This is a genomic window from Streptomyces sp. NPDC045998 (assembly GCF_056430285.1).
In genome coordinates this window covers 172,015-229,685 of the sequence record NZ_JBWKLJ010000011.1, presented here as the reverse complement: position 1 = coordinate 229,685, position 57,671 = coordinate 172,015, and the positions used below count along the sequence as shown (strand labels likewise).

General features: G+C 71.3%; 35 protein-coding genes and 1 pseudogene (2 of these 36 only partly in view). 17 read left to right on the top strand and 19 right to left on the bottom strand.

Annotation, left to right across the window (positions count from 1 at the left end; all coding sequences use genetic code 11):
* The 4 genes from AC07FJ_RS29400 to AC07FJ_RS29385 all read left to right on the top strand — a co-directional run.
* Window positions 1-919, top strand: the 3' portion of a protein-coding gene (locus AC07FJ_RS29400; protein WP_479052269.1) for a phthiocerol/phthiodiolone dimycocerosyl transferase family protein. Its footprint begins 500 nt before the window's first position; only the last 919 of its 1,419 coding nucleotides appear in the window; its start codon lies beyond the left edge, outside the window; the stop codon is at window positions 917-919.
* A gap of 50 nt (window positions 920-969) precedes the next feature.
* Complete coding sequence (locus AC07FJ_RS29395) at window positions 970-1,854, top strand: SDR family oxidoreductase (RefSeq protein ID WP_479052268.1); 885 nt, start codon at window positions 970-972, stop codon at window positions 1,852-1,854.
* A gap of 65 nt (window positions 1,855-1,919) precedes the next feature.
* Entirely contained in the window at window positions 1,920-2,387 is a 468-nt protein-coding gene (locus AC07FJ_RS29390; protein ID WP_479052267.1) for a nuclear transport factor 2 family protein, read from the top strand.
* An 80-nt stretch (window positions 2,388-2,467) separates the two neighbouring features.
* Window positions 2,468-20,611, top strand: a complete 18,144-nt coding sequence (locus AC07FJ_RS29385; RefSeq protein ID WP_479052266.1) for an SDR family NAD(P)-dependent oxidoreductase — start codon at window positions 2,468-2,470, stop codon at window positions 20,609-20,611.
* Window positions 20,612-20,707: 96 nt separating this feature from the next.
* On the opposite strand, the gene AC07FJ_RS29380 is transcribed toward AC07FJ_RS29385, so the two are convergent.
* Window positions 20,708-21,538 carry a helix-turn-helix domain-containing protein gene (locus AC07FJ_RS29380; protein WP_479052265.1) on the bottom strand — a complete coding sequence of 277 codons (831 nt, stop codon included), beginning with the start codon at window positions 21,536-21,538 and terminating at the stop codon, window positions 20,708-20,710.
* Between the two features lie 341 nt (window positions 21,539-21,879).
* Between AC07FJ_RS29380 and AC07FJ_RS29375 the strand changes: the two genes are divergently transcribed.
* From AC07FJ_RS29375 to AC07FJ_RS29355, 5 genes and pseudogenes are all read left to right on the top strand, one after another.
* Window positions 21,880-22,479 (top strand): ATP-dependent Clp protease proteolytic subunit, encoded by a 600-nt coding sequence (locus tag AC07FJ_RS29375; protein ID WP_361427148.1) that lies wholly within the window; start codon window positions 21,880-21,882, stop codon window positions 22,477-22,479.
* 153 nt (window positions 22,480-22,632) lie between these two features.
* Window positions 22,633-23,256, top strand: a complete 624-nt coding sequence (locus AC07FJ_RS29370) for an ATP-dependent Clp protease proteolytic subunit (protein ID WP_479052288.1) — start codon at window positions 22,633-22,635, stop codon at window positions 23,254-23,256.
* 6 nt (window positions 23,257-23,262) lie between these two features.
* The gene (locus AC07FJ_RS29365; protein WP_479052264.1) at window positions 23,263-24,066 is read left to right on the top strand and encodes a thioesterase II family protein; all 804 of its coding nucleotides are present in this window, start codon (window positions 23,263-23,265) and stop codon (window positions 24,064-24,066) included.
* Between the two features lie 24 nt (window positions 24,067-24,090).
* Window positions 24,091-25,089, top strand: a complete 999-nt coding sequence (locus AC07FJ_RS29360; RefSeq protein WP_479052263.1) for a hypothetical protein — start codon at window positions 24,091-24,093, stop codon at window positions 25,087-25,089.
* 53 nt (window positions 25,090-25,142) lie between these two features.
* Window positions 25,143-25,951 (top strand): annotated as a pseudogene (locus AC07FJ_RS29355) (inositol monophosphatase family protein).
* Between the two features lie 1,981 nt (window positions 25,952-27,932).
* On the opposite strand, the gene AC07FJ_RS29350 reads toward AC07FJ_RS29355, so the two are convergent.
* The 4 genes from AC07FJ_RS29350 to AC07FJ_RS29335 are packed head-to-tail and all read right to left on the bottom strand — an operon-like array spanning window position 27,933 to window position 36,619.
* Window positions 27,933-30,674 carry a pPIWI_RE module domain-containing protein gene (locus tag AC07FJ_RS29350; RefSeq protein ID WP_479052262.1) on the bottom strand — a complete coding sequence of 914 codons (2,742 nt, stop codon included), beginning with the start codon at window positions 30,672-30,674 and terminating at the stop codon, window positions 27,933-27,935.
* 29 nt (window positions 30,675-30,703) lie between these two features.
* On the bottom strand, window positions 30,704-34,213 hold the full coding sequence (locus tag AC07FJ_RS29345; RefSeq protein ID WP_479052261.1) for a pPIWI_RE_Z domain-containing protein: 3,510 nt from the start codon (window positions 34,211-34,213) through the stop codon (window positions 30,704-30,706).
* Complete coding sequence (locus tag AC07FJ_RS29340; protein WP_479052260.1) at window positions 34,206-35,351, bottom strand: pPIWI_RE_Y domain-containing protein; 1,146 nt, start codon at window positions 35,349-35,351, stop codon at window positions 34,206-34,208. The genes AC07FJ_RS29345 and AC07FJ_RS29340 overlap by 8 nt, the downstream gene beginning before the upstream one ends.
* Window positions 35,348-36,619 carry a PD-(D/E)XK nuclease family protein gene (locus AC07FJ_RS29335; RefSeq protein ID WP_479052259.1) on the bottom strand — a complete coding sequence of 424 codons (1,272 nt, stop codon included), beginning with the start codon at window positions 36,617-36,619 and terminating at the stop codon, window positions 35,348-35,350. Before AC07FJ_RS29335 ends, AC07FJ_RS29340 begins: the two co-directional genes overlap by 4 nt.
* A 330-nt stretch (window positions 36,620-36,949) precedes the next feature.
* On the opposite strand from AC07FJ_RS29335, the gene AC07FJ_RS29330 reads away from it, so the two are divergent.
* Window positions 36,950-37,855: a serine/threonine-protein kinase gene (locus AC07FJ_RS29330; RefSeq protein WP_479052258.1), complete on the top strand. Its 906-nt coding sequence runs from the start codon at window positions 36,950-36,952 to the stop codon at window positions 37,853-37,855.
* Window positions 37,856-37,885: 30 nt separating this feature from the next.
* Here AC07FJ_RS29330 and AC07FJ_RS29325 read toward each other — a convergent pair whose 3' ends face one another.
* Window positions 37,886-40,633 carry an AfsR/SARP family transcriptional regulator gene (locus AC07FJ_RS29325; protein WP_479052257.1) on the bottom strand — a complete coding sequence of 916 codons (2,748 nt, stop codon included), beginning with the start codon at window positions 40,631-40,633 and terminating at the stop codon, window positions 37,886-37,888.
* A gap of 258 nt (window positions 40,634-40,891) precedes the next feature.
* Between AC07FJ_RS29325 and AC07FJ_RS29320 the strand changes: the two genes are divergently transcribed.
* From AC07FJ_RS29320 to AC07FJ_RS29310, 3 genes are all read left to right on the top strand, one after another.
* Window positions 40,892-41,050, top strand: coding sequence for a hypothetical protein (locus AC07FJ_RS29320; RefSeq protein WP_479052256.1), 159 nt, complete (start codon window positions 40,892-40,894; stop codon window positions 41,048-41,050).
* A gap of 304 nt (window positions 41,051-41,354) precedes the next feature.
* A complete protein-coding gene (locus AC07FJ_RS29315) occupies window positions 41,355-42,122 on the top strand; it encodes a hypothetical protein (protein WP_479052255.1) in 768 nt (255 codons plus the stop codon).
* Between the two features lie 35 nt (window positions 42,123-42,157).
* Window positions 42,158-42,394: a helix-turn-helix domain-containing protein gene (locus AC07FJ_RS29310; protein WP_181792875.1), complete on the top strand. Its 237-nt coding sequence runs from the start codon at window positions 42,158-42,160 to the stop codon at window positions 42,392-42,394.
* A gap of 1,345 nt (window positions 42,395-43,739) precedes the next feature.
* Here the strand turns inward: AC07FJ_RS29310 and AC07FJ_RS29305 are convergent.
* The 4 genes from AC07FJ_RS29305 to AC07FJ_RS29290 all read right to left on the bottom strand — a co-directional run bounded on the left by AC07FJ_RS29305 (window position 43,740) and on the right by AC07FJ_RS29290 (window position 48,196).
* Complete coding sequence (locus AC07FJ_RS29305) at window positions 43,740-44,132, bottom strand: type II toxin-antitoxin system death-on-curing family toxin (protein ID WP_030566794.1); 393 nt, start codon at window positions 44,130-44,132, stop codon at window positions 43,740-43,742.
* Complete coding sequence (locus AC07FJ_RS29300) at window positions 44,129-44,323, bottom strand: ribbon-helix-helix protein, CopG family (protein ID WP_479052254.1); 195 nt, start codon at window positions 44,321-44,323, stop codon at window positions 44,129-44,131. The genes AC07FJ_RS29305 and AC07FJ_RS29300 overlap by 4 nt, the downstream gene beginning before the upstream one ends.
* A 413-nt stretch (window positions 44,324-44,736) precedes the next feature.
* Window positions 44,737-46,062, bottom strand: coding sequence for a class I SAM-dependent RNA methyltransferase (locus tag AC07FJ_RS29295; protein WP_479052253.1), 1,326 nt, complete (start codon window positions 46,060-46,062; stop codon window positions 44,737-44,739).
* 67 nt (window positions 46,063-46,129) lie between these two features.
* Window positions 46,130-48,196 carry an APC family permease gene (locus AC07FJ_RS29290; RefSeq protein ID WP_479052252.1) on the bottom strand — a complete coding sequence of 689 codons (2,067 nt, stop codon included), beginning with the start codon at window positions 48,194-48,196 and terminating at the stop codon, window positions 46,130-46,132.
* 248 nt (window positions 48,197-48,444) lie between these two features.
* On the opposite strand from AC07FJ_RS29290, the gene AC07FJ_RS29285 reads away from it, so the two are divergent.
* Window positions 48,445-49,113, top strand: a complete 669-nt coding sequence (locus tag AC07FJ_RS29285) for a potassium channel family protein (RefSeq protein WP_479052251.1) — start codon at window positions 48,445-48,447, stop codon at window positions 49,111-49,113.
* On the top strand, window positions 49,113-49,793 hold the full coding sequence (locus AC07FJ_RS29280; RefSeq protein ID WP_361427117.1) for a potassium channel family protein: 681 nt from the start codon (window positions 49,113-49,115) through the stop codon (window positions 49,791-49,793). Before AC07FJ_RS29285 ends, AC07FJ_RS29280 begins: the two co-directional genes overlap by 1 nt.
* 239 nt (window positions 49,794-50,032) lie before the next feature.
* Here the strand turns inward: AC07FJ_RS29280 and AC07FJ_RS29275 are convergent, their stop codons facing one another.
* The 5 genes from AC07FJ_RS29275 to AC07FJ_RS29255 form a co-directional block, all read right to left on the bottom strand.
* A complete protein-coding gene (locus AC07FJ_RS29275) occupies window positions 50,033-50,749 on the bottom strand; it encodes a DUF3159 domain-containing protein (protein WP_361427114.1) in 717 nt (238 codons plus the stop codon).
* 3 nt (window positions 50,750-50,752) lie between these two features.
* Window positions 50,753-51,151, bottom strand: coding sequence for an OB-fold nucleic acid binding domain-containing protein (locus AC07FJ_RS29270; RefSeq protein ID WP_355356880.1), 399 nt, complete (start codon window positions 51,149-51,151; stop codon window positions 50,753-50,755).
* Between the two features lie 144 nt (window positions 51,152-51,295).
* The gene (locus AC07FJ_RS29265) at window positions 51,296-52,069 is read right to left on the bottom strand and encodes a DUF3710 domain-containing protein (protein WP_361427111.1); all 774 of its coding nucleotides are present in this window, start codon (window positions 52,067-52,069) and stop codon (window positions 51,296-51,298) included.
* A 1-nt stretch (window position 52,070) separates the two neighbouring features.
* The gene (gene dut / locus AC07FJ_RS29260; protein ID WP_361427108.1) at window positions 52,071-52,592 is read right to left on the bottom strand and encodes a dUTP diphosphatase; all 522 of its coding nucleotides are present in this window, start codon (window positions 52,590-52,592) and stop codon (window positions 52,071-52,073) included.
* A complete protein-coding gene (locus tag AC07FJ_RS29255; RefSeq protein ID WP_479052250.1) occupies window positions 52,592-53,167 on the bottom strand; it encodes a PaaI family thioesterase in 576 nt (191 codons plus the stop codon). The genes dut and AC07FJ_RS29255 overlap by 1 nt, the downstream gene beginning before the upstream one ends.
* Window positions 53,168-53,225: 58 nt before the next feature.
* Between AC07FJ_RS29255 and AC07FJ_RS29250 the strand changes: the two genes are divergently transcribed.
* Window positions 53,226-53,708 carry a DUF3093 domain-containing protein gene (locus AC07FJ_RS29250; protein ID WP_479052249.1) on the top strand — a complete coding sequence of 161 codons (483 nt, stop codon included), beginning with the start codon at window positions 53,226-53,228 and terminating at the stop codon, window positions 53,706-53,708.
* A gap of 35 nt (window positions 53,709-53,743) precedes the next feature.
* Here the strand turns inward: AC07FJ_RS29250 and AC07FJ_RS29245 are convergent, their stop codons facing one another.
* From AC07FJ_RS29245 to AC07FJ_RS29230, 4 genes are all read right to left on the bottom strand, one after another.
* Complete coding sequence (locus AC07FJ_RS29245) at window positions 53,744-54,685, bottom strand: hypothetical protein (RefSeq protein ID WP_479052248.1); 942 nt, start codon at window positions 54,683-54,685, stop codon at window positions 53,744-53,746.
* Between the two features lie 13 nt (window positions 54,686-54,698).
* The gene (locus tag AC07FJ_RS29240) at window positions 54,699-54,995 is read right to left on the bottom strand and encodes a DUF4193 domain-containing protein (RefSeq protein ID WP_003955561.1); all 297 of its coding nucleotides are present in this window, start codon (window positions 54,993-54,995) and stop codon (window positions 54,699-54,701) included.
* Window positions 54,996-55,402: 407 nt separating this feature from the next.
* Window positions 55,403-56,629, bottom strand: a complete 1,227-nt coding sequence (locus AC07FJ_RS29235; protein WP_468296211.1) for a sensor histidine kinase — start codon at window positions 56,627-56,629, stop codon at window positions 55,403-55,405.
* A 3-nt stretch (window positions 56,630-56,632) separates the two neighbouring features.
* Window positions 56,633-57,286, bottom strand: a complete 654-nt coding sequence (locus AC07FJ_RS29230; RefSeq protein ID WP_403554904.1) for a response regulator transcription factor — start codon at window positions 57,284-57,286, stop codon at window positions 56,633-56,635.
* A gap of 345 nt (window positions 57,287-57,631) precedes the next feature.
* Here AC07FJ_RS29230 and AC07FJ_RS29225 point away from each other — a divergent pair, with 345 nt between their 5' ends.
* Window positions 57,632-57,671, top strand: the beginning of a protein-coding gene (locus tag AC07FJ_RS29225) for a hypothetical protein (protein ID WP_361427092.1). It continues 137 nt past the right edge of the window; the window shows 40 of its 177 coding nt (coding positions 1-40); its start codon is at window positions 57,632-57,634; its stop codon lies off the right edge, out of view.

Genomic DNA, 57,671 nt, shown 5'->3' with positions numbered 1-57,671 from the left:
GCTGATGCGGCAGTGGGTCGAGCTCGCCGCCGGGATCGCCGCGTCCGAGTCCCAGGACGCGGAGCGGACGCTGCGGACCGGCTCCCTGCGGACCCTGCCCGCGCCCGAGCAGCTCCTGCCGGCCGCCCACCGGGGCCTGGCGGGCCTGCGCAAGGTCGTCGGCCAGCAGATCGCCGACCAGGGCACGGCCAAGCGGATCAAGCCGCGCCGCTTCGAGCCCACGTCCCGCGTGCCGTTCGAGGGCCGCGTCACCCAGCTCCTGGGCCGCTCGCTCGCCGCCGACGAGCTCGGCGAACTCGTCGCGGCGTGCAAGCGCGAACAGACCACCGTGCACGGGGCGCTGGCCGCGGCGATGGCGACCGCGGCGGCGCAGGACGCCGGCGACCGGCCGGGCCCGCTGGTGATCGGCTCGCCCATCACCTTCCGCGACGCGCTGGTCCCGCAGGTCACCGAGGACGAGATCGGCACGTACGTCGCCACCGTGCCCTCGATCGTCGACTACCGGCCGGGCGCCCCCCTGTGGCCGATGGCCCGGGCCATCAGCCGGGACCTCGCGCGCCGCCGACGGCGCGGCGAGCACCTGACGGCCGTCGCCACGCTCGGGCCGGTGGCCCCCAAGTCCGTGGCGAAGAGCGAGCGTTTCCTCCGCTTCATGGAGGAGAAGGGCCCGATCACCCTCTGCGTCTCCAACGTCGGCCGGTACGACTTCCCGGACGCCGTCGGGCCCTGGCGGGTGACCTCGGCCGAGTTCATCGCCGGTCTGTCCGTCAACGCGTACTACTGCGCCGCGATCACCACCGCCCACGGCCGACTCGCCTGGAACTTCACGCACGTCGAGGGCGCCGTCCCCGCGGACAGGGCCGAGCGCCTCGCCGCCTCCTCGCTGGAGGCGGTCCGCACCGCCGTCAAGCACCCGTAGGGGGTGCCTCCTCCCTCCCGCCCACGCAGCACCTACCCCGGAGAACCACCGTGCCGAACAGGACGCCACTGCTGTCCCCCCACGGGAAGGCCGTCGTCATCACCGGAGCCTCCTCCGGTCTCGGCGAGGCATGCGCCCGCAACCTCGCCCGGATCGGCTTCCAGGTGTACGCCGGTGTCCGGCGCACCGAGGACGCCGAACGGCTCACCGCGTCCGGGGCCGCCCGGCTCGTCCCCGTGATCCTGGACGTCACCGACGAGAAGACCATCGCCGCCGCCGTCGACCGGATCGCCGAGGAGAACCCCGAGACCGGCCTCTTCGGTCTGGTCAACAACGCGGGAATCGCCGTGACCGCACCGCTGGAGTGCGTCTCCCCCGAACTGCTGCGCCGGCAGCTGGACATCAACGTGGTCGGGCAGCTGGCGGTGATCCAGGGCTTCCTCCCGCTCCTGCGCACCGGCGCCGGACGGATCGTCAACATCACCTCCGGACTGGGCAACGTCGCCATCCCGTACCTGGGGGCCTACGCGGCGGCGCAGTTCGCGAAGGAAGGGCTCAGCGACGCGCTCCGCCGTGAACTGGCGCCGTTCGGCATCCCGGTCTCCGTCGTCCAGCCCGGAGCGGTCATGACGCCGATCTGGGACAAGATGGCGCTGGAGGCCGGCCGCACCCTCGAGGACGCCCCCGAAGCGGTCGCCGAGCTGTACCGGGACACCTTCCTGCGCTTCCTGGAGACCAACGAGCACTCGGCGCGCACGAGCGCGGTCACGGCGGACGACGTGGCCCGCACCGTCATGCGGGCGCTGGTCGTCAAGCGCCCCCGGACCCGCTACGGCGTCGGCAAGGACGCCACCGGCGGCCGGCTGCTGGCCCGTCTGCTGCCGGACCGGGCCATCGACAAGGTCTTCGGCGGCATCGTCACCGCCGCGTCCTGAGCCGCCGGCACCCTCACCATCCGTCCCGTATGCCCCGCGCAACCCCGCACAGAGAAGGAACACGCATGACCAACACCCCCCAGGAACTCAAGGACCTCTTCCGCCACAGCCTGGAGCTGCTGTCCACGGGTCGCGTCGAGGAGTGGGTGGGCCTGTTCGCCGAGGACGGCGTCCTTGAATTCCCCTACCCCGCCTGGGGCTTCCCGAGCCGGATGCAGGGCCGTGAGGAACTGCTCGCCCAGATGACCATGTTCGGCCAGCAGCTCAAGGTCGCGTTCTCCGAGCCCGAGTTCTACGCCGCCGGCGAGGACGGCCTGGTCATCGCCGCGTTCACCGGTGAGGCGACCCTGCTGGCGACGGGCGGCCAGTACACCCAGACGTACCTGTCGGTGGTCCGCTTCGAGGACGGCCGGATCACGCTCTACCGCGACTTCTGGAACCCGTGGCTGGTCATGGAGGCCGCAGGCGGCGAGATCGCCTGGAAGCAGGCGCTCCAGGCCCTCGCCGCCGGAACGGGCACCGCGGCCTCCTGACCGGCCGCCCACCCCTCGCGGCCCCGGCCACCACCCGGGGCCGCGCCCCTCGTCCGCACCTCACAGGAGACACACCCCAGATGATCGACCAGCACGGCAGCGACAGCAGCGCAGCGACGGACGCGGACCGAGCACGGGACGAGCCGATCGCCGTGATCGGCCTGTCCTGCCGGCTGCCCGGGGCCGAGGGCCCCGGCGCCTTCTGGGAACTCCTCAGGTCGGGCCGCGACGCGATCGGCGAGGTGCCGGAGGGCCGTTGGGAGTCCCCGGCCGGCGGGCACCACGGCCCCGACGGCCCGCCGGAGCGGCGCGGCGGGTTCATCGCCGACGCCGACGCCTTCGACGCCGCCTTCTTCGGCATCTCGCCGCAGGAAACCCTGGCGATGGACCCGCAGCAGCGGCTGATCCTCGAACTCGCCTGGGAGGCCCTCGAGGACGCCCGTATCCTCCCCGGCAGCCTCGAAGGCAGCAGCACCGGCATCTTCATCGGCGCCATCTGGGACGACTACGCCAAGCTGCTCCACTCGTACGGCGCGCCCGCCATCGGCCCGTACACCGTGACCGGCGCCCACCGCGGCATCATCGCCAACCGGGTCTCCCACGCCCTGGGCCTCCAGGGCCCGAGCCTCACCCTCGACAGCGCCCAGTCCTCCTCGCTCGTCGCGGTGCACGCGGCGTGCGCCAGCCTGCGCAGCGGAGAGTCGACCACGGCCCTGGCCGGCGGCGTCAACCTCAACCTCATACCGGAGAGCACCCTCGCCCTCGCCCGCCTGGGCGCCCTCTCCCCGGACGCCCGCTGCCACGTCTTCGACGCCCGGGCCAACGGCATCGTGCGCGGCGAGGGCGGCGGCCTCGTCGTCCTCAAGCCCCTGTCGGCCGCCCTGGCCGACGGCGACCCGGTCTACTGCGTGATCCGGGGCAGCGCCGTCAACAACGACGGTGCCACTCCGGGCCTGACCACTCCGGGCGAGGCCACGCAGAGCGCCGCACTGCGCGCCGCCTGCCGCCGGGCCGGCATCGACCCGGCCCACCTCCAGTACCTGGAGCTGCACGGCACCGGCACCCCCGTCGGCGACCCGATCGAGGCCCGGGCCGTCGGCGCCGTCACCGCCCCCGGCCGCCCGGACGAGCACCCCCTGCGCGTCGGCTCCGCGAAGACGAACGTCGGCCACCTGGAAGCCGCCGCGGGCATCGTCGGCCTGCTGAAGGTGGCCCTGAGCATCCGCCACCGGGCACTGCCGCCCAGCCTCCACTACGACGTCCCGAACCCGGCGATCCCCCTGGACCGGCTGCGGCTGCGCGTACAGGACGAGCTCGGCCCCTGGCCGCGGGAGGACGCCCCGCTGCTCGCCGCCGTCGCCTCGCTCGGCATCGGCGGCACCAACTGCCACATGGTGCTGGCCGAGCCGCCCGCCACCGCCCCTGGGGACGCGGCGGACGCGGCGGACACGGCGGTTACGGCGGTTACGGCGGTTACGGCGGAGGGCCCGCAGCCGGAAGCGCCGCTGCCGTGGGTGCTGTCGGGCCGCACCGAAGCGGCGGTACGCGCCCAGGCCCAGCGGCTCGCCGACCACATCGACGCCCGTCCGGCCGCCGGTGTCGCCTCCACCGGCCTCTCCCTGGCCACCACCCGGACCGCCTTCGAACACCGTGCCGCCGTCGTGGCGGGCACCCGCACGGAGCTGCTGGCGGGGCTGCGCGCCCTGGCCGGCGGACTGCCGTCCGCGCACGTGGTCACCGGTACCGTCCGGCCGGGCCGCACCGCCGTCCTGTTCGGCGGCGGCGGCAGCCAGCGCGTCGGCATGGGCCGTGAGCTGTACGCCGCCCACCCCGTCTACGCCGCCGCCTTCGACGCGGTCTGCGACGAACTCGACCGGCACCTCGACCGGCCCGTCCGCGCGCTGATCTTCGCCGAGCCCGGCAGCGCGGACGCCGCCCTGCTCGACCGCACCGACTACGCCCTGCCCGCACTGCTGGCGGTCGAGGTCGCCCTCTACCGGCTCTACGAGAGCTGGGGCGTCACTCCCGACTACGTCACCGGCCACTCCATGGGCGAGCTGGCGGCCGCGCACGTCGCCGGGGTCCTCTCCCTGCCGGACGTCTGCACCCTGGCCGCCGTCCGCGCCCGCCTCATCCAGTCCCGTGCGGGCGGCGCCATGGCCGCCGTACAGGCGGGGGAAGAGGAGGTCCTCGCGTCGTTCGAGACCCTCGGCGAGCACGTCGGCGCCGTGGCCATCGCCGGGCTCAACTCCCCGGACGGGACCGTCGTCTCGGGTGACGAGGACGCCGTGCTCGCGGTGTGCGCGTACTGGCGTGAGCAGGGCCGCAAGTGCAAGCGGCTCGCCGTCACCGTCGCCGGTCACTCGGCGCACATGGACGCCATCCTCGACGAGTTCGAGCGGACCGCGAGGACCCTCGACTACCGCGCCGCCCGCATCCCCGTGGTGTCCAACGTCACCGGCCGGATCGCCACGGACGAGCAGCTCACCGACCCCCGCTACTGGGTCCGGCACATCCGTGCCACCGTGCGGTTCGCGGACGGGGTGCGCTCCCTGCGCGACGCGGGGGTCACCACGTTCCTGGAACTCTCCCCGACCCCGGTGCTCACCCAGGCCGTGACCGCCACGCTGGAGGGCGACGGGCCCCGCCCGGCCGTCTTCCCGGCGCTCGCACGCGACGGCGGTGAGCGGCAGTCCGCGATGGCCGCCCTGGCCCGGCTGCACACGGCCGGGGTGGAGTGCGACTGGCACGCGGTGTTCCCGGCCGGTACTCCGCTGGTCTCCCTCCCGCCGTACGCGTTCCAGCGCAAGCGCTACTGGCCCGACCCGGCCGGCCGGCCCCGGGCCCAGGGCAGCGGCGGCCTGCGCGCGCTCGGCACCCCGGACGGCGGCGAAGCCGACGGCACGGCGGCGGTGCTGCGCGGCCGGCTCGCCCCGCTGTCCACCGCGGAGCAGGAACACGCCCTGCGGGAGCTGATCGACGCCGCCGCCGCGGTGGTCCTGCAACAGGCCGGGGAGGAACCGCTCGACCCGGCCGCGGCCTTCTCCGACCTCGGGTTCGGTTCCCTGCGCGCCGTCGAGCTGCGCGGCCACCTCGAAACCGCGACCGGACTGAGGCTGCCGGCGTCGCTGCTCTTCGACTACCCGACCCCCGCGGCGCTCGCCGCGCACCTGCGGGAGCAGCTGTCGGCGGACCCGGGGGCGACGGCGGAGGCGCGGCCGCAGACGGTGTCGGTCGCGGCGGCGGACGACGATCCGATCGTGATCGTGGGGATGAGCTGTCGTTTCCCGGGTGACGTCGTGGACCCCGAGGGGTTGTGGCGGCTGGTCGCCGAGGGCCGGGAGGGGATCTCGGAGTTCCCGGTGAACCGTGGCTGGGATCTGGAGGGTCTCTACGATCCGGATCCCGAGCGGCGCGGTACGTCCTATACGCGGCACGGCGGGTTCCTGCATGACGCCGACCGCTTCGACGCGGAGTTCTTCGGGATCAGCCCGCGCGAGGCGCTGGCCACCGATCCGCAGCAGCGGTTGCTGCTGGAGACGGCATGGGAGGCGTTCGAGCGCGCCGGGATCGACCCCACCGGGCTGCGCGGCAGCCAGACCGGCGTGTTCACGGGCCTGATGTCCCCGGACTACGGTCCCCGCCTGCACGAGGCCGTGGAGGACACCGACGGTTATCTCCTGACGGGCAGTTCGAACAGTGTGGCGTCGGGTCGGGTGGCGTACACGTTCGGCCTGGAGGGCCCGGCGGTCAGCGTGGACACGGCCTGCTCGTCGTCGCTGGTGGCGCTGCACCTGGCCGTACAGGCCCTGCGGCGCGGCGAGTGCACCATGGCACTCGCCGGCGGTGTGACCGTGATGTCCACCCCCGGAACCTTCGTGGAGTTCAGCCGCCAACGCGGCCTGTCCCAGGACGGCCGCTGCAAGGCCTTCTCCGACGACGCCGACGGCACCGGCTGGGGCGAAGGCGCCGGCCTGCTCCTGCTGGAGCGGCTGTCCGACGCCCGCCGCGCCGGCCGCCGCGTCCTGGCCGTCATACGAGGCAGCGCCGTCAACCAGGACGGCGCCAGCAACGGACTGACCGCCCCCAACGGCCCTTCACAGCAACGGGTGATCCGGCAAGCCCTCGCCTCGGCGGGGCTGTCGGGTGCCGACGTCGACGTGGTCGAAGCCCACGGCACCGGAACGAAGCTGGGCGACCCCATCGAAGCGCAGGCACTGCTGGCCACCTACGGCCAGGACCACGACCCCGACAACCCCTTGTGGCTCGGGTCGGTCAAGTCCAACATCGGCCACACCCAAGCCGCCGCAGGCGTGGCCGGGGTCATCAAGATGGTGATGGCCATGCACCACGGCACCCTCCCGGCCACCCTCAACGTCACTGAAGCTTCCCGCCAGGTGGACTGGTCGGCAGGCGCCGTGAACCTGTTGACCGAAGCCCGGCCCTGGGAAGCACCAGGCCGCCCGCGCCGCGCCGCGGTATCCGGCTTCGGCATCAGCGGCACCAACGCCCACCTCATCCTCGAAGAACCCGAACCGCACACCGCCGACGAACCCGCCCAGCCGACCGCGGGCCCCGTGTCGAGCGGCCCTGTGCTCTGGCCGCTGTCCGCCGCCGGTCCCGAGGCGCTCCGGGCTCAAGCCGCGCGCCTGCGCGACCACCTCACCACCGAGGCGCCCGCCGCCGACGCGGTGGCGGTCGCCCATGCCCTCGCCACGACCCGCGCGGCGCTCGGACACCGGGCCGTGGTCGTCGGCTCCGAGCGGGCCGAGTTGCTCGCCGCGCTGGACGCCTTCGCCCAGGGCGACAGCCCGGCGGCCGTACGGACCGGCGTGGCCCGCCCCTCCGGGCGTCTGGCGGTGTTGTTCGCGGGGCAGGGCTCCCAACGCGTGGGCATGGGCCGCGAACTGTACGCAGCGCACCCCGTCTTCGCCGAAGCCTTCGACGAGATCTGCACCGCGTTCGACCCACTCCTGGGACGCTCCCTCGCAGAGATCGTCTTCGCCGACAAGGACACACCCCAAGCCGCCCTCCTGGACGAAACACGCTTCGCCCAACCAGCCATCTTCGCCACCGAAGTAGCCCTCTACCGACTCCTCCACAGCTTCGGAATCCGACCCGACTTCCTCGCCGGACACTCCATCGGCGAAATCACCGCCGCCTACCTCGCCGGCGTATGGACCCTCACCGACGCCTGCACCCTCGTCGAAGCACGCGGCCGACTCATGCAATCCGCCCAGCAGACGGGCGCGATGGCATCCCTCCAGGCACAGGAGTCCGAAGTCCGCGCCACGCTCCCGCCCGGAGTCGACATCGCGGCCGTCAACGCACCCGACGCCACCGTCATCTCCGGCGACGCCGAAGCCGTGGACGCACTGATCACCACCTGGAAGAACCGCGGCCGCAAGGCAACCCGCCTCCGCGTCAGCCACGCCTTCCACTCCGCACACATGGACCAGATACTCGACGCCTTCCACCACACCGTCGAGACACTGCAGTTCCACCCCGCCCAACTCCCCCTCATCTCCAACATCACCGGCACCCTCACCACCGACCACGAACTCACCGACCCCACCTACTGGACCCGCCACATCCGCGAAGCCGTCCGCTTCGCCGACGGAATCCACACCCTCCGCACCCACGGCACCACCACCTTCCTGGAGGTCGGGTTCGACGCCGTGCTGACCCCGGCCGTCGCCGCGACCCTCGGCGACGACGAGCAGGTGCGGGCCATCCCTGCCGTACGGCGCCAGGGCGGCGAAGCCGCGTCCGTCGCGGCGGCACTGGCCGACGCCTACGCGTGCGGCGCGCTCACCCCCGACTGGGACGCCGTCCTGGGTACCGGCGATGCCGGAGCCCTCCGTTCCCGCCCCCTCGCCCTGCCGACGTACGCCTTCCAGGGCGAGCGGTACTGGCTGGAGGCCGCCGCCCCGGCCGGCGACCTGGGCCGACTCGGCCTCGACAGCGGCGCCGACCACCCGCTGCTGGCCGCCACCGTCGAACTCGGCGACGACCAGGGGCTGCTCCTCACCGGCCGGCTGTCGCTGCGTACCCACCCGTGGCTCGCCGGCCACGCGGTCGGTGAGCAGGTGCTGCTGCCGGGCACCGCCTTCGTCGAGCTGGCCCTGCACGCCGGCGACCGGGCGGGTCTCCCCGTACTCGACGAGCTCACGATCGAGTCGCCCCTGTTCCTTCCCGCGCGGGGAGCCGTACAGCTCCAGGTCGCCGTCAAGGCGCCGGAGGCCGACGGCCGGTGCGCGGTGACCGTCCTCTCCCGGCCGCACCGGACCCACGGTGCCGCCGACGGTGACACCCCGTGGACCCGGCACGCCTCGGGACTGCTGGCCGCCGAACCGTCCCGGCCGCAGCCCGCACCGCAGCAGTCGGAGGCCTGGCCTCCGGCCGGTGCCGAGGCCGTGGACGTGGAGGGCGTGTACGCGGCGCTGGCCGGGCTCGGGTACACCTATGGACCCGTGTTCCAGGGGCTGACCGGCATGTGGCGCAAGGACGGCGAGCTCTTCGCCGAGGTGCGGCTTCCCGAGGAAGCCGTGCGCGACGCCGGTGCGTTCGGGCTGCACCCGGCGCTGCTCGACGCCGCCCTGCACCCGCTCGTGCTGGCGGACGCCGCGGCGGGCGAGACCGTGGCGCCCCGCGTCCCGTTCTCCTTCTCCGGCGTACGGCTGCACGCGGTCGGTGCCGACATGCTGCGGGTACGGATCTCCCCGGCCGGCGACGGCACCGCCGCGCTGAGCCTCACCGACGGCAGCGGTGGCCCGGTGGCCCGGATCACCGAGCTGCTGCTCCGTCCGATGGACCTGGGCGCCACGCGCCCCGGCGGCGGGACGCTGCTGGCCGTGGAGTGGCAACCGCTCCGGCTCGAAGCGTCGGCCACCGCGCAGAGCCCCCGTTTCGCGGTCCACGAGGTCGTCGCCGGGCAACCGGCCCAGGCCGCCGGCGCCCTGGCGCTCTCCCGGATCCACGCATGGCTGGCGGAAGCCGAGGAGGGCGTACTGGTCGTCCGTACCCGCTCCGCGGACACCGACCCGGCGGGCGCGGCCGTCCGCGGACTCGTCCGCACGGCGCAGACCGAGCACCCCGGCCGGTTCGTCCTGCTGGACACCGACGGTGGTGACGTCCCATGGGACCTGGTCGCCGCCGCGGTGGAGTCCGGCGAATCCCAGCTGTCCCTGCGCGACGGGCGGTTGTCCGCAGCCCGGTTGGCCCCGGTCACGGGCGAGAGCGCTGCCGCCGGGCGCCCGGTCTTCCGCGCCGGGGGCACGGTGCTGGTCACCGGCGGTACCGGCACGCTGGGCATGCTGGTGGCACGGCATCTGGTGACCGAGCACGGCGTACGGAACCTGCTGCTGGTCTCGCGCCGCGGCCCCGCCGCCGACGGCGCCCGCGAGCTGACCACCGAACTCGAAGCACTCGGCGCCCACGTCGACATCGCGGCCTGCGACATCGCAGACCGAACCGCGATAGCCGGACTGCTCGACGGCATCCCGACGGACCACCCGCTGTCCGCCGTGATCCACACCGCCGGTGTGCTGGACGACGGCATTCTGGAGGCCATGACGGCGGAGCGGCTGGCCGCGGTCTTCGCACCGAAGGTCGACGCGGCTCGGCACCTGCACGAGCTGACGCGGGAGCTGGACCTGGACGCCTTCCTCCTCTTCTCCTCCGTGGCGGGCACCCTGGGCACCGCGGGGCAGGCCAACTACGCGGCGGCCAACGCCGGTCTGGACGCGCTGGCCACCGAGCGCCGCGCGGCCGGGCTTCCCGCGATCTCCCTGGCCTGGGGCCTGTGGGCGGAAGCCGGCGGTATGACCGTCGAGATGGCCGACGCCGACCTCGCCCGGATGCGCCGCGCCGGCATCGCGCCGATGTCGAACGCCGAGGGACTGGCCTTCCTCGACACCGCCCTCGCCGGGACCGCCCCGGCCGTCGTCGCGGCCGGCCTCGACCTGGCCCAGCTCCGCGGCCGGGCCGCGGCGGGCACCCTGCCCGCCCTGTTCCGCCGACTGGTCCGGGTTCCGGCACGCCGCCGCACCGCCGGAGAGGGCGCGGACGGCTCGTGGGCCGCGCGGCTGCGCGCCATGCCCGCCGCCGAGCGCGAGCAGACCGCACTCGCCCTCGTACGGGCGCAGGCCGCCGCCGTGCTCGGGCACTCGGGCACCCGGGCCGTGCCCGCCGACCGGGCGTTCAGCGAGCTGGGATTCGACTCACTGACCGCGGTCGAGCTGCGCAACCGGCTCAACCAGGCGACGGGGCTGCGGCTGCCGGCGTCGCTGCTCTTCGACTACCCGACCGCGAGCGCTCTGGCGGCGCACCTGCGGGCCGAGGTACTCGGCACCGACGAGCCCGGCGTCGACGTGCCCGGGACCGACGGCACGTCGACGGCGGCCGATGTCCTCCCCGTCGACGACGATCCGATCGTGATCGTGGGGATGAGCTGTCGTTTCCCGGGTGACGTCGTGGACCCCGAGGGGTTGTGGCGGCTGGTCGCCGAAGGCCGCGAGGGGATCTCTGAGTTCCCGGTGAACCGTGGCTGGGATCTGGAGGGTCTCTACGATCCGGATCCCGAGCGGCGCGGTACGTCCTATACGCGTCACGGCGGGTTCCTGCATGACGCCGACCGCTTCGACGCGGAGTTCTTCGGGATCAGCCCGCGCGAGGCGCTGGCCACCGACCCGCAGCAGCGGTTGCTGCTGGAGACGGCGTGGGAGGCGTTCGAGCGCGCCGGGATCGACCCCACCGGGCTGCGCGGCAGCCAGACCGGCGTATTCGCCGGTGTGATGTACCACGACTACGCCTCGCGGCTGCAGCCCATTCCGGAGGGATACGAAGGCCTGCTGCTGACCGGCAACACCGGCAGTGTGGCGTCGGGTCGGGTGGCGTACACGTTCGGCCTGGAGGGCCCGGCGGTCAGCGTGGACACGGCATGCTCGTCGTCGCTGGTGGCGCTGCACCTGGCGGTGCAGGCCCTGCGGCGCGGCGAGTGCACCATGGCGCTCGCCGGCGGTGTGACCGTGATGTCCACCCCCGGAACCTTCGTGGAGTTCAGCCGACAGCGCGGCCTGTCCCAGGACGGCCGCTGCAAAGCCTTCTCCGACGACGCCGACGGCACCGGCTGGGGCGAAGGCGCCGGCCTGCTCCTGCTGGAGCGGCTGTCCGACGCCCGCCGCGCCGGCCGCCGCGTCCTGGCCGTCATACGAGGCAGCGCCGTCAACCAGGACGGCGCCAGCAACGGACTGACCGCCCCCAACGGCCCTTCACAGCAGCGGGTGATCCGGCAAGCCCTCGCCTCGGCGGGGCTGTCGGGTGCCGACGTCGATGTCGTCGAAGCCCACGGCACCGGAACGAAGCTGGGCGACCCCATCGAAGCGCAAGCACTGCTGGCCACCTACGGCCAGGACCACGACCCCGACAACCCCCTGTGGCTCGGGTCGGTCAAGTCCAACATCGGCCACACCCAAGCCGCCGCAGGCGTGGCCGGGGTCATCAAAATGGTGATGGCCATGCACCACGGCACTCTCCCCGCCACCCTCAACGTCACCGAGGCATCCCGCCAGGTGGACTGGTCGGCAGGCGCCGTCAACCTGCTGACCGAAGCCCGACCCTGGCAGACGGAAGGCCGCCCGCGCCGCGCCGCGGTATCCGGCTTCGGCATCAGCGGCACCAACGCCCACCTCATCCTCGAAGAACCCGAACCGGCGGAAACCCCCCAGACCGACAGCACCGTTCACGAGGGCGGCAGCCCCTGCCTGCCCCCGTTCATCCTCTCCGCCCGGGCCGAGCAGCCCCTGCGGGACATCGCCGCGCGGGTGAGCGAGATCCTCGCCCCCGCCGACGTGGCCCCCGCCGACGTGGACACCACCGCTGTGAACCCCGCCGACGTGGCCTGGTCCCTGCTGACCACCCGCGCCGCCCTCGATCACCGCGCCGTCGTCACCGCCACCGGCCGTGACGACGTACGCGAGGCCTTGGACGCCCTCGCCGCCGGACGGCCCGACCCGCGCGTGGTCACCGGCCTCGCCGCCTCCGGCGGCCTCGGGGACACCGTGTTCGTCTTCCCCGGCCAGGGGTCCCAGTGGACCGGCATGGCCCTCGAACTCCTGGAGAGCTCACCCGTCTTCCGGGACCGGATGGCCGAATGCGCCGAGGCACTCGCCGAGTTCACGGACTGGTCCCTGCTGGACGTCCTGCGTGGTGCGCCCGGTGCGCCCGGCTACGACCGGGTGGACGTCGTCCAGCCCGTCCTGTTCGCCGTCATGGTGTCGCTCGCCGCGCTCTGGGAGTCGTACGGCGTCCGCCCGGCCGCGGTCGTCGGGCACTCCCAGGGCGAGATCGCCGCGGCCGCCGTGGCGGGGGCGCTCAGCCTCCAGGACGCGGCTCGTGTCGTCGCCCTGCGCAGCCGCGCCCTCGGTGCCCTCGCGGGCACCGGCGGCATGGTGTCGGTGCCCCTGCCGTACGAGGAGACGGACCGCCGCATCGCGGCCTGGGCCGGCCGGCTCTCGGTCGCCACCGTCAACGGACCCGGCTCGTGCGTGGTCTCCGGAGACCCGGACGCACTGGACGAACTGCTCGCCGCCTGCGCGACCGAGGAGATCCGGGCCCGGCGCATCCCCGTCGACTACGCCTCCCACTCCGCGCACGTCGAGGCCATCGAGGAGGAGCTGCTCACCCTGTTGGCGCCCGTCGCACCCCGTGCCTCGCGCGTCCCCTTCTATTCGGCCGTCACCGGTGACGTGCTGGACACCGAGGAACTCGACGCCGCGTACTGGTACCGCAACCTGCGCGCCACCGTGCGCTTCGACGTGGCCACCCGGACCCTGCTGGAGCACGGCCACGGCGCGTTCATCGAGGTCAGCCCCCACCCGGTGCTGACCACCGCCGTCCAGGACTCCATCGCGGCGTCGGCGGCCCCGGGGGCCGAGGCGGTGGCGCTGGGCACCCTGCGCCGCGACGAGGGCGGGCTGGAGCGCTTCCACGCCTCCGTCGCCGCCGGATACACCGCCGGGCTGGAGGTGGACTGGAAGGCCGCCTTCGACGGCGAGGGCACCACCCGTCCCCGCCGCCACGTCGACCTGCCCACCTATCCCTTCCAGCACGTCTCGTACTGGCTCGACGCGACGGCCCCGGCCGGTGACATGAACACCGCCGGCCTGCGCAGCGCCGACCACGCGCTCCTGGCGGCCGCCGTCGAGTTCGGTGACGGACGCGGACTGCTGCTCTCCGGCCGGCTGTCGCTGCGCACCCACCCGTGGCTCGCCGACCACGCCGTCAGCGGCACCGTGCTGCTGCCCGGCACCGCCTTCGTCGAACTCGCCCTGCGGGCTGCGCGCGAGGCCGGGTGCGCCCACGTGGAGGAGCTCGTCATCGAGGCGCCGATGGTGTTCGCGGAAGGCACCGCCCTGCGCCTCCAGGTCTCCGTCGGCGAACCGGCCGCGGACGGCCGGCGCAGCGTGACGGTGCTGTCCCGGACCGATGACGACGACCCACAGGGCACCTGGGTCCGGCACGCCACCGGCACGCTGGGCACCACGCCGGCGCCTGCCGCCCCCCTGCCGGAGGCGTGGCCGCCGCCGGGCGCGGTGCCGGTGGACCTCGAAGGCGCGTACGAGCGGCTCGCCGCCCAGGGTTACGAGTACGGACCCGCCTTCCAGGGCCTGCGCGCCCTGTGGCGCGGCGACGACGGAACCGACGTGTACGCCGAAGTGGCCCTCGCGCCCGAGGAGAGCGCCGGAGCCGACGCGTTCGGGCTGCACCCGGCCCTGCTGGACGCGGCCCTCCACCCGGTGGTGCTCGGCACGCTGGGCGCGACCGAGGAAGGCGCGCTGCCGTTCTCGTGGAGCGGGGTCACCCTGCACGCCGAAGGCGCCCAGGCGCTCCGCGTGCGGCTGCGTACGGTCGGCCGCGACGAGATCGCCGTCTCGGTCGCCGACGCGCTCGGCGGCCCGGTCGCCGACGTGGGTGCGCTGAGCCTGCGCGTGGTCGACAAGGACCGGCTGCGCGCGGCCGGGACCCGGCAGGTGCCGCTGCTGCGGATGGACTGGCAGCCGTACGAGGTCCCCGCGGGCTCGGCCACCGGCACCGGCTCCCGGGTATGGGAGCCGGCGGCCGGCTCCGGCGAGGTTCGCGAGGTGCTCACCGGGGTGCTGGCGCGGCTGCAGTCGCACGTCGCCGACGAGGCGACGGAGCCTCTGGTCGTGGTGACCCGGCAGGCCGTGGCCGCTCCCGGCACAGCCGCGCCGGATCCGGTCGCGGCGGCCGTCTGGGGGTTGGTCCGCACGGCGCAGACCGAGCACCCCGGCCGGTTCCTCCTGCTCGACCTGGAGAGGGACGCCGAGCTGCCCGTGCTGGCGGAGACCGGCACCGAGACGCAGTTCGCCGTACGCGGAGGGCAGTGGTTCCTGCCGAGGCTGGTCCCGGCCGCGGGCGAGAGCGCTGCCGCCGGGCGCCCGGTCTTCCGCGCCGGGGGCACGGTGCTGGTCACCGGCGGCACCGGGGCGCTGGGCATGCTGGTGGCACGGCACCTGGTGACCGAGCACGGCGTACGGAACCTGCTGCTGGTCTCGCGCCGCGGCCCCGCCGCCGACGGCGCCCCCGAGCTGACCACCGAACTCGAAGCACTCGGCGCCCACGTCGACATCGCGGCCTGCGACATCGCAGACCGAACCGCGATAGCCGGACTGCTCGACGGCATCCCGGCGGACCGCTCCCTGTCCGCCGTGATCCACACCGCCGGCGTCCTCGACGACGGCACCCTGGAGACCATGACGGCGGAGCGACTGGACACCGTCTTCGCCCCCAAGGCCGACGCGGCCCACCACCTGCACGAGCTGACGCGGGACCACGACCTGGACGCCTTCGTCCTGTTCTCCTCGTACGCCGGCACCATCGGCAACGCGGGACAGGCCAACTACGCCGCAGCCAACACCTACCTCGACGCACTCGCCGAACACCGCCACACCCAGGGCCTCCCCGCCACCTCCATCGCCTGGGGCCTGTGGGCGGACGCCAGCGGCATGACCGGCGAACTCACCGCCGCCGACCTGGCCCGCCTCGGTCGCTCCGGCATCGCGCCGCTCGCCGCCGACCAGGGGCTCGCCCTGTTCGACGCCGCCCTCGCCGGGACCGCCCCGGTCGTGGTCGCGGCCCGCCTCGACCTGGCCGCCCTGGCCCGGAGCGGCGGACCGGTCCCGAGTGCTCTGCGGGGTCTCGTACGGCCCACCGCGCGGCGGGCCGCGACCGCCGCCACGGGGACCGGTGACTCCGCCGGCGGCGGGCTCGCCGACCGCGTACGCGCTCTGGCGGCCGATGAGCGCCGGCGGCTGGTCACCGAAGTCGTGGCAGCCGAGGTGGCCGCCGTACTCGGGCACACCGACCCCCGCGCCGTACCGGTGGACCGCCCCTTCATGGAGCTGGGATTCGACTCGCTGACCGCGGTCGAGCTGCGCAACCGGCTGAACCGGGCGACCGGGCTCAAGCTGCCGGCGTCGCTGGTGTTCGACCACCCGACCGTCGCCGTGCTCGCCACCCAGCTCACCCGTGAGCTCGGGGGCGATGACGAGGGGACGGGGACCGAAGCGGGCGCGAGCGCACCGACGGCGGTGCCGGCCGTCCTCACCGACGACGAGCCGATCGCGATCGTCGGGATCGGCTGCCGCTTCCCGGGAGGAATCACCGACCCCGAGGGGTTGTGGCGGCTGGTCGCCGAAGGCCGCGACGCCATCGGGGACTTCCCCGACGGCCGCGACTGGGACCTGGACGCCCTGTTCGACGCCGATCCGGAGCAGCGGGGGACGTCGTACACGCGGCGCGGTGGGTTCCTCTACGACGCGGACCGCTTCGACGCGGAGTTCTTCGGGATGAGTCCGCGCGAGGCGCTGGCCACCGACCCGCAGCAGCGGTTGCTGCTGGAGACGGCGTGGGAGGCGTTCGAGCGGGCGGGGGTCGACCCGGCCGGCCTGCGCGGAAGCCAGACCGGCGTGTTCGCCGGCGTCATGTACAACGACTACGCCTCACGCATCAAGCGGGCGCCCCGGGACCTGGAGGGCTACCTGGTCAACGGCAGTTCGAACAGTGTGGCGTCGGGTCGGGTGGCGTACACGTTCGGCCTGGAGGGCCCGGCGGTCAGCGTGGACACCGCGTGCTCGTCGTCGCTCGTGGCGCTGCACCTGGCCGCACAGGCCCTGCGGCGCGGCGAGTGCACCATGGCGCTCGCCGGCGGTGTGACGGTGATGTCGACTCCGGCGACGTTCGTGGAGTTCAGCCGGCAGCGAGGCCTGTCCCAGGACGGCCGGTGCAAGGCCTTCTCCGACGACGCGGACGGCACCGGTTTCGCCGAGGGTGCGGGGCTGCTGTTGCTGGAGCGGCTGTCCGACGCCCGCCGCGCCGGCCGCCGCGTCCTGGCCGTCATACGAGGCAGCGCCGTCAACCAGGACGGCGCCAGCAACGGGCTCACCGCCCCCAACGGCCCCTCACAACAACGCGTCATCCGCCAGGCCCTCGCCTCCGCCGGACTCACCGGCGCCGACGTCGATGTCGTCGAAGCCCACGGCACCGGAACCCGCCTGGGTGACCCCATCGAAGCGCAGGCACTGCTCGCCACCTACGGCCAGGACCACGACCCCGACAACCCCCTGTGGCTCGGCTCGGTCAAATCCAACATCGGCCACACCCAAGCCGCCGCAGGCGTGGCCGGCGTCATCAAAATGGTGATGGCCATGCACCACGGCACCCTCCCCGCCACCCTCAACGTCACCGAGGCATCCCGCCAGGTGGACTGGTCGGCAGGCGCCGTCAACCTCCTCACCGAAGCCCGACCCTGGCAGACGGAAGGCCGCCCGCGCCGCGCCGCGGTATCCGGATTCGGCATCAGCGGCACCAACGCCCACCTCATCCTCGAAGAACCCGAACCGCACACCGACGACGAACCCACCCACCCGACCACGGACCCGGTCCCGGTCCCGGTCCCGTGGGTGCTCTCCGCCCCCACCGGCGCCGCACTCCGCGCCCAGGCGGAGGCCCTCGTCGCACACGTCGAGGCCGACCCGGCAGCCGCTGTCCCGGCCGCGACCGGCCTTGCTCTGGCCACCGGCCGCACCGCCTTCAGCCACCGCGCGGCCGTGGTGGGCCGCGATCAGGAGGAGTTCCTGACCGGACTGCGGGCCCTGGCCGAAGGCCGGGCGGTGCCGTCCGTCGTCCAGGGCCGGCCCGTCAGCGGGTCCCGCCTGGCGGTGTTGTTCGCGGGGCAGGGCTCCCAACGCGTGGGCATGGGCCGCGAACTGTACGCAGCACACCCCGTCTTCGCCGAAGCCTTCGACGAGATCTGCACCGCGTTCGACCCGCTCCTGGGACGCTCCCTCGCAGAGATCGTGTTCGCCGACAAAGACACACCCCAAGCCGCCCTCCTGGACGAAACACGCTTCGCCCAACCAGCCATCTTCGCCACCGAAGTAGCCCTCTACCGACTCCTCCACAGCTTCGGAATCCGACCCGACTTCCTCGCCGGACACTCCATCGGCGAAATCACCGCCGCCTACCTCGCCGGCGTATGGACCCTCACCGACGCCTGCACCCTCGTCGAAGCACGCGGCCGACTCATGCAATCCGCCCAACACACGGGCGCGATGGCATCCCTCCAAGCACACGAAACCGAAGTCCGCGCCACACTCCCCCCCGGAGTCGACATCGCGGCCGTCAACGCACCCGACGCCACCGTGGTCTCCGGCGACGCCGAAGCCGTGGACGCCCTCATCACCACGTGGAAGAACCGCGGCCGCAAAGCAACCCGCCTCCGCGTCAGCCACGCCTTCCACTCCGCACACATGGACCAGATACTCGACGCCTTCCACCACACCGTCGAGACACTCCACTTTCACCCCGCCCAACTCCCCCTCATCTCCAACGTCACCGGCACCCTCACCACCGACCAGGAACTCAACGACCCCACCTACTGGACCCGCCACATCCGCGAAGCCGTCCGCTTCGCCGACGCAATCCACACCCTCCGCACCCACGGCACCACCACCTTCCTGGAGGTGTCACCAGCCGCCGTACTGTCGCCTGCCGTGGAACGGGTCCTCGACGAGGCGGCGGAGGACCGCCCGGCCGTGGCCGTCGCCGTTCCGGACCCGGCCGCATTGGCCGTGGCGGTGGGCCGGATGTACGTGACCGGAGCCGCCGAGCTCGACTGGGCGGCGCTGTTCCCGCGAGGAACACGGCCGGCGCCCGTGCCCACGTACGCCTTCCAACGACAGCGCTACTGGCTCTCCCCGTCACCCGAGGAGCACGCGGCTCCGGCCCTGCCGGGGGCCGGGCACCACCCGGTGCTCGGCGCCGGCTTGGAGTTGGCGGACGGCAGCACGGTTCACACGGCCCGGCTGTCCGCCGCCACCCACGCGGAACTGGTGGACCAGGAGCTGGCCACGGGCGGCGTGCTGCTGGACGGCACCCCCCTGGTGCTCACCCGGCACGCCCCGCTGCGCCTGCCCGCCGAGGAAGCCCTGGACGTACAGCTCGCTCTCGCCCTCCCCGATGCGCGCGGGCACCGCACGGCCGTCCTGCACTCCCGCCCGGTGGCAGCCGCGGGTGCCCGGCCCGGGCCGTGGCGGCGCCACGCCGAAGCGGTGCTTCCGGCCGTGGCCGGCTGTGCGCCCGCCGCCGCGCTGTACAGGGTGGACCACATCGCCCTGCCGTCCGGTGCGTCGGCTCCGGAGCCGGCCCCGATCGACCCGGGGGACGTCCTGTTCACCGTGCCCTCCGGAGCCGGACCGCGGGAAGCGGCCGCGGAGACGCTGGCACGGATCCAGCGGCTGGCGGCCGAGGAGGACCCGGCCGTACGACGTCTCGTCGTGGTCACCTCCCGCGCGGTCACGGTCGACGGAGAGCCGCTCACCGCCGGTCCCGACGCTGCCGCCGCCCGCGGACTGGTCCGTAGCGCGCAGTCGGAACTGCCGGGCCGGCTGGTCCTCCTGGACACCGACGGCAGCGACGCCTCGACGGCAGCCGTGCCCGCGGCACTGGCGACCGGGGAACCGGAGCTCGTGCTGCGTGCCGGGACGGTGTACGTGCCCCGCCTGGTCCAGGCCGGTCCCGCCGACCCCGCCGGTCCCGCCGATCCCGCTGCGGCCGCCCGGCCGGTGCTGAGCCCGCAGGGCACGGTGCTGGTCACCGGTGGTACCGGAGCGCTGGGCATGCTGGTGGCGCGGCACCTGGTGACCGAGCACGGCGTGCGGAACCTGCTGCTGGTCTCGCGCCGCGGCCCCGCCGCCGACGGAGCCCCCGAGCTGACCACCGAACTCGAAGCACTCGGCGCCCGCGTCGACATCGCGGCCTGCGACATCGCAGACCGAACCGCGCTGGCCGAGCTACTGGACGGCATCCCGGCAGACCACCCCCTGTCCGCCGTGATCCACACCGCCGGCGTACTCGACGACGGCACCGTGCAGACCATGACGGCGGAGCAACTAGACACCGTCTTCGCACCCAAGGCCGACGCAGCCCACCACCTGCACGACCTGACGCGAGACCACGACCTGGACGCCTTCGTCCTGTTCTCCTCGTACGCCGGCACCATCGGCAACGCGGGACAGGCCAACTACGCCGCAGCCAACACCTACCTCGACGCACTCGCCGAACACCGCCACACCCAGGGCCTCCCCGCCACCTCCATCGCCTGGGGCCTGTGGGACGGGGACGGCATGGGCGGCAGCCTCGCTGCCGGCGATCGGAGCCGCATGGACCGGTCCGGCGTACGGGCGATGCCCGCCAAGGCGGCCCTCGGCCTGCTCGACGCCGCACTGACCGGGGCGGATCCCGCCCTGGTCGCCGTGGACCTGGACGGGGCGGCACTGGCGGAGCGGGCGGCGTCGGGCGCCCTGCCGGCGATCCTCTCCGCGCTCCCGGCGGGCGCCTCGGACCAGGCCGGGTCCGAGGACACCGCTGCCGAACCAGTGGTGCTGGACGCCGAGCAGGCGTACGCGCTGGTGCTGCGCACCGTCGCCGAGGTCCTCGGTTACGACGATCCGGACGAGGTGGAGGTCGAGGAGGAACTGCTCGACCTGGGCTTCGACTCGCTGATGGCGGTCGACCTGCGTAACCGGCTGACCACCGAGACCGGGCTGGTCCTGCCCAGTTCGCTGGTGTTCGACTTCCCGACGATCCGCAAACTGGCGGACCACCTCGCGGAGCAGCTGGCCCCGCAGACCGACGCCTAGGGCGCCTGTCACAGGTGGCCCGGGGGCCGTGGCACACACGATCCGTGTGCGACGGCCCCCGGGCTCCCTCATCGCCAGGTCCTCAGGCCTGCGGGATCAGCACGCCTGGGCCGCGAGGAGCCTGCGCGGCATCTCCCTCACCGGTGTGTGGACGATCAGCCGCACCGCGCCGTCCGGATCCCTGTGGAGCAGCTCGACCATCCGTACGTCGATGACCCCGCGCTTGGGGTGGCGCATGCGGTGCGTCCTGCTGAGGGGCCCCGCCACCTGGTGCTCGTCCCACCACGTGCGGAACCGGGAACTGCGCGCGGCGAGTTCCTCCACGAGCGGGCCGGTGCGCGGACAGGTCCGCCAGTCGGTCACCTCGGCCCGGAAGCAGGCGATGAAATGGCGGCAGACGTCCTCCCAGTCGACGAAGAGGCGGTGCGCCTCCTCGGAAGTGAACATCCACACGAGGAGGTTGCGCTCACGACCCGGCAGGTTGCCGAAGTTCGCCAGCCAGTCCGGCACCGCACGATTCCAGCCAAGCAGGTCGCCCGAGAGGGAGCAGACATAGGCGGGGAAGGGGTACATCCCCTCCGCCACGGCGACGAGCGATCTCCAGGACTTGGGCACCTTGGCGGCGGGCTGCGGGGAAGGCCGCTCGCTGGACAGGTTGAGCAGGTAGTCGCGTTCGAAGACGGAGAGTCCGAGCACGCTGGCCAGGTTGTTCAGGACCTCGGGCGAGGGAGAGACGTCCCGGCCCTGTTCGAGGTACGTGTACCAGGTCGGACTGAGCCCGGCCAGCACGGCGACTTCTTCGCGGCGCAGTCCGGGAGTCCGTCGTCGTATCCCCTGAGGAAGTCCTACCTCGCAAGGCAAGATGCTTTCTCGCCGCTTTCTCAGAAAATTGGCTCGTTCTAGCCTACGGTGCTCCTCTATGGCCACGCTCTACCCCCCGCAGGAACGGTGCTTGTGATCTTCCGGATCTAATCACAGTCGCCCAATGCGCTTGCCGTGGCGAACCATTACCGCTGGCCAGCCGGGATGACGTGCGCTCTCAGCGAACGAACTACGGTTCGGCTGAGTCCCCGTGGTGATCGTGCTACGGTCCGATGAGTGAAGATCGGTAAGTGTCACGTCAGTTGAGCGCATCGGTCGGATCAGCAGGACCGGAACGGCAGTGATACATCGAACGGTGGCTGTGGCCGCCAGTGGATCCACTTGGGGGTTCAGTGACTCGTCAGGATGACTTTCAGCCGGCGGAATTCGGCCATGAGACGCCCCGAATGAACAGCGACGCACCGGCGCCCTGGGGAATGGGCGACCAGGTATTCAGCAGCCTGCTCCGGCACCGCATCATCTTCCTGGGCCAGGCCGTCGATGACGAAATCGCCAACCGCATCACCGCGCAGCTCCTGATGCTCGCCGCCCAGTCCGAAGAGGACATCTACCTGTACATCAACTCGCCGGGCGGCTCGGTCACCGCCGGCATGGCGGTGTACGACACGATGCAGATCATCAAGAACGACGTCGTCACCATCGCCATGGGCTTCTGCGCCTCCATGGGGCAGTTCCTGCTCACCGCCGGCGCCCCCGGCAAGCGCTTCGCCCTGCCGCACGCCAAGATCCTCATGCACCAGCCGTCGGCCGGTTTCTCCGGATCGGCGAGCGACATCCGCATCTACGTGCAGCACCTCCTCAAGACGAAGCGCGAGATGGCGGAACTCATCGCGCAGCACTCCGGCAACGACGTGGAGCGCATCACCAAGGACTCCGACCGCGACTACTGGTTCTCCGCGCAGGAGGCCAAGGAGTACGGCCTGATCGACGACGTGATCCAGTCCACTCCGGCCATCTCGGGTGGCGGCGGGCTCGCGGCCCGCTGACCTGACGGCAATACATCACCCCGGTGCGGGCGGTACGGCTGGTGACGATATGTCACCAGCCGTGCCGCCGCGCCGCATCGGCGTGCCCTCAGCACGCCCTGCCCCGCCCGCTCCCGCCACCGCATCCCGGACATCACGGAGGCTGCCTTGTCCATGCACGACTACGCGCCCCAGGCCCGTTACGTCATCCCCCGCTTCATCGAGCGCACCTCGCAGGGCGCGCGGGAGTACGACCCGTACGCGAAGCTCTTCGAAGAGCGGGTCATCTTCCTCGGTTCCGAGATCGACGACACGTCCGCCAGCGACGTCATGGCCCAGCTCCTCTGCCTGGAGTCGGCCGACCCGGACCGCGACATCTCGATCTACATCAACTCGCCCGGCGGCTCCATCACTTCGCTGCTCGCCATCTACGACACGATGCAGTTCGTCAAGCCGGACATCCAGACGGTCTGCATCGGCCAGGCGACCTCGGCCGCCTCGGTGATCCTGGCGGCCGGCACCAAGGGCAAGCGCATCGCGCTCCCCAACTCCCGCGTGCTGATGCACCAGCCGGCCAGCCCGGGTCAGCAGGGGCAGGTCTCCGACCTGGAGATCCAGTGGCTGGAGATCGAGCGCATCCGGGACCGGATCGAGACGATCATGGCCCTGCACACCGGCCGCGACAAGGACCAGATCCGCGAGGACCTCGACCGTGACAAGATCCTCACCGCCCAGGATGCCCTGGAGTACGGGATCGTGGACCAGGTGGTCGTCCCGCGCGGGAAGAACGGTTCCTGAGCGGTCATGACCGTTCCCCCTCTCCGCAGCGGCTGGTTGCGGCGGTTCTCCAGCGGCTCCCCCGACGGGACGACGCTGCTGTGCTTCCCCCACGCGGGCGGAGCCGCCAGCACCTACTTCCCGATGTCCAAGCTCCTCGCACCCCTCATCGGGGTGTGCGCGGTGCAGTACCCCGGGAGGCAGGACCGGCGCTCGGAACCGCCGCTCGACGACATGGCCGAGCTCGCCGACCGGGTCACCGAGTCCCTCACGGAACTCGGCCCCGGCCGGCCGCTGGCCCTGTTCGGGCACAGCATGGGAGCCCTGCTGGCGTACGAGGTCACGCGTCGGCTGGAGGCGGCCGGAGGGATCCGTCCGGTCCACCTGATCGTCTCCGGCCGCCGGGCGCCCGGCCTGCCCGCGACCCGTCCGGACCTGCACGGCCAGGACGACGAGACGCTCCTCGCGGAGCTGCGCCGGATCAGCGGGACGGCCGAACAGGTGCTGGCCGACGAGGAACTGGTCCGGATGCTGCTGCCGACGCTGCGCTCCGACTACAAGGCGGTGGAGTGCTACGTGCCGCCCGCGCCCGGGGACGGCGTGCTGTCCTGCCCGATCTCGGTGTTCACGGGCACCGAGGACAGCCATGTCTCCCCGGAGGGGGCCGCGGCCTGGGAGGCGTACACCACCGGCGCCTGCGATGTGCAGACGTTCACCGGTGGGCACTTCTTCGTCCAGACCCATCGCGAGGAGGTGGCCTCGGCCATCGCCGGCCGGCTCCACGGCCGCCCGTCGGCGGTCGGTCGGCGACGCGCGGGCCACACCATCTGACGCGTCCTTTTCCGGGGGGAATCCATGCCCGTGCGTGACCTGCACAGGCCCTTGACGTACTTCGTCGCGGCGATGGCGGCCGTCGGCGTCCTCAGCGCCGTCGGCCTGGTCGTCGACGACCGGGTGCTGCTCGGCCTGCCGATCTGGGAGAAACCGCTCAAGTTCGCGCTGTCCCTGGGCGCGTACGCGGCGACGCTCGCCTGGATGCTGTCGCTCCTCGACCGCGGTCGGCGGATCAGCTGGTGGGCCGGGACGGTGATCGCGGCAGCCTCGTCCGTGGAAGTGGCCCTCATCATCGTGCAGGCCGCACGGGGCAAGCGGAGCCACTTCAACGACGAGACCGCGCTGGACGCCGGCCTGTACGCCGTGATGGGCGTGACCGTGGCGGTGCTGTGGCTGGCCGGGGTGGTGGTCGCCGTCCTGATGTTCCGGCAGCCGCTGCCCGACCGGGCGACGGCCTGGGCGATCCGGCTCGGTTCGGGTATCGGGGTCGTCGGGCTCGCGCTCGGCTTCCTGATGAGCCAGCCGACGCCGGAGCAACTGTCGGGCGACGTGGTGGGCACGGTGGGCGCCCACAGCGTCGGAGTCCCGGACGGCGGTCCGCACCTGCCGCTCACCGGCTGGGCGGCCACCGGGGGCGATCTGCGCATCGCCCACTTCACCGGGATGCACGCCCTCCAAGTGCTGCCGTTGCTGGCCCTCGCGCTCGCCGCGGCGGCCCGCCGACACCCGGAAGCCCGGCTCGCCGACCCGGCCGTACGCACACGACTGGTGATCGTCACGTCGGCCGGCTACCTCGGCCTCGTCGCCCTGGTGACCTGGCAGGCCCTCCGGGGCCAGCCCCTCATCGCCCCGGACGCGCCCACCCTGATCGCGGCGGGCGTACTCACCCTGGCCTGGCTGACGGGAACGCTGCTGGCCCTGCGCCGAAGCCCTCGGCAAGGGGAGGACGCGCAGGTGGCGGCAGGGGACGCCGCTCACCACGGCGAAGAGGCGCCGCGCGTTCACGACCGGGTCGCGTGAGGTCCGACGCGATCGCCTTCCCGTCGGACCCGGTTCGATCGAGTCTTCATGGCGTGATCAACTCCGCCTCTCCCTACGCGCGTTCCGACGATGCCGCAGTCGCCATAGCGGGGCCCGGGCTGGTGCGGACATCGTCCGCGCCCTGTACGGCCAACGGCTCGACCGCATCGACAAGGGGGCCGGGGACTTCGCCACCGAGGCCGATGTGGAGGCCGAGAAGGCGATCCTCGACGTCCTTCGTGCCGCACGGCCCGATGACGCGGTGCACGGCGAGGAAGGCGGGCGGCGGGGCGCCGCCGACGCTGTGCGCCAGTGGTGGGTGGATCCCCTGTGCGGCACGCTGAACTACGCCGTTGGCACCATGCTGGCGGCCGTCAACGTGGCGCTGCGCGACGGGCCGGCGGCGGTGGCCGACCCGTTCAGCGGCGAAGTCTTCTTCACCGACGGAGAGACGGCATGGGTGCGGCGTGACGGGGCCGACGACGCACTCCTGACGCCCACGCCCGCTTCCCGTTTGGTGGACGTCAACCTGGACCCGCCGTTCCCCAGTGCGCCCGGGTTCCGGGCCGTGGATCTGCTGGCCCACCCCGTGTTCGTCGAACGTTTCCGGCCCCGGGTCGTGTCGACGACCCTGGCGCTGGCCTGGGTCGCCGCCGGCAAGCGCGCCGCGTACGTCACCGATGGCGGCGACCTGTCCGGGAGTGTGCACTTCGCGGCCGGCATCGCTCTGTGCCGGGCGGCCGGCTGCACGGTCACGGGGATCGACGGCGCCCCGATCGGTGCGGGAGGCCAAGGGCTCGTGGTCGCCGCCGACGACGAGACCCACGGGCTTCTGCTGTCGATGATGCGCGGCAGAAGCTAGAGCTGTGCGCTTGCTGCAGCGTGCGCACGCCCACACCGGCCGGCTCGCCACGCACCCTGCGCCCGCGGACCTGGCGGCCCGCCGCCCCGACGCCATGCGGTGCGCAGCGCATTCACGTCCCTTGGCAGCCCAGCAGGGCGAGCACGACGCCACCCTGCCTCAGCAGGATCCGTCACCGGCAACTCAAGGTAATCCGCCTGCTCACGACAGGCCTCAGCAACGCCAAACTCGTCTCGCGGCTCTTCCTGAGCCCGACCACGGGAAAAGCCACATCGGTGCACCCAGCCGGAGCTGGCGACCTGCCCGACCGCGTCCAGGCCGTCGCCCTCGCCTACAAGGCGGGACTGAACGCCCCGCGGAGCCGGATGGCAAACGTCCATCGGCGTGCCCGCCTAAACCCTCAGGGGAGGGCAGACGCCGATGGGCCTCGGGCTTCACTCGCTGGAAGAGCGGACAACAGCTACCGCGAAGCCACGTGTCAGGCGTCCTTCTTCGCCGGGCTCCAGAATCACCACGCACTCCACGTGATGCGTCGTCCAGCTTCCGGCACCTGGCCTGCAGACCTTACTGCTGGACCCGTGGGAACGACCCGGTCTTCTCGACCGACAATCGAGCCGGAATCACGTGCACAGCAGGTGCAGTGGTGGACCCGGCAGTCTGTGGGCCCCGTCGACACCGGGCAGGTTCAGCCAATGGCACGGCACACCAGTCACGGGGTCAGGCAGTACAGGCAAGATGAGGGCTCGGCTTCGGCCGATTTCGGACCTGAAAGGGGAGGCTCAGGCTCCCCAGGCCAGAGCGGGCCCATGCCGAACGTCGCTCTACACGCCCAGGTGGGTGCCACCAGTCACCCAATCGAGGAGAAGCAGCGCCGCCGGACAGGTGTAGAGCCACGCGTCCATCGTCACCACCCGGGGTGAAAGCGAGTGCACTATCCTGCGTCTGGTCCCGAACCGCCCTGTCGACTCAACCTGGCCGGCCTGGCTCGACTGCCACGGCAAGACCGGGGCTACCCAGTCATGCCGGAGCGCCGTTGTGGGCACCCGGAGGGTCCCTCTCTTCGTCGAGGACACGTCCGTCGGTGGCGCTTAGAGGCCTTCGCGTTCTGGACTATCCCGGAGAGGCCTTGGAACAGGTCGCTGACACTGAAGCGACTGCCCTTGTAGTCTCTTGTCCGGTCGACAGCGTGGTGCACCAGTTCCGGTAGAGCCGCGAAATAACACAAGTGCGCTATGACGTCCGCCGTCGCCGTGTCGCTCTACGATTCCGGCACGTGGTCCGCCTCTAGGTGCTCTCCTGGTCGTTGCACAGGCCAGTGGTTCGGCGTTCTCCTCCCCGTCATCGGGGTCGAAGCCGAACGTAGGCCGACGGAAGCCGGCCTGGAATCGGATCCAGCGGCCGGTGACCTGACGGGCTCCTGAGGGCGTGACGTCGGAACGAGACGGGCGGTCCACCGAACCGGGCGGTCGACCTTGCCCTGACAGACCATGAGAGCGAGCGATATCCGAGCGTCAAGACAGCCTGCCGCCGTGCTGGCATGCGCCGAACGGGCGCAGCCGCCGTCCCCGTAGTGCTCGCAAAACAGCAGGTCAGTTACTCTGCGGCGCCTCGGACGTGGTTCACGTCATGCATTCCGGGCAACAAATCGAGCGCACCGGCAGCTCCTGAGGAATACACAAGAACCCGCAGGTCAGGCGTCCTTCTTCATCGGCTACAGAATCGCCACGCACTCCACGTGGTGCGTCATCGGAAGCATGTCACCCGGGTGAACTCAGAGAAAACCGCAGGTCAGGTCCGTCCCACGAGCGTCACGGGGGACGCCCCGTGATCCCAGCAAGGAGTGCCCCAGACGCCGTCCCCGTGGTCAGGTTCAGGCTTCGGCGCTCACACGAGGGAAGCATTGATCCTTATCAGCGTCGATCGTTTGGGACGCCCCATTCAGTCGGCACCTCGCTCAGAAAGCGGATGACGTACTCCCCGCTTACTTCGTTCCGGCCACCGGAAGCACGTACTCACCGGCGAGACGCGCCAGGTGCAGCGGGAGAGGCCGGGCGAGCGGCGGGTAGTCGTCGTGGTAACGCAGCTGGTGCGCGAGCGTCGCCCACTCCGCCGGCCGGTCGGGCGGGTCACCCGCACGCCCCGAGTCCGTCAGCGCCTTCTCCGACAGACAGCCGAGCACGGTGATCTCCAGTTGCCCGGGGTTCCACGCGGTCTTCCCGGGCGCTGTCCGGCCCTGTGCCGTGGGCACTAGCTTCATGAGGCCCTTCGGCAGTTTCGCCACCGTGTGCGGCTTCGAGGTCGTACTCGCGAAGACACGGCCCTCCGTATCCGCCGCCCCCCACACACCCTCGGCGAAGCCGACCTCGTCCTCGGTGTCGTGGGCGTACCACTGCGCCACTTCACCCCTGGCGTTGGCGTCCCGTACGAGCAGCACCCGCAGGTCGTGGCCGTAGAGCGTGTGCCGCTGGGCGGGTTCGGCCCCGAAGCCGAGCGTGTCGCGGTCCAGTGCACCGTTGCGCAGGCCAGGCCAGCACTGGCGCAGATTGCCGGCGTCCACCAGCAGCAGCGTCGGGCGGTCGCGGAGCTGGAAGAGCAGTGCCCGGATCTGCCGCTCGGTCTCCCGCTGCCTGTCCCGCTCCACGCCTGGGCGGGCAGCGGGCCGGGATCCTTCCGGGGCTGCCGAGTCATCGACGAGCTTCCCCGTGCCGGTCTCCTTCCCGCCGCTCGCCGCCGGTTCCCGTGCCTGGGAGAGGAGCAGCAACAGCTTCGGATACGGCACCCATTCGGCTCGTTCCGCGTCCCACCCCTCGATGACGCCCGGTCCGTCTCCGGGGCGTACCCGCACCGCCACCAGCCGGTGGACGGGGCATCGCGTGGGCCCCTTCCTTGTGTGGCGTACGAGCCAGAGCGCCGCGTACTGAAGGTCGCCCGGAATGCCGGCTCCCACCCGATGGGCGGGCGGGCTGATCGCGCCCAGCTGCCGGAAGGCGTCCAGCCAGGTCCACCTGGCCCGGTGTTCCAGAGCGCTGTCGGTGTCGTCGGGCGAGTTCACGAACTGGGTCAGCCGTCCCTGCCGTGCCCAGGCAATGCGCAGCGCGTGCTTGGGGTCGGAGTCCGGTACGGCGGCGAAGCGCTCCTTGCCGGCGATCTCCGTGATCACGACTCCGGCCCCGCCGAGGAGCGGGTCCGCCCGGTCCGCCACGAGCCCGCAGCGCCCTTCGATGGCCTCGGCCAGCCGGACGGCCCTGAGGCGCCCGCGGGCTCGGGTGGTCGGCAGGGCGTCGGCCAAGGGTCCCGCGGGCCGGGCCCGGACGCGGATGTCGACCCCCTCGCACTGCCATTGCCAGGTCTCCCCGTCGGCCGACGGCACTTGCTGCCCGCCGGGAAGACCGATGAGCTTGGGCAGCTCGGCGAGCAGCGCCGCACGGGTTTCCGGGGACTGCCAGAAGACATCGATCTCCAGGGGGCGGCCGTTCAGTGCGCGTGTCAGCGCCGCCCGCCGTTGCAGAGCCAGCCGGGCGTCGCGGACGCCCGGGACGCGTCCGGCGCCGGAACGGGGCAGCAGGGAAGGTGTGTTGCTCCGGGAGACACGCGTGAGGTCGGGGACCCGGGTCAGCAGGGGGCGCAGCCCTTCCTCGACCCAGGCGTCCAGATCCGCCCGCTCCCGTGGCATCAGCCCGGGTCCGACCTCGTGCGGGCCGATCGACGGGTGGTAGACGATGCCGGCGGCCACGTCCCCGGAACCGTTGATCCAGCGTTCGGGGTCGGAGAAGAGCTCTTCGGGCCGGGGATAGTTGCGCACGATGTCCAGCTCGGGCACGAGCGGTGCGGGGCTGTGCCGGCGCCAGGCCAGTTCCTTCGACCGCCGGTCGTAGCCCAGCGTGTTCACCATCAGCCGGTGGCCCCGGTCCGGCCCTTCCGGCCACGGCAGTGGGGCGTCGAGCAGGACGGTCGTACCGCCGAGCTGGTGGGGGCGTACGTCCAGTCGGGTGGCCCACCGGCGCACCTGGGTGGACACATGGACGCGGAACCGCGGGGCGAACGGCACGGTGTGGACGGTGATGGTGAGGCAGGCCGAGTAGTACCAGCTCTGCCGTCGGCGTTCGTATCGCTGAGGCGGCCAGGAGACGAGTCGCGCGCCGTCACCCGAGCTCTCGACGCGGAAGTGGAGCGGAGTGCCGCCCGTGCGGAACGTCCGGGCGGCCAGCCGGAAGGCGATCCACTCGGGCAGCAGGCTGTAGAGCCGCGCGGCGGGTTCGGCGGTTCCACCCGCCGAGAGCGCGCTCTCGGCGAGGTCGACCGGTTCCCTCTCCCAGTGGGGCAGACGTACCGTCTCGGCCGAGTCACCGGAGCGGAGCCTCTCTTCGAGATCGGCGCCCTCCGAGTCGTCGTCCTCCTGGTGCATGCCCGCCGCCCAAGCTCCTAGCACCGGGGCCAGCACGTCCGGCGGGACGGCTTCCCGCGCATAGAGCCACGGCAGGCGGCCGTCCGTCCCGGCGTTGCGGCCGGTCGCGATGACTCCTGGCGCCATCGCCTGGAGCAAGGAGTTGAGCCTGCGCACGGGGAGCCGGTGGGGGTGGACGGAGTTCTCGGCCGCCTCGGCATGCATCCCGGTGAGCTCGGCGTGCAGGTCCTCGCCGAGCCGCAGCACTTTCATCTCCTCCCACCAGGGTCCATGGAGCGGGTCGGGTTCGTAGGCCGCAACACGAATGTGGTGATACACGGAGTTACCTCCTGGGACAGGGTTCGGTCTTACGGGTGGGCGGGTACGGCGGCGAGCAGGCGGGTGAGCATGCTGCGCAGGGGCGCGTACAGGGCGCGGACGATGAACTGCTCCTCCGCGGTCGTCGTGCCGCCGTCGAAGTACGGCTCCAGGACGGCGAGGACGCTGTGCAGCAGACTGGATTCGGGGGTGTCGGGCCGCGCCGGCACGGCGCCGCAGTTGGGGGCGAAGGCGGCGTCGACGAAGACCACCCGGGCTGGTACGCCACCGCGTACCAGTCGCCCGATCACCTGCCACAACAGGACCAGCATGTCCCAGGTGACCTGCTCCCGTACATCGTCGTCGAGACGGCTCCACGCCATAGAACGGGCGAGTACCTGGTACCAGTACGAACGGGCGAGGCGGCGGAACTCCTCCGCTCCTTCCTCGACGGTGGGTTTTCCCTGCACCAGGGTGGCGAAGTCACCACCGGTGACGGCGCGGACGACCCAGTCGTTGACGGCGTTGACGGCCAGGTGGAGGTCCTCTGGGTGCGGATGGGGTCGTGCCAGGAAGTAGACCGTGCCGATGGCCGCCTCGTCGTCCTCGTTGAGGATGTTGTGGCCGCGTTCCAGCGCGAGCAGGGGCGCCACCAGGATGTCCGCCTCGAGGTCCTTCAGGTGCTCGACATCGCCCCGGCGCAGTGATCGGGCGTGGTAGGCGGACGGCGTCTCATCCTCCGCGGTGATCTCCTCGTCGTCCGACACCAGGCACAGCACCTTGTTGCGCCAGCGGATGTTGAGGTTGTGCAGTGTGTCGGCCACCAAACGTGCCTCGGCATAGCTGCCGACCAGCAGAAGGATCTGGTCGCGCCCTGGAGGAAGAGAGAGCAACTCCTGCTGGAGCGGACCACCGCCAGTGACCTCGTACTCGTCTCCGCCCTCGCCCAGATGGCACGCGATGCGGCGCAGCTTCTCCGGGCGGTCGTCCGGGTGGGTTCCCGACATGCGCAGTTTCTCGTCGCCGTCGTCGATGAACTCGAAGCGCATAGAGCTCTCGTTGGCGATGCGTTCGGTCACCTCGGCCGGCGGTTCGATGACCACACCGACCGGGACGCAGACGTGGTAGCGGCTGGACGCGCCCGCCCAGCTGCTGCCCGACATGAGCAGCAAGTGGGCACCGGGCCTGCCGTCCACCGAGGTGAGATCGGGGATGGCGCGCAGCAGCTCACGCCCGACGCCACTGCACCGGAAGAAGGTCAGTTCGCCGCTGCGGACTCCGCCCTCGTCCTCACCCGTGACCCGGAACTGGAAGCCGAGCACATTGCCCATCGGGGCCTCGGGCACCATCGGGCCGTAGTCGAGCGGCCGGCGGTACATCGTGTTGAAGCCCAGGCTGAGGGCGGCCTCGACGCGGGGCCACATGGCGTTGATCATGGCGAGCCGTGGTTCCAGGGCGCTGAGCAACAGTGTGAACTCGAAGCGCTCCGCGAGTTGCTTCCGCCATTCCTCGGGAGTCTGGGGCGGAGGCTTGGGCTTCCTGCGGCGCCCGCGCTTCTTCTCCTGTTCCTCCTCCTCGCGCCGCCACTCGTCGTACGCCTCCTGGTACTTCCGCTGCCGGGCAGCCATGTACTTCGGGTCGATGGCGAAGACCTCGTCCATGACCTCGATGAGGCGGCGCCGGGTGTTCTCCGGGTTTCCGGTGTGGAGCAGTTCGTTGAGGAGGGCGGTCAACCGGCTGAAGTCCTCCCCCGTCCTACGGTGACGGTCACCGAAGGGGTTGTCCCGGAACGCGTCGAGCAGTTGCCCGAGAGCCTCGCGGGGGGCGTGATGAGGGTGGTCCGGACCGCTGTCGTCGGGGAGTTCGTAGCGTTCGTCGAGGAGCCCCAGCTGAAGCGTCCAGGCACTGAAGTAGCCCGTCCGCACCCACTTGCGCAGCTCGTACCCGGCGACGAGCATCGCGTACAGCCGGTCGGTGGCCGCGCCTGCGGTGTTGAGGGCGGCGGCGAAGGTCTCGACGTCCCGTTCGGAGAGCTGGGTGCGTCCGCCGGCCGCGAGTTCCCGGATCTTGTGCCGGCTCAACTGGTCGATGAGGCCCTTGTCCTCGTCGCTGGCGAGGACCACGGCGGGTGCAAAAGTCCGGTCGAGCTGCATCTGGACACGGTCGACCTCGTCGATGATCACGAGGTCACTACGGCGGCAGGCGAGTTCGAGGAAGCGGATGCGCTCGCCGTTCTGAGGGCGGGGCGGCGAGGCGTCGATCAGCCCAGCCGGCGTGGCCACCCAGATCAGGGCGCCGACCAGGGTCCGAGCTCCGTGGTGACGGGGACAGGCGGACCAGTACGGGCAGCTCATCACCCTCTTCTGCCACGCGGAGTGCCGTCCGTCGCTCGGGTCACGCCGTAGGCCCGAGGGGGGTCGGAGCCGGGAGCAGGGTGCCTCACCGTAGGCGAGTGGTTCGGTCGTCGACGTGGCGCCCTGCCGTCTGACGTTGAGCAGGCAGGACGTGCCGAGGTAGACAAAGGCGGGGTCGTCGTGGGCGAGCAGTCGGTGCTCGCCCCGGCCCGCCAGCCGACGGTGCAACCGCTGGGCGTGCCGCTCACGGCCCGAGGAGCCGAGCACGGGTGCGGCGGCGCCGTCGGTGTAAAGGTCGTAGAGCCGGACGAGCTTCAGCACCTCCGCGACATCCGTGACGACGATGGTGGTGCGCTTGCCCAGCTTGGCGAGATGGACGGCGATGATGTCGCGCAGTGTGCTCTTGCCGGCGCCTACGATGCCGAGCAAGTGCTGGATGCCATCGACCGTGAAGGCGAAGTCCTCATCCTTTCTCGCCTTGTGGAAGGTTCCGTTCTCCTTGGTGGACAGGTCGAACGACCGTAGCCGCTCCAGCCACCGTGGTGCCCGGCCCTTGCCGGAGCGAGCGTGTTGGGCGTCCATCTCCGCCGCCGTGCGCTCCAGGCTCTCCCTGGTGAAGATCAAGGGCTCGCCACCGCCGGCCGGTTCCAGGTCCATGTCGTGGGCGACGAGGGGGATGCCAGGGACCGTCGGCAGGTCGACGACGGCCATGGTGCGGCTGACGGGGAAGGCATGCGGGCCCTCACCCGCGACGGGCAGCCGCGTGCCCGCCAGCGGCGGTGCGGCACGCAGCAGTTGTTCGTAGACGGAGAAGCGGTCGCCGGCGACGGAGAGGTCGCGGCGGGCAGCGGGTGTCTCGGTGTCCGGTACGTCGTAGGCGCGCACCGTGGGGTCGAACCTCTGGTAGGTGTCCAGCGCCTCGAGCCAGGTACGGCTCCGGCGCAGCGTCCACAGCGAGTACCTGGCGATACGCAGGGTCTTCGCCGCATCGGATGGCAGCGGTGCCCGGTGCGCCTCGGCGAACCCGTACCCGCTGAACAGCACCCAGGCGCTGCCTGCGGGGCTGCCCGGCATCATCTTCTGCTGGAGGTACAGGCCGAGTTCGACCTGGCAGAGGGCTTCCAGCGCGGGCTGGGGCACGGAGGACCCCAGAAATGCTTTGAGCGCGTTGAACACGTCGGTCAACGGCGGGGTGAGGCTACGCATCGTCCTTCTCCTCTCGCCGGGCCCGACCCAGGTCGGGCACGAGCTCCATGGGGGTGGTGAGCACCAGCCGGTCTCGCAGGAGCGCGGGAAGGGCGTCGGTGAAGGCCTGCCGGTAGCCGTCCCGTCCGGCGAGCGTGTCGGGGACCACGACGAGGGTGCGGTCCGCGAGGGGTGTGTTGTCGGTGAAATGGGCTGCGAGGAGTGCCGGCTGCAGGCGGTCGTACACCTGAATGTCCACGATGCGGGGGCCGGTGTCCCTGAGCCGGTAGGCGGGCAGAAGACCGGGCAGGGTCTCGTACGCGACTTCGGCGCGCTCCAGTGCCTCCCGGGCGGCTTCGTCGGTGCGGTGCGGCAGTACGAGGTACCACCGCAGTGAGCGCTGCAGGATCCATGCCTGGTCCGGCTCACGGATGAGCCGCATAGGGGCATCGCGCGGGCAGTCCTCCCCCTCGCACCAGACTTCCGCGCCGGTGCCGGACGGTCCGGGTACGGGCACGGCACTTTCCCGGGGCAGCGCGGGGAGTCTGCACGAGGGGCAGTACAGGAAGTCTCCGTCGACGAGCAGGAACTCGGGCAACGGACCGTAGAGGCTCTTGACCCGGCTCCAGACGGCCCTGTTCCAACCCGGCGCGAAGCGGTCCTGCTGGTGGACGACCGGGTGACGCGCCAGGAACACCCGGCACTGCCGGTAGCGCTCCTCCGTTCCACTCCGCGCGTGCAGGTCCCCGAGGAGCGCGCGGGCGTGGCCCGCCACGCCTCCGTCCGGTCCGTGCGAGGCCACCTCGAGACACGACCGGGTCGGCATCCGGCCGACCCGGTGCACCAGCGTGGTGCCCGGCGAGACCAGGGAGGAGGGGACCGCGAAGAGTGGGTCGTCGGACGGCCTGGTCCGGCACCACTCCCACAGCTCCGGAAGACTCCTCGGCGGCGCCTCCCCCGCGTCGAGGCAGCGCATCACCGTGTGATCCAGCGCTCGCTGGGCGAGGCCGGGATAGGGCAGAGTGAAGGAGCGGAGCCCTTGGACCTCGGAGAGAGCCGCCACCATGCGGGCGAGTTCGCCGAAGAGGTCGCTGCCCACGCCCTCGGGCGCCTCGCCGGCGTCCGGCCGATCGGCCCGGCTCGCCGACCCCGCCCTCATGCCGCGGCCTCGCTGACGGACGACGCCGTGCACCAGCGGGCCACTTCGCACCGCTCGCAGGAGCGCCCGGGCCGGGCCGCGTACTGGTCGTCCCCGTGCCAGTCGGCCACCATCGCCCGCAGTACCTTCTCGGCGGTGACCCGATTGGCCGGGGCGAAGGGATCGATGATCTCCAGGTCGGCGCCGCCGGGACGCAGCACCTCCAGCTCGACCCGCGCGCGGAACGGATCACCACCCAGGTCACCGCGGGCGATCAGCACGACGGCCAGGGCCAACTGCGGGTAACGCTCCAGCAGGGGGCGGTCGGACCGCCGATCGGTGACGGAGGTCTTGGTCTCACGCCACACCCATGACCCGGCATCCCGGTAGAGCAGGTCGGGCGCGGCCAGGACCACCACGTCGGCGGTGGTGTCGTGCCGCACCACCCGGGGCTCGGTCCGCACATCCGTGCCGTCCCCGACGTACCGCAGCGGGCAGACCGCGGCGTGCCGCCGCAACAGCAGGGCGCCGAGTGCGCGTTCGTGTGCGGGCAGGTCGAATCCTTCCGGTACCCACTCCTCGGAAACCTCGACCGTGCAGGGCCGAGGCGATCCGTGGGCGTGCCGTTCGGCGAGGTAGGCGTGCAGGGCTCGGCCGCGCTCGGCCGTCACCTCGCGTTCGACGGAGTCCGCCGTGGGCAGGTGCAGCCGGCGCATGTGGTCACGCGCCGGGCAAGCTCGGTAGGCCCGCCCGTTGGTGACCGACCAGGTGCGGCGGGGCCGGTCGTGCGCCTCGATGCCCAGCAGTCCGGGCGCTGTGCGCAGGGCCGGGCACACCGACAAGTAGGGGCATCCGCCACAGGCGGACCCCGGGCGGTATTCCCGTCCGTCCAATACGCCGGCCAGGGCGGCGGGGCCGTGTTCGCGGTACCGGGCGCGCGCCTCTTCCCGGCTTCCCGCGAAGAGTTCCCGCGTACCTCCGTCGAAGAGCGCGAACTCCACGATCCGTACGTGCTCCGGCGGTGGTCCCGGGGTGCCCTCGGCGAGCACCAGGGCGACGGCCGCGGTGAACCCGTCGGGCGGCAGGTCCCGCAGGCGGTGCACGGGCAGACGAAGTTCGCGGTAGGCACCGTCCGGGGAGGCCAGGCAGCGGCCCCACACGGTGAGGCGGTACTCCCGGGCGTCGCGCGGGTCGGGACCGGACGGCCGGTAGCGGTACGTCCACGGCTCGGGCACCTCGTGCAGGGGGCGTTCCGGGTCGAGGGGGAAGGCCGCCTCGTACCTCTTCACGCCGTGCTCCGACCAGGTCCGCAGACCGTCGTGCAGAGGCCCGGTACGTGTCCGGGGCGGGCGGCCGGCAGGCCCCGAACGGATGTCGCAGGCAGCCATGAAGGGACCCAGGGTGAAGTGCTCCAGCCGCTCACGGCGGCGCGGTACGGGGTCGGTGGTGTGGTAACCGCGGGTCTTGAGAGCGTCAGCGGCGGGGCATCGGAATTCTCCCCCCTTGAACATTCCGGCGGATACCGTGATGACGTCGGAGGTGCGGGTCACCCCGTCGGGGGGCAGCCATGGCTGCGACATTTCATGCTCCATTTCCGTACGGAGGAAAGGTGGACGGCCATGAGGGAGATCGAGGAGATCGGCGATGTGGAGAAGCGCTACGAAGTGCTGGACATGGTCGGCGACGGCGGCCAAGGCGACCTTTTCCTCGGGCGTGACCGCAACAGCGGGCAGAAGGTGGCGTTGAAGCTTCAGAAGGCCCGGGACCTCGGTCCCGAAAGCGCCTTCCGCTCGGCCGGCATGCATCTCGTCAAGGAGGGATCACGCATGATGATGCTGTCGGGAATCCAGGTGATCCCCGAAATCATCGCCATGGGGACACACCGACGACGCCGATGCCTGATCATGGAATTCGTCGAGGGCCGCCAACTGCACAACGTCCTGTGGGCGGCCCAGCCCGTTAAGCATCCAGGGATCATCGCGTCCGTCATCGGCCAGTTGTGCGAAATCCTGGCGGAAGTCCACGACCGGAATTTGGTGCACTGCGATCTCAAACCCGAGAACGTCATCGTGCAACCGGACGGTCGCCTCCGGCTCATCGACATGGGCCTCGCGGTCGTGGAGGGTGAAGAGACTGATTGGGCACGTGGCACCCGCGGTTGGGCCTCTCCCGAGCAGTCCGACGCCTGCCCGGCAGGGCGGCTGACACGACGGGCCGACATCTTCGGACTCGGCTGCATCCTGCTGGAGATGACCGTGATGCGGCTGCCCTACGGCGGGCTCGAAGAGCTGGCGGAAGCGGGTACCCCGGTGCTGCCGGCCGACCGGCTCGCCGAACTGCCCCCGGAGTTCGCCTCCCTGGCGCTGTGGATGGTCCGGTGGGAGGCGGCGGAGCGCCCGGCGGACGTCCGTGAGGTGTTCGACCGGCTCCGGCCGTATCTGCCCCGGCTCGGCTCGCGACGGCCACCGAAACGCCTGCGCCCGGACCCGACCGAGTACTACCGCACGCATCCGCCCCGGCTTTGATGGTGAGCCGCCGGCCGCCGAGCGGGCGGGTCATCTCAGCCCTTCCAGCCGCTCCCGGACCTCCCGCACCCCCTCACCGTCCATCAGCTCACGCAGCACGATGACTCTCTCCAGCTCCCGCACCGCCCCGTCGGTGTCGCCGGCGGACACCAGGACATCAGCGAAGAGCATCCGCACCTTCTCCTCGTTGGGCCAGTTCTCCTGTTCGCGGTAGATGTCGGAGGCCTGCCGGTACAGGGTGATGGCCTCGTCCCGTTCGGAACGGGCCAGGTGCACCTTGGCCAGGGTGAACAGCACATCGGCCAGGCCGCTGCGCTCCGTCGTGCGCTCCACCACGCCCAGGGCGTCGGCGCACCGACGGAGCGCCCGCTCGTGCTCGCCCCGGTCGAGGTGAATCGCGCCGAGGACGTTCAGAACAGCCGCTTCCCCGACCCGGTCGGACACCTCCCGGCACAACTCCAGTGCACGGCGGAGCACTTCCTCCGCTCCCGTCAGGTCGTCCTGCTTGCGCAAGGTGAGCCCGAGCCGGTGCAGCGTACGGGCCAGACTCAGTCGGCCTTCCGCGCTGCGGTCCTCCTCGCTGAGCCGGACGGCCCGGCGCAGGGCGCCCACCGCCAAGTCGTACTCACCGAGCCGCCAGTGGGTCCCTGCCAGCGACCGGTGGACCATGGCGCAATCGACCGGGCCGGCGACGGCTTCCGCCGCCTCGGCGGCGTACCGGAGGTTCTGTCGCGCATCATCGAGCAGGCGACGGCGCCACTGGTAGATGACCAGGGCCATCGGAAGCAGCCATACGTACCGGTCGATACGCCGATTGATCGCCAAGTGAATGCCTCGCTGGACGGTGGCGTACTCCTCGTCCAGGAACGCCATCGCCTCCGCGAGGTCCGCGGGGTCGGTGACCCTGACCGCTCCGGGCTCGCCGGTGGGCAGGGTGCGTTCGCGGTCGAGCACCCGATCGCAGGCGCGGACGTTGTGCAGTTGGTGTTCCAGCACCTGTCGTACAGTCGCCCGCTCGATCTCCGCGTTGTCTCCGTCCGGCACCGGTCGCACATGCCGAAGGGCGAAGGCCCGCACGAGGTCGTGCAGCCCGTAGCGGTCGCCGTGATGTTCCACCAGGTTCGCCGCCACGAGGTCCACCAGGGCCCGGTCGGTACGCGTCCCTTCGTCCACTGCCCGTCCCAGATCCATCACCGCCTCCCAGGAAGCGCTGGGCCCGGGGTGGACGGCGAGCTGCCACAGCAGCAGCCGGGCTTCCTCATTCAGCACGCGCACGGAGCAGTTGAGCGCGGCGCGGACCGACAGTTCGTGGTCGGGCAGGTCCAGGGTGTCCAGCTTCGCCCGCTCCAGCTCCTTCTCCATCTCCCGCACCAGGGCAGGGAGGGTGTGCAGCGGACGCGCACCGAGCTCCAAGAGCCGGGCCACCACCACGAGGGCCAACGGCAGCCGACCACAGAGGTGGACCAGCTTGCCGAAGGGCACGGCGTGCTTGGCCCGGTCCTCGGCCGACACTTTCTCCTGGAGTACCTCCAAGGCGTCCGCCTCGTGCAGCGGCTCCATCTTGCGGAACAGCACCTTTCTCTCGGACCGCAGCCGCAAGAGGTCGTTACGACTGGTGACGATCACGGCGCAGGTACCGTCTCCAGGAAGCAGCGGCAGCACCTGCTGGGCGCTGAGCGCGTCGTCGAGGACGATGAGCACCGACCGGTGGGCCAGCGCCGACCGCAGCGCGTTGCTCTTGCTCTCCGTTCCGGTCACCGTGGTGTAGGGCGGCAGCGCGGCCAGAAAACCGTCCAGGATCTCGTCCGGTTCGGCGGGCCGCACGTCTCCGGCGGCGAATCCGTTCAGTTCGCCGTGCAGCACCCCGTCGGGAAACCGCTCCCGCAGCCGACCGGCGAGGTTCTCGGCCACCGTGGTCTTCCCGACACCCGCCATGCCGCTGATCAGGACCAGCGCCAGATTGCCGGCATCCTGTTCCTCGCACACGGCCTCGAAGAGGTCGCCGATCAGCTCGTCCTGCCCGATCGGCTTGGGCCTGCCACCGGGCAACTGGTCCGGAACGGGGGGCAGGAGCACCCCGCCCGGACGGCGGCTCTCCCCCCGGACCTGGGCAATGGCGCTCTGTACATCGACATCCGCTTTTCCGTTGCGCTTCTCCCACCTCTTGATGAGCCGCTCACGTCGGGACTCCGGCAGGTCTGCGTGGGCGAGCAGGTAGGACCGGAAGATCTGGGGCGATTCCGGCGCACGCTCGAACCATTTCTCCGTCTCCTCACGCAGCCATTTGACCTCCCAGGACCTGTGGGCCGCGTCCAGCCGCGCGTACACGGCAGCCATCAACTCGGCCCGTAGCTCCTCCCGACGCACGTGGAAGCCGGTCTCGGACAGCCCTTGCAGCGGTTCGGCCTCGCCGTCCCACTCCTCCAAGGCGGCGCCGAGCAGCTCGAACCGTGCTTTGCAGGTCAGCCCCTCAGCCTGCTTCACCTTTTCGCGAAAACGGAGCAGGTCGACGTCTCCCACCGGCACGCGGAGCGTGCAGTAACCCGACTTGCCGCTATGGGGCACGGACTCCTGGCCCAGCCGCTTCCGCAGGTCGGCGATGACGCGGTCAACCCGGACGCCGACATCCCCGTCGCCCTCCCAGAGGACCTCGGCTATCTCCTTCCTGGTACACCGGCAGCCTGGTGAGGTCACCAGGAGAGCGAACAGGGCCGCCACCTTCGACCCTTCGACCACCCTTCTGCCGCCGGCCCCTTCCGCTCGCACCGGGCCCAGCACGTACCCCTCCATCGCCCTCCCCCTCACCGCACCGCGGTCAGCGATCCGGCCCCTCGCCGGCGCTTCATCATCTGTGCGCCGCGCTGTGCCGCTTCACACGCGTTTGCTTCTTCACGCCCCCCCCGGAACTCAGTTATCCCTCAGTTTTCGCTCTGCGGCCCTGCTTCACCCCCGGGCACGATGGCACCAGCCGCTCGCAGAAGCACGAAACGGCGGCTCAGTCATCCGTCGACCCATCAGAGAGGAACCGCGAACCCGATGAACAGCCGTCAGCGCCACCGCCGGTCAGCCCGCCTGCGCCAGTCCCCCGACTGGCCGCCGAGCCGCCGCCGGCGGGCGGCCGTCCGGACCGAGGACACCACCCCGGCGACCCCGCTCAACGAGACGCCGGACACCTCGTCCTCCGAGACCGCCTGAGCGCAACAGTTCGTGGGTGCCCGTTCTGTACGGGCACCCACCAGCCTCGCGAACTTCGTCACCGGCGAACTCGCGACCTGGCTGCCGCGTTTGTCACACGCTCGTGGTCAAAGGCGGCGTTACCTGGTCGAGAAGACCACTACCGCATGCTCACGCATCAAAGTGAGGCTGGTGGGACTCATCTCCGCTTGACGCGGATATGAGGTGGTACGTCCCCACCACAGGATCCACCTCGTCCAGCATCTCGGTATCTCCAGCACCTCCGGACTCAGGTTTCCGCAGTCCGAAGAGAGGACATTTCCTGATGTATCCACCGCACAGCAGTGCGTTCACCTCGGTGAGGCGGCACTTCGACAATCCCCGGACCAGTGACGCGGTCTTCGTGCTCGTCCCCACGGACGCCGACGCGGCTGATCCGGTCCGGCTGACCGCCGCCGAGACGCACGAGGCCTTGTACGGCCCCGGCTCCGACCCGCAGTTCGCCACCGCGGTCTGGAAGGAGGTCATCCGCACGGCGCAGAACGACCTGACTCCAGGCAGCACGGGGAAACTCCTGGCGATCTGGCTGGCCCTGCCCCGGTTGACCGGGACGGTCCACCGGGTCTGCACGCGCCTGCGGGCCGACCGGGCGGACGTGGAGGCCGAGATGGTCCTGGCTCTCCTTGAGAAGCTGGCGGATCGGGACGGCACGAGCTGTCTCACCGACTCCTCCCTGCTGCACACGGCGCGCGCCAGGGCGTGGCATTTCGCCCGGGAAGGGCTGCGGGAGCTTCCCTCCACCCAGATCGAGCGCATCACCGAGGAGCACGCTCTCACTGCGTCCGGCGAGGAGGCGGACGCTCCGGCGGCGGAAAGCCTGGACGTACGGGTCGACCGTCCGGACGGCCCGGACGGGCTGTGCGCACCGCTGCGTTTCCGGGTGCGCCCGGAGCATCTGCGCCGACAGGGAATCTTCATCGACACCGACGACGGGGCGCAGGACCGTTCGGCGGGTCACAGCCCCGGGAAGAGGCGACGGCCCGGGCGCCGCGCGGACACCCGGCCGGTCCGCCCCACGGGGAGGCGAGGGTGAAGGACCCGGCAGAGGGCCGCCTCAGTTTCACGGAGATGTTCGACCTGCCCGTCGCAGTGGACCTGCGCACGGCGGCCCGAGCACTCGGAATCGGCTCGACGACCGCGTACCGGCTGATCCGCGAGCACGAGTTCCCCTGCCCCGTCCTCCGCATCGGACGTAGGTACAGGATTCCGACCACTGAGCTGATGCGCGCCCTGGGGATCGAGGACCGCCCGCTGTACAGCGTGGACCCGGAAGAGGACACGGACGATCCGAGCGTCGGCTTCTGACGGTAACCACCGTGCGGCTCCATGGCATCGGCCACGGAGCCGCACGGCCCTGCCTCCTACGACGGACCGTTCGCCGCCGACGTGCGCCGCACGGTTCTCCAAGGCTGCTCGGCAATTGGAGGGCAAAGGGACGCCCTCCTTCTTCGCCGAGCGGTTCGGCGGCCGACAGTCCGCGCGCGTCGGCCAGTTCGTGAACCCGCCGGCGATCACCGACCCGAGCTACGGCGAGCACGCCCGTCAACCCCGAACCTGCGGGTGAGCCGTCGACGCACGCTTCGGCGCCCGCGTCATGATCGCCGCGCCCGGCCGGGGCGCGGATCTGAACGGCCCGGCGGCCCAGCCCTACGCACCGCTCGCCACGACCGCCTTCGAGGGGATGACCCTGAGGTCCTCGTCGTCGTGGGCACGAAGGTCTGCCACCCACCCAGCCTTCTCCGACCGGCAGGACTGGGGAAGCGACGCCTACACGACGTCTCCCGCACCGAAGACCAGGTTGGACAACTCCGACGACGCGGAGCACGGGCTGGGCGGCATCCCGGCCTTCGACGCTGCCGAGGCCACCGACGAGAACCCCGACCGTCAACGCCGCACGAGCCCTCGTCCGGCGCACCTGCGCACCCGAGTTGTACGCGCAGGAACCGGACTGGTACCGGGCCACTGCGGTCCGCGCATCAGCTCCCACTGCTCCCGGTCCCGCTTCGTGAAGCCGTCGGGCGTGACGTCGTGCCCTGGCGCCTCCAGTTCCAGGAAGCCGGTGATGCGCCCCGATGTCTCCACCGCGTAGTCCGGACGCACCCGAGCCTCGGGCAAGGGATACTCAGGATGAAGGCGAGGACTCAGCTTCCAGCGCGCCCCGAATGTTTCCACCAGCTTCGCCACCGGCAGGCTGATGGGCGCCTCCGTGTCGCTGACCCGCAGACGCTCCCTGCACTCGGATCCCAAGGTCGCCACGAGAGCCCGTATCCATTCCTCCGGCACCTTGTCCCACCTCCAAGCTGTGGACGTGGACGGTGGATACCGCAGACACAGCTTGTTGGACGCGAGAGGACCGGCTCAGTGCGCACGGGGAGCGCGCGCGGGGCACGGACAGCGCGTTCCGTGATCGCTGGGAAAGCAGGGGGGGGTTGGTTGGGAAGAGACCGCCGTAGCCAATGTGGACCTTGCCTGCCGCCCAAACGGGAAGGCGCGTGGGACGCCATTCTCGCGCCGAGCGGACCCACTGCCTCGTCTCGCAAAAGCATACGAATCCTCCCCGCTAAACGAACGGGTCAGTTCCCCAGCGGACTGCCAGGAGCCAGCACCGCTCCCAGAACCTCATTCCGTCCCGTACCCACGACGTCGAACGTCAGGAAACGGGGAACCAGGCCGACAGGCGCTTGGCAATAGCCGGTACATCGATGTTGTCCTGCGCGACTTCCTCGACGAACGGGCCAGCCACGGAGACGGGTGGCGGGGCGGTACTGGCGCTGACGCCGTTGAACCGCAGGAAGACACGCATGGCAAGCCAGGCGGTGCGCTTGTTGCCGTCGATCAGCGCGTGATTGCGAGCGACGGAGTGCAGCAGTGCCGCCGCCTTCTCGTGCAGCGTGGGATACAGCTCGGCCCCGAACACGTTCGTTCGGGGCCGTTCGATCGCTGACACCAAGAGTCCCATGTCACGCACGCTGTGCTCGGTATCGTTGACCGTGCGAGCGATGGCCAGGATCTCGTCGATATGGATGTAGCGCACTTGGGTCACTTCAGGTAGTCCAGGATCTCCGCATCGCTGTCCATCAGCTCGGCCAGGACGTCACCGACCTTCAGCTCGGCCCGGTGCTGGGCGTCACGGATGGCCTCGATGGCAAGTTCCTGCTTGCTGCGACCCTCCCGACGAGCCCGCTCGGTGAGCTTCGCGTCAAGGTCTTCGGGGAGTCGGAGTGTCATCGCCATACAGGAATGATACCGGACTGGTATCTGGGTGGCGAGGTGATACCAGCCTCCGACCACGACGCCGTCCTTCGTGGCCCGGTCGGGCCGCGGTCTCGGTTCCGAGGTGCGTGCGACGAGGCAGCAGCACGCGCCGCCGCTGGCGAGGTGCAGTCGGCCCCCCGAACAGGAGTCCTTGCCCCGCGCCGACGGTCCGGTCTGCGGCCCAGGGCCGGAAAGGTCCGAGATTGAGGCTTCCGATACTCGAGCGTCATGCGAGCGTCAAAAATTCTGCATTGCGCATCGCCACGTCGCCGCGAGACCCACGCCGACCCTTGAACCTGCAGCTCAAAGCGTTCTGCACAAGCGAGCCTCAGTCGACGCATTCCGCGAGCGAAAACAGGTCGAGCCGACCACCTGAAATGCAAAACGGCAGGTCAGAGGCCCTTCGCGGCCGGCTCCAGGATCGCCACGCACTCCACATGGTGCGTCATCGGAAACAGGTCGAACGCCCGCAGCGTCCGCGGCTTGTAGCCCGCCTCGCGGAAGTAGGCGAGGTCGCGGGCCAGGGCCGCCGGGTCGCAGGCGACGTAGGCGATCTTCCGCGCGCCCAGGCCCGCCAGGTGCTTGACCGTCTGCTTGCCAGCGCCCGCGCGGGGCGGGTCCAGGACGATGAGGTCGACCTGGGTGATGCCCGTGCGCGGCAGGGCCTGCTCGACCTTGCCCTGTTCGATGCGGACGCGGTCGAAGTGCTGGAGGTTGTGGCGGGCGTCCTCCACCGCGCGCTTGCCCGACTCGATGCCGAGGACCGCGCCCTTGTCGCCGACGCGGTCGGCGAGCGCGCCCGCGAAGAGGCCCACGCCGCAGTAGAGGTCGAGGGCGGTGTCGCCCTTGCGGGGCAGCAGGCCCTGCATCACGGCGCGCACCAGGGTGTCGGCGGCCTTCGGGTGGACCTGCCAGAAGCCGCCGTTGCCGACGCGGTACGTGCGGTCGTCGGCGCGCTCGCGGACGAAGGGGCGGCCGTGGACGCGGTGCACTCCCCCGTCCTCGGCGACCCGCAGCACCGAGACCGGCTTGTCGAGCTCGACCAGCGGGAGCCGGGCGCCGGGGCGCGGGGTGAGCACGACGGCGCGGTCCTGCGAGCCGGACGCGGCGATCGCGTCGACGGCCTCCATGCCGGACCAGTCGCGCTTCTCGATGCCGAGCTCGCTGACGCCCGGCGCCGCGATCAGGCAGCGGTCGATCGGCTGGACCTCGTGCGAGCGGTGCTTGCGCAGGCCCGCGTGGCCGTCGGCGTCGACGGCGTACTGGACGCGCGTCCGCCACGCCGGCACCTCTCCGGCCGGCACCTTGTCGCCCTCGGCCGGCATGACCGTGCCGTCCCAGCCCGCCTCCTCGGGGGTCAGGCCGGCGAGCCGCTGGAGCTGCTCCGCGACGACCTCGCCCTTCAGGCGGCGCTGGGCACCGGGCTTGGCGTGCTGCCAGTCGCAGCCGCCGCACTTGCCGGGGCCGGCGTACGGGCAGGGGGCCTCGACCCGGTCCTTCGACGCCTCCAGGACGCGGACGGCGTCGGCGCGCAGGAAGCGGGAGTCCGCGCCCCCCTCGGTGACGCGGGCGACGATCTTCTCGCCGGGCAGCGCGTGCCGGACGAAGAGCACACGGCCCTCGTCGGTGCGGGCGACGCAGTGACCGCCGTGTGCCACGGGGCCGACCTCGACCTCGTACTCCTCACCGACGAGTGACGAGTCAGGTGCGTTCTGCATGGCGGGGTGGCTCCAGAAGTAGACAGGGCTGCCGGGGCGGCAGCCCACCAGTCTACGTGGCCGGAGGTCATCCCTTCGCCGTCGGTTCCTTCGCCGTCGGTTCCTTCGGGCGCTCGTCGAACATGCCGCGGCGCACCGAGCCCGGCGCGTTCCACTCCTGGCGCTTCTTGGCCCGCTTCTTCGCCAGTTCCGAGGAGCGCAGCTGGTACGGCACCGAGGTCACCATCACGCCCGGGGTGAACAGCAGCCGGCCCTTGAGGCGCAGGGCGCTCTGGTTGTGCAGCAGGTGCTCGTACCAGTGGCCGACCACGTACTCCGGGATGATCACGCTGACCGCGTCGCGTGGGCTCTCGCGCCGCAGGGACTTGACGTAGTCGATCACCGGGCGGGTGATCTCGCGGTAGGGGGAGTCGAGGATCTTCAGCGGGACGTTGATGCCGCGCCGCTCCCACTCCGCCTTGAGCGCCTTCGTCTCCGCCGGGTCGACGTTGATGCTGAGCGCCTCCAGCTTGTCGGAGCGCATCAGCTGCGCGTACGCGAGGGCGCGCAGCGTGGGCCGGTGGACCTTCGACACCAGGACCAGGGAGTGGACCCGCGACGGGCGCACGGTGTCGTCCGTGGGGCCCTCGGGAGCGGCGATCTCGTCGGCGACGCGGTCGTAGTGCTTACGGATCGCGGTCATCGTCCCGTAGAAGATCACCATGCCCAGCAGGGCGACCCAGGCGCCGTGCGTGAACTTCGTCGCCAGGACGACGACCAGGACCAGGCCGGTGAAGAAGGCGCCGAAGGTGTTGATCGCGCGGGCGCGGATCATGCGGCGCCGGGCGGCGGGGTCCCGCTCGGTCCGCAGGTGGCGGTTCCAGTGCCGGACCATGCCGGTCTGGCTGAGCGTGAAGGAGACGAAGACGCCGACGATGTAGAGCTGGATGAGCTTGGTGGAGTCCGCCCCGTACAGCCAGACCAGCAGGATCGCGGCGCCCGCGAGGAGCACGATGCCGTTGGAGAAGGCGAGCCGGTCGCCGCGGGTGTGCAGCTGGCGCGGCAGGTAGCGGTCCTGGGCGAGGATCGAGCCGAGGAGCGGGAAGCCGTTGTACGCGGTGTTGGCGGCGAGGAACAGCACGAGGGCCGTGGCCGCGGCCAGCAGCACGAAGAAGAAGGTGCCGTCGCCGAAGACGGCCGCCGCGACCTGCGAGATGACCGGGTTCTGCACGTACTCGGGGCCGACGGGCACGCCGTCGCGCAGCAGGTCGTGGGCGGGCTGCTCGGCCATCTTGACGTCGGTGGCCATGGCGAGGCCGATGATGCCGCAGAACATGGTGACGGCCAGGCCGCCCATGAGGGCGAGGGTGGTGGCGGCGTTCCTGCTCTTCGGCTTGCGGAAGGCGGGTACGCCGTTGCTGATCGCCTCGACGCCGGTCAGCGCCGCGCAGCCGGAGGAGAAGGCGCGCAGCAGCAGGAAGACGAGGGCGAAGCCGGCCAGCCCCTGGTGCTCGGGCTTGATCTCGAAGTCGGCGGTCGGGGCCTTCATGGTCTGGTCGTCGAGGACGATGCCCTTGTAGGCGCCCCACACGATCATGATGAAGACGCCGGCGACGAAGACGTACGTCGGGATCGCGAAGAGCTTTCCGGACTCCTTCACACCACGCAGGTTCATGATCGTGAGGAGGAGGATTATCGCGATGGCCGAGAAGACCTTGTGCTCGACGACGAACGGGACGGCTGAGCCGAGGTTCTCCACGCCGGAGGAGATCGAGACGGCGACGGTCAGGACGTAGTCGACGAGGAGCGCGCTGGCGACGGTGAGTCCGGCCTTGGGGCCGAGGTTGGTGTTGGCGACCTCGTAGTCGCCGCCACCGCTCGGGTAGGCGTGGACGTTCTGCCGGTACGACGCGACCACCGTGAACATCAGGACCACGACGGCCACGGCGATCCACGGGCTGAAGTGGTACGCCGACACTCCCGCGATGGAGAGGACCAGCAGCACCTCGCCGGGCGCGTACGCCACCGAGGAGAGCGGGTCGGAGGCGAAGACGGGGAGCGCGATGCGCTTGGGGAGGAGGGTTTCTCCCAGCCTGTCGCTGCGCAGAGCCCGGCCGATCAGGATCCGTTTGGGCACGTCGGTCAGTTTGGACACGCAGAGGATCGTAAGCGTTCGAAAAGGGACGCGCCCACCCGCCACCTCTTACCGCCACGGAATCTCTGCCGGACGTCTCCATCGATGTCGCGGGCCGTACGCCTGCGCCGATGCGGGTACGAAGGGCCTGGCGGCATAAGCTCGTCATCGGGCAACACCGCACCGCAGGCTGAGAGAGAGAAGTGAGCAGGGTGTTTACGCAGGTCGGCTTCGTCGGCAGAGTCACCAGGAGTGCGGGGTAACCAGGCGTGCACATCGTCATCATGGGCTGCGGGCGCGTGGGAGCCGCACTCGCGCAGACCCTGGAGCAACAGGGGCACACCGTCGCCGTCGTCGACCAGGACCCCACCGCCTTCCGGCGGCTGGGCTCGGGCTTCGGCGGGCGCCGCGTCACGGGGGTCGGGTTCGACCAGGACACGCTGCGCGAGGCGGGCATCGAGGAGGCCGGGGCGTTCGCCGCGGTGAGCAGCGGTGACAATTCCAACATCATCGCGGCGCGGGTGGCGCGCGAGATGTTCGGCATCGAGAACGTCGCGGCCCGCATCTACGACCCGCGGCGCGCCGAGGTGTACCAGCGCCTCGGCATCCCGACGGTCGCGACCGTGCGCTGGACCGCCGACCAGATGCTGCGGCGGCTGCTGCCGTCCGGCGCGGAGCCGCTGTGGCGGGATCCGAGCGGCGGGGTGCAGCTCGCGGAGGTGCACACGTCCCCGGCGTGGATCGGGCACAAGATCAGCAGGCTGCAGGAGGAGACGGGCGTCCGCGTGGCGTTCCTCACCCGGCTCGGCGAGGCGGTCCTGCCGACCTCGCAGACGGTGCTGCAGGAGGGCGACCTCGTCCACGTGATGATGCGTACGGACGAGATCGAGAAGGTCGAGGCGGCGTTCGCCGCCGGCCCCGAGGAGGACGGTCACTGATGCGCGTCGCTATTGCGGGCGCCGGCGCGGTGGGCCGTTCCATCGCGGGCGAGCTGCTGGAGAACGGGCACGAGGTGCTGCTCATCGACAAGGCGCCGACCGCGATCTCCGTGGAGCGGGTGCCGCAGGCGGAGTGGCTGCTGGCCGACGCCTGCGAGATCACCTCGCTGGACGAGGCGGCGCTGCAGCGGTGCAACGTCGTCATCGCGGCGACCGGCGACGACAAGGTGAACCTCGTCGTCTCGCTGCTGGCCAAGACCGAGTACGGGGTGCCGCGGGTGGTCGCGCGGGTCAACAACCCGAAGAACGAGTGGCTCTTCAACGAGGCGTGGGGCGTGGACGTCGCCGTCTCCACGCCGCGCCTGATGTCGGCCCTGGTGGAGGAGGCGGTGAGCGTCGGCGACCTGGTCCGGCTGCTGCGCTTCAGCCACGGCGACGCGAACCTCGTCGAGCTGACGCTGCCCCCGGAGTCGGCCATCGCCGGTACTCAGGTGGGCGATGTGGCGTGGCCGCAGGACACCTCGCTGGTGACGATCATCCGCGGCTCGCGCGTGCTGACGCCGAGCCCGGAGGAGACGCTGGAGGCGGGCGACGAGCTGTTGTTCGTGGCCGCCCAGGCCCGCGAGGAGCAGCTGGAGGACCTGCTGTCGGTCCGCCAGGGCCAGGACACCGCGGGCTGAGGGAGAAACCACCGGAAACCACAGAGGCCCGGCGCACCGCACGAGCGGTACGCCGGGCCTTGTGCTACGGCCGGGCAGGGTTACGGGGCCTCTCGGTGCTGTGCGCGGGGGGCTGGCTGCGCCACCCCAGGCCCGCAGTGCTGTGCGCGGCGGGTCGGGGGCGCGGCCCCCGACGCACGCCGGATCCGCCGGGGCGCGGCCCCGCCGCGGGAGAGGTGACCGGAGCTGACGGAAGGGCGTCAGGCCTCGTTGCTCTGGGGCGCCGCCGCCTTGCGGGCCTTCTCCGCGGCCTCCTCCGCCTCCATCTCCGCGAAGACGTCGATCGGCGGCGGAGCCTTCTTCAGGAAGACCCACGTCAGGTACACCGCCAGCAGGAACGGCGGGATCTTCAGGGCGACCAGGACCCAGCCGAGCTGCGTCGTGTCGGCCCACCAGTACAGGGGGAAGAGGATCGCGCACTTGGCGAGGAGGATGAGGCCCCAGGCCCAGCTGGCCTTGGCGTACGCCTTCTTCCGGCCGGGGTTGCGGGTCCGCCAGGAGAGGTTCTCCTTGAAGACCGGGCCCAGCACCAGGCCGATCAGCGGTACGCCCGCCAGCGTGGTGACGATGTACGCGAGGCCGAGGCCCAGCGTGTAGAGCATGCCCGGCAGGTAGAAGTCCTTCGCGTTGCCGGTCATCATCGCGAAGATCACGCCGAACGCGACGCCGAAGACACCGCTGAACGCGTGCTTGACCGTGTCCCGGCGCACCAGCCGTACGGCCACCAGCAGCAGGGAGACCCCGAGCGCCGCGATGGCGGACAGGTGCAGGTCCTTGTTGATGGTGTAGATCGTGACGAAGAGCAAGCCGGGGAGGACGGTCTCCACCATGCCCCGCACGCCGCCGAAGGCGTCGAACAGGGCGGCTTCGGTCACGGCGTTGTGGTCGTCGGGGGTGGGCCTGTCGGGAGACGTCACCGGCTACTCCTGTCCGAGCGGTCGGAGCTCGTATTTGGGGTTGAAGAGGACCCGGCGGCCGTGGCTCATGGAGACCCGGCCGGAGGCGATGAGCCTGCGTCCGGGCTCTATGCCCACGATGGAGCGCCGGCCCAGCCACACCACGTCCAGCGGGGCGGTGCCGTCGAAGAGCTCGGCCTCCAGCGCGGGGACGCCGGCCCGCGGGCGCAGGGTGACCGTCCGCAAGGTACCAGTCACCGTGACGATCTGCCGGTCGGAGCAAGCCGAGATGGGCGTGCACCCCGACGCCTGAGCATCCTCCTGCAGCTCCTCGGACTCCAGGTCGCCCTGGGAGCTGGACAGCCGGTCGAGCATCCGGCGGAACCGGCCGGCCGGCTTGTCTGTACGCGGTGCAGCACTCATACAGAAAGCGTACCTAGGGGTCTGAGCGGTAGCCCATGCCCCGTTCGGTGGTGTAAAGGCGCCGGGGGCCCGGTCGGCCTCGGCCGTACCGTGCCCCCGCCCGTAACATCCGCCGTACCGCAGCCGCTCGAGCCGCTCCGGGGGTCAGCGGACCTCGGTGATCTCCGGGCCCCGCTGGAGCTGGCCCATGCCGCCCGAGAAGCGCGAGGACTCCTGGTCCTCCTGCTGGACGCCCTCGGGCACCATCTGCGCGTCGTTCGGCAGCTTCAGGACGATCGGGTCGCGCGGCGCCATCGGCCCCTCGCCCCGGACGACCACGGTGTCGCGGAAGATCTGCTCCAGCAGTCCGGCGGTCTGCGGCTGCACCGCGCCCTGACCGGAGATGACACCGCGCAGGAACCAGCGCGGCCCGTCCACGCCCACGAAGCGCACCAGCTGCACACCGCCGGTGCCGTCGGGCAGCTGCACCGGGACCTGGGCGCGCAGCTCCCAGCCCAGCGGGCCCTCGACCTCGTCGACGACGCCGCCCTGCTGGGTGATGCCGGAGGCGATCTCCTCGCGGACCTCGCCCCAGATGCCCTCCTTCTTCGGCGCGGCGAACGCCTGCAGCTGGATGGCGCTGTCGCGCAGCACCACCGTCGCGGCGACGATCGCGTCCCCCGCGACCTCCACGCGCAGTTCCATGCCCTCGACTCCGGGCACGAACATGCCGCCCAGGTCCACGCGGCCCTCGTCGGGCCGGGAGACCTCGGAAATGTCCCAGGGCCCGTCGGGCCGGGGCGCCGGCGGAAGGTTCACGCGGCGCGGCTCGTCCTGCGCCGCGTCGTCGGTGTCGACCTCGTCGACGACCTGCTCGGCCTCGCGCGCCACGTCCGCTGCGTCCTCAGCGGCCCTGCTCTTCTTGCGACGTCCGAACACGTCACTGTCCTTCCCGGTCGGATACGACCGAAGCGTATCGATTCCCACCCGTCCAGCCCTCCACGGCGGCATGACCGCCGGTGGACCCGAAGCCCCCCTCGGCCCGCGCCGAGCCGGGAAGCTCCGCCACCTCGTGGAAGCGGACCCTCTCGACTTGCTGAACGACCAGTTGGGCGATCCGGTCGAACCGTTCGAACCGGACGCTCTCGCGCGGGTCCAGGTTGACCACGATCACCTTGATCTCCCCACGGTACCCGGCATCCACGGTGCCCGGGGCATTCACGAGGGCCACTCCGCAGCGGGCGGCGAGCCCGGAGCGGGGGTGCACGAAGGCCGCGTACCCGTCGGGCAGGGCGATGGACACCCCCGTGGGCAGGATCGCGCGCTCGCCGGGCGCGAGTTCGGCGGCCTCGGTGGTGACGAGATCGGCGCCCGCGTCGCCCGGGTGCCCGTACGACGGGATGGGCACCTCCGGGTCCACGCGGCGGATCAGTACGTCGACGGGGTTACGGCTCTGGGACATCAGGGGTTCACCTCGAAGGCGCGGGCGCGCCGGACCTGGTCGGGGTCGGCCATGGCGGCCCGGATCTCCTCCGGGCGGCCGTTGTCGATGAAGTGATCGACCTTGACCTCGATGAAAAGGGCGTCGGCGCGGACCGCCTCGGGGCCCTCGGGGCCGCCGATCCGGCCGGTCGCCCGACAGTAGATCTTGCGGCCGTGCACGGCGGTGACCTCGGCCTCGAGGTGCAGCACGGTGCCGACGGGCACCGGGCGCACGAAGTCGGTCTCCAGCCGGCCGGTCACGGCGATGACCCGCAGCAGCCAGCTCAGCGAGCCGAGCGTCTCGTCGAGCGCGGTCGCGAGCACGCCGCCGTGCGCCAGCCCGGGCGCTCCCTGGTGGTCGGTGGTCACCGTGAACTCGGCGGTGACGCTCACGCCCTCGCCGGCCCGCGCCGCCAGGTGCAGCCCGTGCGGCTGGCCGCCGCCGCAGCCGAAGCAGTGCTCGTAATGGGCGCCGAGGAGCTCGCCGGGGGCGGGCGCGTCGGGGTGCCGTACCGGCGGTATGGCCTCGGCGGGGGGCGTCAGTGCAGTGGTCACAGCCGCAGACCTTACCCGCGCGGCAGCCCCGGGGGCGCACCGTGCCAAGCTTGGGTGTATGCAGCCTTCCGCACCGGCTTCCGCCTCCCCCGCCGTACCGCTGTACGACGAACGTCTCACCGCTCCGCGCTCGTGGTGGCTGATCGCCGCCCTGGTCGGGCTGTCGGGCGCGCTGATCGCGCTGCCGCTGGGCACGCTGCCGATGCTCGGCGGCCTGATCCTCGCGGGCGCGCTCGCGACGATCGGCGTCAGCACGTACGGCTCCGTCCGCGTGCGCGTGGTGGCGGGCTCGCTGGTAGCAGGGGACGCGCGGATCCCGGTGTCGGCGCTGGGCGAGCCGGAGGTGCTGGACGCCGAGGAGGCGCGCGCCTGGCGGACGTACAAGGCCGATCCGCGCGCCTTCATGGTGCTGCGCGGGTACGTGACCGAGGCGGTACGGGTCGAGGTGACGGACCCGGCGGACCCGACGCCGTACGTGTACGTCTCCAGCCGGGACCCGAAGGCCCTCGCGGCGGCGCTGGCCGCGGCCCGCGCGGCCTAGAACGGCTTGGACCAGCTCAGAACGGCTTAGAAGGCTTAGAAGCCGAGCTCCTTGGGGCTCTCGGGCTGGTCCAGCGGGGGCAGCTCGGGGAGGGCGTCCCAGGGCACCTGGCGGGTGCGCAGGTCCTTGCGGATCTGCTCGGCGAGGTTCTTGGTGTCGCGCCGGTTCATCATGGCGCCGACGGCGGCGCCGACCATGAACGGCATCAGGTTGGGCAGGTTGCGCACCATGCGCTTGGTGATCCGCTGGCGCAGCTCGCGCTTCATCCGGCCGCCGAGGGCGGCATTGATGGTGGTGGGCCTGGTGACGTCGATGCCGCGCTCCTCCGTCCAGGAGGTCAGGTAGGCGGTGGCGCGCTCTCTGAGGTTGCCCGGAGGGCGCTGGCCGTAGACCTCGTGGAGCTCGGCGATGAGCTTGAGCTCGATCGCGGCGACGCCGGTGATCTCCGCGGCCAGCTCGGCCGGCATGGCCGGCGGTACGGGGAGCATGGCGGCCGCGCCGACGCCGGCGCCCACGGTGGAGGTGGCGTTGGCCGCGCCCGCGATGAGCTTGTCGGCGATCTCTTCGGGGCCGAGGCCCGGGAACTGCTTGCGCAGGGTGGCGAGGTCGCGGACGGGGACGCGCGGGGCGTTCTCGATGAGCCGGTCGGCGAGGTGGCCGAGGCCGGCGCGTGCTCCGTCGCGGCCCTTGCGTACGCCGCGCCGGACGGCTTCGAGGCGCCGTCGGACCTTGGTGGTGGGGTGCTGCTGCTGTGCCGGTAGGCCGCGTCCCGTGGGTCCGGCCTCGGCGGCTGCTTCGAGCGAGGCCGAAGGGCCTCGCTCGTCGTCACGCGCGCCGGGGGAGGGCAGGAGGGCGGAGTGCTCGGCGGACGCGTCCTGCGCGTCCGGTGCCGGGCCTGTGCCGCCCTGGTACGCCTCCGGCTTCCGGTGGAGAGGGAGCCGGAAGCGTCGCTTCCGAGACGGGGTGTCGCCTGCCACGGCCGACCGGACCTCAGTCGCAGTCTCGGCAGATCGGCTGGCCGTTCTTCTCACGGGCCAGCTGGCTGCGGTGGTGGACCAGGAAGCAGCTCATGCAGGTGAACTCGTCAGCCTGCTTGGGCAGCACCCGGACGGCCAGTTCCTCGTTCGAGAGGTCGGCGCCCGGGAGCTCCAGGCCTTCGGCGGCCTCGAACTCGTCGACGTCGACCGTCGAGGTGGACTTGTCGTTCCGGCGGGCCTTCAGTTCCTCAAGGCTGTCCGAGTCGACGTCGTCGTCGGTCTTGCGTGGGGTGTCGTAATCCGTTGCCATGTCGCTCTCCCCCTCTGGGTGTTTGCGGTGTCTCCAGCGCACGTAACGCGTGGGAGGCCGGTCTTGTGCCCGACCTGAGGCGGAGATTTTGCCTCACATCAAGGTCTGTTACTCAATCGACACCCAACCGGACCCCTTCGGAGTGATCGGATTTGAGTGGCGAACGGGACCGTACACGGTCCCGGAGCCGCGCCCTGCAGGCGCCACCCCGTGTACTTCCCGTGATCCAGGGCCCTGGAAACCCGGACTTTTCCTGGTTTTCCGGGGGAATTCTTGATCACGGAGAGTAGATGGCCGGAATCGGTCCTTTGTGATCGATCACACACGGTCAACGCGGGAACGGGTCCCGAAAATTCCGCGCAAAGCGAACACAATGACGACCACGGCGTCGTGCCGTCCCTCCATGGTCACACCGGAAGGGTGACACGCATCACCAGGCCGCCGCCCTCGCGGGGCTCCGCGATGATACGGCCTCCGTGGGCCCGCGCGACGGACCGGGCGATCGAGAGCCCGAGCCCCACGCCCTTGTCGCTGCCGGTGCGCTCCTGCCGCAGGCGCCGGAACGGCTCGAAGAGGTTGTCGATCTCGTACGCGGGTACCACCGGCCCCGTGTTCGACACCACCAGCACGGCCTGGCCGGCCTGGGTCTCGGTGGTGACCTCGACCCAGCCCTCCTCCGGCACGTTGTAGCGCACGGCGTTCTGCACCAGGTTCAGGGCGATCCGCTCCAGCAGCACGCCGTTGCCCTGGACGACGGCGGGCGCCCGCTCGCCGCGGATCTCCACGCCCTTCGCCTCGGCCTCGCCGTGCACCTGGTCGATGGCCCGCGAGGCCACCTCCGCGAGGTCCACGGGCTTGCGCTCGACGATCTCGTTGTCGCTGCGGGCGAGCAGCAGCAGGCCCTCCACCAACTGCTCGCTGCGCTCGTTGGTGGCCAGCAGCGTCTTGCCGAGCTGCTGGAGCTCCACGGGCGCCCCGGGGTCGGAGAGGTGGACCTCCAGCAGGGTGCGGTTGATCGCCAGCGGCGTACGCAGCTCGTGCGAGGCGTTGGCGACGAACCGCTGCTGCGCGGTGAAGGCCCGCTCCAGCCGGTCCAGCATGTCGTCGAACGTGTCCGCGAGCTCCTTCAGCTCGTCGTCCGGGCCGTCCAGCTCGATGCGGCGGCTCAGGTCCGTACCGGCCACGTTGCGGGCGGTACGGGTGATCTTGCCGAGCGGGGACAGGACGCGGCCCGCCATCGCGTAACCGAACGCGAAGGCGATGACGCTCAGGCCCAGCAGCGCGAAGAGCGAGCGGCGCAGCAGGTCGTCCAGGGCGTGCTGGCGCTGTGCGTTGACGCAGGCGTTCATCGCGCGGTTGGCCTCGTCGGCCGTCGGCGCGTAGGGGAACTCGCAGATCTCGCTCTGCAGCCGGCCCTCGACGATCCGGAACGGCAGCGAGCTGCCGATGTGGAGCGCCTGCGCGGCCAGCAGGTAGATGATCGACAGCAGCAGGATGCCGGCGATCAGGAACATGCCGCCGTACAGCAGCGTGAGCCGTATCCGGATGGTGGGCCGCAGCCAGGGGCGGACCGGTTCCCGGGGGTCCCAGGTCGGCTTCGGGGGCGCCTGAGGAGGCGCTGGTGTCGTGGCCACGGGTCAGATCCGGTAACCGGAGCCCGGCACGGTGACGATCACCGGCGGCTCGCCGAGCTTGCGGCGCAGGGTCATGACGGTGACCCGGACGACGTTGGTGAACGGGTCGGTGTTCTCGTCCCAGGCCTTCTCCAGCAGCTGTTCGGCCGAGACCACCGCGCCCTCGCTGCGCATCAGCACCTCCAGCACCGCGAACTCCTTCGGCGCCAGCTGGACCTCCCGGCCGTCGCGGAAGACCTCGCGGCGGTTCGGGTCCAGCTTGATGCCGGCCCGCTCCAGGACCGGCGGCAGGGGCACGGTCGTACGCCGCCCGAGCGCCCGTACGCGCGCGATCAGCTCACTGAACGCGAACGGCTTCGGCAGGTAGTCGTCGGCGCCGATCTCCAGGCCCTCCACGCGGTCGCTCACGTCACCCGAGGCGGTGAGCATCAGGACGCGGGTGGCCATGCCCAGGTCGACGATCTTGCGGCAGACGTCGTCGCCGTGGACGAGCGGCAGGTCGCGGTCGAGGACGACCACGTCGTAGTCGTTGACCCCGATACGCTCCAGGGCCGCCGCCCCGTCGTACACGACGTCGACGGCCATGGCCTCCCGGCGCAGTCCGGTGGCCACCGCATCGGCGAGCAGCTGCTCGTCCTCGACGACGAGTACGCGCACGGCGCTGTTCCTTCCTCCGAGCCCGGATTCGGGCGAATGAGCTGTTGACTGTGGGTATCCATCCTGCCCCTTACGCGCGTAAACCGGCTGTAAGGCGGCCTGCGGGCGGTCCGGGACCGGGGCCGCGGCACGGAGTCGGCACCGGGAATTCACCGGATTCACGAATGACTTGAGGTTTCTGTGAGGTAGCTCTTGGGGAGGACGTCTGCACACCCGAGATCACGCCGTGTCTGTGGCACGCCACGAACCGCTCTGTCCCCCAGAGGTGCCGTGCGTGATCGAGAACCCGATCGACCAACCCTCGGCACACCCCCGTGCCACCGACCCATGACGAGGGGGCGCACGATGGACGCTTTCACCGCAGGACTGCTGCAGCGCATAAGGA

Bases quoted from the DNA above. Each gene is read 5' to 3' on its own strand.
- AC07FJ_RS29370 (WP_479052288.1), top strand. From the start codon at position 22,633: ATGCACGACTACGCGCCCCAGGCCCGTTACGTCATCCCCCGCTTCATC.
- dut (WP_361427108.1), bottom strand. From the start codon at position 52,592: ATGTCCCAGAGCCGTAACCCCGTCGACGTACTGATCCGCCGCGTGGAC.
- AC07FJ_RS29330 (WP_479052258.1), top strand. From the start codon at position 36,950: ATGAGGGAGATCGAGGAGATCGGCGATGTGGAGAAGCGCTACGAAGTG.
- AC07FJ_RS29375 (WP_361427148.1), top strand. From the start codon at position 21,880: ATGAACAGCGACGCACCGGCGCCCTGGGGAATGGGCGACCAGGTATTC.
- AC07FJ_RS29390 (WP_479052267.1), top strand. From the start codon at position 1,920: ATGACCAACACCCCCCAGGAACTCAAGGACCTCTTCCGCCACAGCCTG.
- AC07FJ_RS29240 (WP_003955561.1), bottom strand. From the start codon at position 54,995: ATGGCAACGGATTACGACACCCCACGCAAGACCGACGACGACGTCGAC.
- AC07FJ_RS29295 (WP_479052253.1), bottom strand. From the start codon at position 46,062: ATGCAGAACGCACCTGACTCGTCACTCGTCGGTGAGGAGTACGAGGTC.
- AC07FJ_RS29345 (WP_479052261.1), bottom strand. From the start codon at position 34,213: ATGCGTAGCCTCACCCCGCCGTTGACCGACGTGTTCAACGCGCTCAAA.
- AC07FJ_RS29280 (WP_361427117.1), top strand. From the start codon at position 49,113: ATGCGCGTCGCTATTGCGGGCGCCGGCGCGGTGGGCCGTTCCATCGCG.
- AC07FJ_RS29250 (WP_479052249.1), top strand. From the start codon at position 53,226: ATGCAGCCTTCCGCACCGGCTTCCGCCTCCCCCGCCGTACCGCTGTAC.
- AC07FJ_RS29270 (WP_355356880.1), bottom strand. From the start codon at position 51,151: ATGAGTGCTGCACCGCGTACAGACAAGCCGGCCGGCCGGTTCCGCCGG.
- AC07FJ_RS29340 (WP_479052260.1), bottom strand. From the start codon at position 35,351: ATGAGGGCGGGGTCGGCGAGCCGGGCCGATCGGCCGGACGCCGGCGAG.
- AC07FJ_RS29320 (WP_479052256.1), top strand. From the start codon at position 40,892: ATGAACAGCCGTCAGCGCCACCGCCGGTCAGCCCGCCTGCGCCAGTCC.
- AC07FJ_RS29365 (WP_479052264.1), top strand. From the start codon at position 23,263: ATGACCGTTCCCCCTCTCCGCAGCGGCTGGTTGCGGCGGTTCTCCAGC.
- AC07FJ_RS29310 (WP_181792875.1), top strand. From the start codon at position 42,158: ATGTTCGACCTGCCCGTCGCAGTGGACCTGCGCACGGCGGCCCGAGCA.
- AC07FJ_RS29360 (WP_479052263.1), top strand. From the start codon at position 24,091: ATGCCCGTGCGTGACCTGCACAGGCCCTTGACGTACTTCGTCGCGGCG.
- AC07FJ_RS29385 (WP_479052266.1), top strand. From the start codon at position 2,468: ATGATCGACCAGCACGGCAGCGACAGCAGCGCAGCGACGGACGCGGAC.
- AC07FJ_RS29300 (WP_479052254.1), bottom strand. From the start codon at position 44,323: ATGGCGATGACACTCCGACTCCCCGAAGACCTTGACGCGAAGCTCACC.
- AC07FJ_RS29315 (WP_479052255.1), top strand. From the start codon at position 41,355: ATGTATCCACCGCACAGCAGTGCGTTCACCTCGGTGAGGCGGCACTTC.